Annotated in this window: 51 protein-coding genes and 2 pseudogenes (1 of these 53 only partly in view); 21 read left to right on the top strand and 32 right to left on the bottom strand. The window is 63.2% G+C overall.

Features of this window, described 5'->3' with window-relative positions; genetic code table 11:
• Both D3872_RS01480 and D3872_RS01475 read right to left on the bottom strand, forming a co-directional pair.
• Positions 1–983 carry the 5' portion of an ABC transporter ATP-binding protein gene (locus D3872_RS01480; protein ID WP_119809134.1) on the bottom strand. The gene continues 67 nt to the left of window position 1, outside the view, so the window shows 983 of its 1,050 coding nt (coding positions 1–983); it begins with the start codon at positions 981–983; its stop codon lies beyond the left edge, outside the window.
• A 4-nt stretch (positions 984–987) separates the two neighbouring features.
• The gene (locus D3872_RS01475) at positions 988–1,590 is read right to left on the bottom strand and encodes a carbohydrate ABC transporter permease (protein ID WP_370660934.1); all 603 of its coding nucleotides are present in this window, start codon (positions 1,588–1,590) and stop codon (positions 988–990) included.
• On the opposite strand from D3872_RS01475, the gene D3872_RS27340 reads away from it, so the two are divergent.
• Positions 1,577–1,996 (top strand): hypothetical protein, encoded by a 420-nt coding sequence (locus tag D3872_RS27340; protein WP_370660933.1) that lies wholly within the window; start codon positions 1,577–1,579, stop codon positions 1,994–1,996. The genes D3872_RS01475 and D3872_RS27340 overlap by 14 nt on opposite strands.
• Positions 1,997–2,524: 528 nt before the next feature.
• Here the strand turns inward: D3872_RS27340 and D3872_RS26215 are convergent.
• Entirely contained in the window at positions 2,525–2,806 is a 282-nt protein-coding gene (locus tag D3872_RS26215) for a hypothetical protein (protein ID WP_229459101.1), read from the bottom strand.
• 100 nt (positions 2,807–2,906) lie between these two features.
• A complete protein-coding gene (locus tag D3872_RS01470; RefSeq protein ID WP_229459100.1) occupies positions 2,907–3,992 on the bottom strand; it encodes an ABC transporter substrate-binding protein in 1,086 nt (361 codons plus the stop codon).
• 289 nt (positions 3,993–4,281) lie between these two features.
• Here D3872_RS01470 and hemF point away from each other — a divergent pair, with 289 nt between their 5' ends.
• The 7 genes and pseudogenes from hemF (at position 4,282) to D3872_RS01435 (ending at position 10,415) form a co-directional block, all read left to right on the top strand.
• Positions 4,282–5,193, top strand: a complete 912-nt coding sequence (gene hemF / locus D3872_RS01465; protein WP_119809132.1) for an oxygen-dependent coproporphyrinogen oxidase — start codon at positions 4,282–4,284, stop codon at positions 5,191–5,193.
• Complete coding sequence (locus tag D3872_RS01460; RefSeq protein WP_119809131.1) at positions 5,190–5,840, top strand: nicotinate-nucleotide adenylyltransferase; 651 nt, start codon at positions 5,190–5,192, stop codon at positions 5,838–5,840. Before hemF ends, D3872_RS01460 begins: the two co-directional genes overlap by 4 nt.
• Entirely contained in the window at positions 5,840–6,508 is a 669-nt protein-coding gene (gene rsfS, locus D3872_RS01455) for a ribosome silencing factor (protein ID WP_119809130.1), read from the top strand. The genes D3872_RS01460 and rsfS overlap by 1 nt, the downstream gene beginning before the upstream one ends.
• Positions 6,509–6,515: 7 nt before the next feature.
• Complete coding sequence (gene rlmH, locus D3872_RS01450; protein ID WP_119809129.1) at positions 6,516–6,986, top strand: 23S rRNA (pseudouridine(1915)-N(3))-methyltransferase RlmH; 471 nt, start codon at positions 6,516–6,518, stop codon at positions 6,984–6,986.
• Positions 6,987–7,005: 19 nt separating this feature from the next.
• Positions 7,006–7,625 (top strand): annotated as a pseudogene (locus tag D3872_RS01445) (Maf family protein).
• A gap of 239 nt (positions 7,626–7,864) precedes the next feature.
• Positions 7,865–9,328, top strand: coding sequence for a ribonuclease G (gene rng, locus D3872_RS01440; protein WP_119809128.1), 1,464 nt, complete (start codon positions 7,865–7,867; stop codon positions 9,326–9,328).
• An 85-nt stretch (positions 9,329–9,413) separates the two neighbouring features.
• Complete coding sequence (locus D3872_RS01435; protein ID WP_119809127.1) at positions 9,414–10,415, top strand: tetratricopeptide repeat protein; 1,002 nt, start codon at positions 9,414–9,416, stop codon at positions 10,413–10,415.
• A 52-nt stretch (positions 10,416–10,467) separates the two neighbouring features.
• Here the strand turns inward: D3872_RS01435 and D3872_RS01430 are convergent, their stop codons facing one another.
• The 6 genes and pseudogenes from D3872_RS01430 to D3872_RS01410 all read right to left on the bottom strand — a co-directional run bounded on the left by D3872_RS01430 (position 10,468) and on the right by D3872_RS01410 (position 18,039).
• Positions 10,468–11,178, bottom strand: a complete 711-nt coding sequence (locus D3872_RS01430) for a M48 family metallopeptidase (protein WP_119809139.1) — start codon at positions 11,176–11,178, stop codon at positions 10,468–10,470.
• Between the two features lie 5 nt (positions 11,179–11,183).
• Complete coding sequence (locus tag D3872_RS01425) at positions 11,184–14,303, bottom strand: type I restriction endonuclease subunit R (RefSeq protein ID WP_119809126.1); 3,120 nt, start codon at positions 14,301–14,303, stop codon at positions 11,184–11,186.
• A complete protein-coding gene (locus D3872_RS25490; protein ID WP_182915639.1) occupies positions 14,300–15,448 on the bottom strand; it encodes a restriction endonuclease subunit S in 1,149 nt (382 codons plus the stop codon). Before D3872_RS25490 ends, D3872_RS01425 begins: the two co-directional genes overlap by 4 nt.
• Complete coding sequence (locus D3872_RS25925) at positions 15,445–15,708, bottom strand: DUF1016 N-terminal domain-containing protein (protein ID WP_220476855.1); 264 nt, start codon at positions 15,706–15,708, stop codon at positions 15,445–15,447. Before D3872_RS25925 ends, D3872_RS25490 begins: the two co-directional genes overlap by 4 nt.
• A complete protein-coding gene (locus D3872_RS26210; RefSeq protein ID WP_229459099.1) occupies positions 15,705–16,397 on the bottom strand; it encodes a hypothetical protein in 693 nt (230 codons plus the stop codon). Before D3872_RS26210 ends, D3872_RS25925 begins: the two co-directional genes overlap by 4 nt.
• 29 nt (positions 16,398–16,426) lie before the next feature.
• Positions 16,427–18,039: pseudogene (locus D3872_RS01410) on the bottom strand (N-6 DNA methylase).
• Positions 18,040–18,646: 607 nt separating this feature from the next.
• Here D3872_RS01410 and D3872_RS01405 point away from each other — a divergent pair.
• The 3 genes from D3872_RS01405 to D3872_RS01395 all read left to right on the top strand — a co-directional run bounded on the left by D3872_RS01405 (position 18,647) and on the right by D3872_RS01395 (position 20,627).
• Positions 18,647–18,985, top strand: a complete 339-nt coding sequence (locus tag D3872_RS01405; protein WP_119809125.1) for a ribonuclease T2 family protein — start codon at positions 18,647–18,649, stop codon at positions 18,983–18,985.
• Positions 18,986–19,029: 44 nt separating this feature from the next.
• Complete coding sequence (locus tag D3872_RS01400; RefSeq protein WP_119809124.1) at positions 19,030–19,725, top strand: type 1 glutamine amidotransferase domain-containing protein; 696 nt, start codon at positions 19,030–19,032, stop codon at positions 19,723–19,725.
• A gap of 152 nt (positions 19,726–19,877) precedes the next feature.
• Positions 19,878–20,627 carry a TorF family putative porin gene (locus tag D3872_RS01395; RefSeq protein ID WP_119809123.1) on the top strand — a complete coding sequence of 250 codons (750 nt, stop codon included), beginning with the start codon at positions 19,878–19,880 and terminating at the stop codon, positions 20,625–20,627.
• 54 nt (positions 20,628–20,681) lie between these two features.
• Here D3872_RS01395 and D3872_RS25485 read toward each other — a convergent pair whose 3' ends face one another.
• Entirely contained in the window at positions 20,682–20,837 is a 156-nt protein-coding gene (locus D3872_RS25485) for a hypothetical protein (RefSeq protein WP_182915638.1), read from the bottom strand.
• Here D3872_RS25485 and kdpF point away from each other — a divergent pair.
• Genes kdpF through kdpE form a run of 6 tightly spaced genes read left to right on the top strand, consistent with a single transcriptional unit; the run spans position 20,837 to position 28,886 of the window.
• Positions 20,837–20,926 carry a K(+)-transporting ATPase subunit F gene (gene kdpF / locus D3872_RS01390; RefSeq protein ID WP_119809122.1) on the top strand — a complete coding sequence of 30 codons (90 nt, stop codon included), beginning with the start codon at positions 20,837–20,839 and terminating at the stop codon, positions 20,924–20,926. The genes D3872_RS25485 and kdpF overlap by 1 nt on opposite strands.
• Positions 20,926–22,734, top strand: a complete 1,809-nt coding sequence (kdpA, locus tag D3872_RS01385; protein ID WP_119809121.1) for a potassium-transporting ATPase subunit KdpA — start codon at positions 20,926–20,928, stop codon at positions 22,732–22,734. The genes kdpF and kdpA overlap by 1 nt, the downstream gene beginning before the upstream one ends.
• A 22-nt stretch (positions 22,735–22,756) precedes the next feature.
• Complete coding sequence (kdpB, locus tag D3872_RS01380; protein WP_119809138.1) at positions 22,757–24,838, top strand: potassium-transporting ATPase subunit KdpB; 2,082 nt, start codon at positions 22,757–22,759, stop codon at positions 24,836–24,838.
• A 22-nt stretch (positions 24,839–24,860) separates the two neighbouring features.
• The gene (kdpC, locus tag D3872_RS01375) at positions 24,861–25,448 is read left to right on the top strand and encodes a potassium-transporting ATPase subunit KdpC (RefSeq protein WP_119809120.1); all 588 of its coding nucleotides are present in this window, start codon (positions 24,861–24,863) and stop codon (positions 25,446–25,448) included.
• 20 nt (positions 25,449–25,468) lie between these two features.
• Positions 25,469–28,195 carry a two-component system sensor histidine kinase KdpD gene (gene kdpD, locus D3872_RS01370; protein WP_119809119.1) on the top strand — a complete coding sequence of 909 codons (2,727 nt, stop codon included), beginning with the start codon at positions 25,469–25,471 and terminating at the stop codon, positions 28,193–28,195.
• Entirely contained in the window at positions 28,188–28,886 is a 699-nt protein-coding gene (kdpE, locus tag D3872_RS01365; RefSeq protein ID WP_119809118.1) for a two-component system response regulator KdpE, read from the top strand. The genes kdpD and kdpE overlap by 8 nt, the downstream gene beginning before the upstream one ends.
• Here the strand turns inward: kdpE and D3872_RS01360 are convergent.
• The 6 genes from D3872_RS01360 to D3872_RS01335 are packed head-to-tail and all read right to left on the bottom strand — an operon-like array spanning position 28,862 to position 36,437.
• Positions 28,862–29,686: an ABC transporter substrate-binding protein gene (locus tag D3872_RS01360; protein WP_119809117.1), complete on the bottom strand. Its 825-nt coding sequence runs from the start codon at positions 29,684–29,686 to the stop codon at positions 28,862–28,864. The genes kdpE and D3872_RS01360 overlap by 25 nt on opposite strands.
• An 11-nt stretch (positions 29,687–29,697) precedes the next feature.
• Positions 29,698–30,390, bottom strand: coding sequence for an energy-coupling factor ABC transporter ATP-binding protein (locus D3872_RS01355; protein ID WP_119809116.1), 693 nt, complete (start codon positions 30,388–30,390; stop codon positions 29,698–29,700).
• Positions 30,387–31,094, bottom strand: a complete 708-nt coding sequence (locus D3872_RS01350; protein WP_119809115.1) for an ABC transporter permease — start codon at positions 31,092–31,094, stop codon at positions 30,387–30,389. Before D3872_RS01350 ends, D3872_RS01355 begins: the two co-directional genes overlap by 4 nt.
• Complete coding sequence (locus D3872_RS01345) at positions 31,094–31,954, bottom strand: formate dehydrogenase accessory sulfurtransferase FdhD (RefSeq protein ID WP_119809114.1); 861 nt, start codon at positions 31,952–31,954, stop codon at positions 31,094–31,096. Before D3872_RS01345 ends, D3872_RS01350 begins: the two co-directional genes overlap by 1 nt.
• Positions 31,951–34,740: a formate dehydrogenase subunit alpha gene (gene fdhF / locus D3872_RS01340; protein ID WP_119809113.1), complete on the bottom strand. Its 2,790-nt coding sequence runs from the start codon at positions 34,738–34,740 to the stop codon at positions 31,951–31,953. Before fdhF ends, D3872_RS01345 begins: the two co-directional genes overlap by 4 nt.
• Positions 34,737–36,437, bottom strand: a complete 1,701-nt coding sequence (locus D3872_RS01335; protein WP_119809112.1) for an NADH-ubiquinone oxidoreductase-F iron-sulfur binding region domain-containing protein — start codon at positions 36,435–36,437, stop codon at positions 34,737–34,739. The genes fdhF and D3872_RS01335 overlap by 4 nt, the downstream gene beginning before the upstream one ends.
• Before the next feature lie 119 nt (positions 36,438–36,556).
• Between D3872_RS01335 and D3872_RS01330 the strand changes: the two genes are divergently transcribed.
• A complete protein-coding gene (locus D3872_RS01330; protein ID WP_119809111.1) occupies positions 36,557–37,636 on the top strand; it encodes an RNA-guided endonuclease InsQ/TnpB family protein in 1,080 nt (359 codons plus the stop codon).
• A gap of 151 nt (positions 37,637–37,787) precedes the next feature.
• Complete coding sequence (locus D3872_RS01325) at positions 37,788–38,861, top strand: substrate-binding domain-containing protein (RefSeq protein ID WP_119809110.1); 1,074 nt, start codon at positions 37,788–37,790, stop codon at positions 38,859–38,861.
• On the opposite strand, the gene D3872_RS01320 is transcribed toward D3872_RS01325, so the two are convergent.
• The 9 genes from D3872_RS01320 to D3872_RS01280 all read right to left on the bottom strand — a co-directional run bounded on the left by D3872_RS01320 (position 38,858) and on the right by D3872_RS01280 (position 47,191).
• Positions 38,858–39,106 (bottom strand): hypothetical protein, encoded by a 249-nt coding sequence (locus D3872_RS01320; RefSeq protein ID WP_370660932.1) that lies wholly within the window; start codon positions 39,104–39,106, stop codon positions 38,858–38,860. The two genes, D3872_RS01325 and D3872_RS01320, sit on opposite strands and share 4 nt — an antisense overlap.
• A 63-nt stretch (positions 39,107–39,169) precedes the next feature.
• A complete protein-coding gene (locus D3872_RS26205; RefSeq protein WP_229459102.1) occupies positions 39,170–40,267 on the bottom strand; it encodes an EAL domain-containing protein in 1,098 nt (365 codons plus the stop codon).
• Positions 40,152–41,399 carry a diguanylate cyclase gene (locus D3872_RS01310; RefSeq protein ID WP_119809108.1) on the bottom strand — a complete coding sequence of 416 codons (1,248 nt, stop codon included), beginning with the start codon at positions 41,397–41,399 and terminating at the stop codon, positions 40,152–40,154. The genes D3872_RS26205 and D3872_RS01310 overlap by 116 nt, the downstream gene beginning before the upstream one ends.
• Positions 41,396–41,947 carry a heme NO-binding domain-containing protein gene (locus D3872_RS01305; protein WP_119809107.1) on the bottom strand — a complete coding sequence of 184 codons (552 nt, stop codon included), beginning with the start codon at positions 41,945–41,947 and terminating at the stop codon, positions 41,396–41,398. Before D3872_RS01305 ends, D3872_RS01310 begins: the two co-directional genes overlap by 4 nt.
• Before the next feature lie 147 nt (positions 41,948–42,094).
• Complete coding sequence (gene waaF / locus D3872_RS01300; RefSeq protein WP_119809106.1) at positions 42,095–43,123, bottom strand: lipopolysaccharide heptosyltransferase II; 1,029 nt, start codon at positions 43,121–43,123, stop codon at positions 42,095–42,097.
• A complete protein-coding gene (gene msbA, locus D3872_RS01295) occupies positions 43,120–44,847 on the bottom strand; it encodes a lipid A export permease/ATP-binding protein MsbA (RefSeq protein ID WP_119809105.1) in 1,728 nt (575 codons plus the stop codon). The genes waaF and msbA overlap by 4 nt, the downstream gene beginning before the upstream one ends.
• Before the next feature lie 10 nt (positions 44,848–44,857).
• On the bottom strand, positions 44,858–45,310 hold the full coding sequence (locus D3872_RS01290; protein ID WP_147373757.1) for a glycosyltransferase family protein: 453 nt from the start codon (positions 45,308–45,310) through the stop codon (positions 44,858–44,860).
• Positions 45,307–45,939 (bottom strand): hypothetical protein, encoded by a 633-nt coding sequence (locus D3872_RS01285; protein ID WP_119809103.1) that lies wholly within the window; start codon positions 45,937–45,939, stop codon positions 45,307–45,309. Before D3872_RS01285 ends, D3872_RS01290 begins: the two co-directional genes overlap by 4 nt.
• A 1-nt stretch (position 45,940) precedes the next feature.
• Positions 45,941–47,191: an O-antigen ligase family protein gene (locus D3872_RS01280; protein ID WP_119809102.1), complete on the bottom strand. Its 1,251-nt coding sequence runs from the start codon at positions 47,189–47,191 to the stop codon at positions 45,941–45,943.
• Positions 47,192–47,249: 58 nt separating this feature from the next.
• Between D3872_RS01280 and D3872_RS01275 the strand changes: the two genes are divergently transcribed.
• Positions 47,250–48,071, top strand: a complete 822-nt coding sequence (locus tag D3872_RS01275; protein ID WP_119809101.1) for a glycosyltransferase family 2 protein — start codon at positions 47,250–47,252, stop codon at positions 48,069–48,071.
• A gap of 95 nt (positions 48,072–48,166) precedes the next feature.
• On the opposite strand, the gene dnaE is transcribed toward D3872_RS01275, so the two are convergent.
• Together dnaE and D3872_RS01265 are read right to left on the bottom strand one after the other, a co-directional pair.
• A complete protein-coding gene (gene dnaE, locus D3872_RS01270) occupies positions 48,167–51,718 on the bottom strand; it encodes a DNA polymerase III subunit alpha (RefSeq protein ID WP_370660931.1) in 3,552 nt (1,183 codons plus the stop codon).
• 153 nt (positions 51,719–51,871) lie between these two features.
• Positions 51,872–52,984, bottom strand: a complete 1,113-nt coding sequence (locus D3872_RS01265; RefSeq protein ID WP_119809099.1) for an acyltransferase family protein — start codon at positions 52,982–52,984, stop codon at positions 51,872–51,874.
• 114 nt (positions 52,985–53,098) lie between these two features.
• Between D3872_RS01265 and D3872_RS01260 the strand changes: the two genes are divergently transcribed.
• Complete coding sequence (locus D3872_RS01260; protein ID WP_182915637.1) at positions 53,099–53,992, top strand: sulfurtransferase; 894 nt, start codon at positions 53,099–53,101, stop codon at positions 53,990–53,992.
• A gap of 63 nt (positions 53,993–54,055) precedes the next feature.
• On the opposite strand, the gene D3872_RS01255 is transcribed toward D3872_RS01260, so the two are convergent.
• From D3872_RS01255 to D3872_RS01240, 4 genes are all read right to left on the bottom strand, one after another.
• A complete protein-coding gene (locus D3872_RS01255; RefSeq protein ID WP_119809097.1) occupies positions 54,056–54,331 on the bottom strand; it encodes a type II toxin-antitoxin system RelE/ParE family toxin in 276 nt (91 codons plus the stop codon).
• Positions 54,331–54,606 (bottom strand): CopG family ribbon-helix-helix protein, encoded by a 276-nt coding sequence (locus D3872_RS01250; protein ID WP_119809096.1) that lies wholly within the window; start codon positions 54,604–54,606, stop codon positions 54,331–54,333. Before D3872_RS01250 ends, D3872_RS01255 begins: the two co-directional genes overlap by 1 nt.
• Positions 54,607–54,869: 263 nt before the next feature.
• Positions 54,870–56,228 carry a TolC family outer membrane protein gene (locus tag D3872_RS01245; protein ID WP_119809095.1) on the bottom strand — a complete coding sequence of 453 codons (1,359 nt, stop codon included), beginning with the start codon at positions 56,226–56,228 and terminating at the stop codon, positions 54,870–54,872.
• Positions 56,229–56,230: 2 nt separating this feature from the next.
• Positions 56,231–56,703: beta-barrel domain-containing protein (locus D3872_RS01240; RefSeq protein WP_119809136.1), on the bottom strand; the 473-nt coding region annotated here is incomplete at its 5' end.

Raw genomic sequence — 56,703 nt, 5'->3', positions numbered from 1 at the left:
GCCGCGCCAGGCGTGAAACTGCGCGTATCGTGAACCAGTGCCGACAGCAGCTGGCCGCCGGACTCGATCCACACGACCTGGTGATTGCCCATCGGCTCGACCAGCGATACGGTGCCGGACAGCGGCGCGCCTTGCCCGATCCGTACATGCTCGGGCCGAATGCCGAAGACCGCCGCGCGCGCACCGCCAGCGGCCGGCGCCAGCGCAAGCTTCAGCGTACCGGCCGTAAAGCTGCCGTCCGCGCCCAGCGCGCCGTGCATGAAGTTCATCGCGGGCGCGCCCAGGAAACCGGCCACGAACAGGTTGGCCGGCCGCTCATACACCTCGGCCGGCGTGCCGACCTGCTGGACTTTCCCGGCGCGCATCACGACGATGCGGGTCGCGAGCGTCATCGCCTCGACCTGGTCGTGGGTCACGTAGATCATGGTCGAACCGAGCTTCCGGTGCAGCAGCTTCAGCTCGCGCCGAAGCTCCGTGCGCAGCTTGGCATCCAGGTTCGAAAGCGGTTCGTCGAACAGAAACACGCCTGCCTCGCGCACCAGCGCGCGTCCGATCGCGACGCGCTGGCGCTGCCCACCCGACAGCTGGGCCGGCTTGCGCCCAAGCAGGGGGCCCAGCTGCAGCATCCCGGCGGCGCGCTGGATGCGGCGTTCGATCTCGGCTTTCGGGGTGCCGTTGATGCGCAGCCCGAACGACATGTTCTTTTCCACCGTCATGGTCGGATACAGCGCGTACGACTGGAACACCATGCCGATGCCGCGTTCGCTCGGCTCGGCATCAGTCATGTCGCGACCGCCGATCTCGACACTGCCGGCACTGGCATCGATCAGGCCTGCGATGCTGTGCAGCAGGGTCGACTTGCCGCAGCCGGAAGGGCCGAGCAGCACCAGGAACTCGCCCTCCTCCACGTCCAGCCCGAGGTCCTTGATGACCTCGTTCCCGCCAAGGCTGATGCACAGATTCCGCAGACGCACGTTCGACATTGAATTAACCCTTTACCGCGCCGGCGGCGATACCGCGCACGAACCAGCGGCCAGAAATGAAATAGATCGCCAGTGGCACCAGCGAGGTGAGCACGGTTGCCGCCATGTTGACGTTGTAGAGCCTCGTGCCGGTGGTGGTGTTGATCACGTTGTTGAGCTGGACCGTCATCGGCAGGTTGTCGCGCCCTGCGAACACCAGGCCGAGGATATAGTCGTTCCACACGCCCGTGACCTGCATGATGGCCGCGACCACAATGATGGGCAGCGACATCGGCAGCATCAGTTGCGCGAAGATTCGGAAGAACCCGCCGCCATCGATGCGCGCGGCCTGGAACAGCTCGTGCGGAAGCGCCGCGTAGTAGTTCCGGAACAGCAGCGTCATGACCGGCATGCTGAAGATAATGTGGACCAGCACGATGCCCGCCAGTGAGCCGAACAGGCCCAACGCGCCAATCATCCGCACCAGCGGGAACATCATTACCTGTACCGGGATGAAGGCGCCGGCCATCAAAATGCCGAACAGGAGACTGGCGCCGCGCGGACGCCAGAACGACAGCGCATAGCCGTTCAAGGCGCCCAGCAGGATCGGCAAAATGGTAGCCGGCACGGCGATCGCGGACCGAATTCCAGAAGCCGCCCCGGGATTCCTTCCAAGGCGCGCCGAGTCTGCAGGCGCCGCTCCAGGCTTTCGCGCCACGGTCGAGCGTGGGCGACGCAGCGGCAGCGCGAAGACATTCCTCGAAGCCGGTTTCGTCGACGGCTTGAGCGAGGTGGACCGGCCATCACGTACAGCGGGCAGCCAGGAAAAACAGCCGGCGCTGGCCAAGACAAAATTAAATACCCAGGCGGGCCGGCGTGAAAGGATGGATTTTGCGCTTGTCATGCGCGCTCGTTGGCTGCGTGCATTACGCGTATGGGGCAAGCAGCGCCACAGCCGGGAACCAGCAGCATCACGCCGCCAAGCCGACGCGAGCGCGATGTTGGCACGCCCCGAACAGGTGTCTTGTCCATGATGAACTTGGCCGGCACTTCGCTGGCAATGCCAGGCGCCCGCCCTGGGTTCATCGCGACGACCGCGTCGAACAGGCTTGACGACGGCGTCGAGAGCAGCAGTGAACGCGTCGCGATGTGGCCCCAGCATCGGCAGCACGATTCGACATGGTCACGCGCCAGGCCGGGATGCCGTCCAGCCCGGGCGTGCCCTCCAGATATGCGTCGTCAATGCGGCAGGCGCCAGCATCAGCGCCATCACCCAGGCCGAGGCCTTCACACGTGTTCGCATTCACGATGTGGTAGATCACATGTTGCCGTGTCGATGAATCCAGCCGAACGCGCATCTGGAGCGGGCGCGGCACGCCCCTTCGATTCTCGTTCCGGGCGTGAGCATCCCTGCCGCATACCAGGCCGGTGGCCGAAGGACACGCATACGGTAAAGGAAATCGCAGCCAGCACGCCCTCGCCGCGTTCACGTTCTGGTCGAATGAACCATCGGCCAGGCAGGAAACCGATCACCATGCAGGCGACGTATGAACAGCACGCCGTTACAGCGCGAGGTGTATGCAGCGAAGGGCAGCCAGGCTCTGTTTCTCAACAGGCGCGTTGTACTGGCGCAGGCCGACAAAGGTATCGGACGGCAAGCGCGTGAATTCGACAGCCGACCACCCTGATCGAACCACAAGCACCGTGCCCAGGTAGCGACCAGCACCGTCAGCGCCATCGGCAGCAGCCGGCGAATGGTACGGCCTTGCGGAATCGGGTCCTGCTGCCCATCCTAGTCGCGCCAGCGCCGCGGCGATGCTCTTTTGCGCCTTGTCGACCGGCATGCCTGTGTTCCAGAACGCTGGTAAGGACATCGGTCCCAACCCCATTCTGGTCCGAGCGTAGGGTATTACCTCGCCGATGCCTTGCGGGACGACCTTGTCCTTATGATTGGCAAGGCCGGCCTGCGGCAGATATCCAACTTCGACGCGTCGGCATGCGCGCCAACCGGATCGAGCCTTTCGCCTTGTCTGAATTCACAGCTGGACCGCCGGCGCGACCAGCACGCCGGCCCAGATCGCTTGCGCCGTTGAGCGTCTCCGATGCTGGTCCTGGGAACACAGAGAGGCGTCGCCCGGACCAGGCTAGTGGGGTCTGACCGAAGCCGGATGCAGCCGAGATTCCTTTCGGGGCTTCTGCTTGCCGCATTGAATCGCCCTTGCCCAGGCGCCGATGATCTGCACGCCGGCCCTGCGGTGTCAGCATGGCGGTTGCGTGCTTCCAGTTGCGGCCTGGCGGAACCAACGTCGACATACGACGGCAAGACGCTTGAAGGACAGCAGCACAGTTTTTGAAGGCAGCCGATTCGATGGCGCGTGGATCGCGGTCGCGGAACACCGCAGGTAAGAGGATCCCTGGCCGACGTTGGCCAACACTCTGCCATGAATACGATGTTTCCTGCCACGACTGGCCGCCATGCGCCAGCCGACCATCCCGGGCCTTGAGCTTGTCGAGCGCCGCGAACAATTCGTCCATCGTGGCCGGTTCTTTCGCGATACCGGCCTGTTTGAAGGCGGCCTTGGAATACCAGATCCATGCCGGCATGTGGATATTCACCGGGACCGCGTAATAGTGGCCCTTGACCTTGATGACGTCGATGATCGGCTGGGGCAGGCTCTTGTCCCAGCCCTGCTGGCGCGCGATGGTGTCGACGTTGCTCAGCATGCCTTCGTCGATCACATCCAGGAATTGCTTGGAAGTGTTGAACTGCGCGGCGGCAGGGGAATTGCCGCCGACGATGCGATTGATCGCGACGGCGCGTGCCTGCTCGCTGCCGGCTACGGCGCTGTCGACCCACGCGCCACCGGCGTGGCGGTAGGCGTCGGCAACGGCCTTGATGGCGGCCGCTTCGCCGCCCGAGGTCCACCAGTGGATGACCTCTGCCTTCGGTCCTGCCGCGTGTGCCGCGGCGTTCATGCCGAACGCGCTTGCGATCGCGATCGCAAGCGCGAGCCTGTTTGCCCTGAACATACTGTCTCCTTGCGGTCGGATCTGTCGTCCACTCGCGGTCGGCAACGGCCTGTCGCAACACGGATTGGAAACGTTCCCACGCTTATGGCCAAAATATAACACTCATGGATCATGGGTGTCAACGACCGGAAAGTACGGACCGGAACATCGGCGGCCGCGCAGCCCGGGCCTGGCCGTTTCCAGTCGGGCCACCGAAAGTCGAAGTCGACTTCCCCTCCCTCCACTTACCATAAAACACCCGGACAGTGTACAATCTGTCCTCACTTTTTTATTCCCCGACCAATCCCCCATGTCATCCCCCAACCCATCGGCCGTCAAGGCATGGCTCATCGACCTCCAGTCCCGCGTCGTGCAGGCGCTGGAAGAAGTCGACGGCAAGCCATTCCTGCGCGATGCGTGGACCCGCCCTGAAGGCGGCGGCGGGGTGTCGCGGCTGATCGAGGAAGGCAATGTGTTCGAGCGCGGCGGAGTCAATTTTTCGCACGTCACCGGCGCCAACCTGCCGCCGTCCGCAATGGCCAGCCGCCCGGAACTGGCGGGCCGCGCCTGGGAAGCGATGGGTGTGTCGCTGGTGCTCCATCCGCGCAATCCGTACGCGCCGACGGTGCACATGAACGTGCGCTTCTTCACCACGCATGCCGAAGGCCAGGAGCCGGTGTGGTGGTTCGGCGGCGGCATGGACCTGACGCCCTACTACCCCTTCGAAGAAGACGCGCGCGGCTTCCACCAGGCCTGCTTCGACGCACTGCAACCGTTCGGCGACGACCTGTACCCGCGCTTCAAGAAGTGGTGCGACGAGTACTTCTACCTGAAGCACCGCAAGGAACCGCGCGGCGTGGGCGGGATATTCTTCGACGACTTCAACGCCCCCGGCTTCGACCAGAGCTACGCAATGACGCAAAGCGTCGGCGACGCTTTCCTGAAAGGCTACCTGCCTGTCCTCAAGCGCCGCATGGACATGCCGTACGGCGAACGCGAACGCGATTTCCAGGCCTACCGGCGCGGGCGCTATGTCGAATTCAACCTCGTGTTCGACCGCGGTACCCACTTCGGGCTGCAGTCGGGCGGACGGACCGAGGCGATCCTGATGTCGATGCCGCCAATCGTCAAATGGCGCTACGACTGGAAGCCGGAACCAGGCAGCGCGGAAGCGAAACTGTACACCGACTTCCTGGTCCACCGCGACTGGCTTCCCACGTGACATTTTGCGTCGCACTGCTGGGAGGCAGTTTCGACCCCGTCCATCACGGACACGTGGCGCTGGCCGCCCTGTTTGAAAGCCTGCTCAAACCCGACCAGCTGCGGATCGTCCCGGCCGGTAACCCGTGGCAGAAAAGCGGGCTGCGTACCAGTGCCGGTGACCGCATCGCCATGCTGGAACTGGCGTTCCAGGAGGCGGGGCTGGCGGTCACCATCGATTTGCAGGAGGTCGGGCGCGCCACGCCGACCTACACCATCGACACACTGCGAAACGTACGCGCCGAACTCGGTCCCGATGCCTCGATCGTGTTCGTGCTCGGCGCCGACCAGCTGCAGCAACTGGACACCTGGCGCGACTGGCGCCATCTGTTCGATTACGCCCACATCGGCGTGGGCGCCCGTCCCGGTTTCGACCTGGCCGAAGCGGCCCTCCCCGCCGCCGTGGCCGAAGAACTTGAGAAGCGCCGGAGCGGCATTGCGCAGCTCCGCTCTACCCCGTCAGGCAAGGTGTTCCTGGCAGAAGCGCTGGCGGTCGATATTTCCGCCACCGAGATCCGTACCGCATTACAACGGGGAGAACAGGCAAATTCGCTTATCTCGCCGGTAGTGCTAGACTATATTCAACAACATAAATTATACAAAAACTAATGGATATCAAAAAACTGCAAGCGATCGTCGTCGACGCACTTGAAGACGTCAAGGGCCAGGAGATCGTCCTGTTCGACACGATGCACCTGACCAGCCTGTTCGACCGCATCGCGATCGTATCCGGTACTTCCAACCGCCAGACTAAGGCACTTGCCGCGTCGGTTCGCGACAAGGTCAAGGAAGCCGGCGGCGACGTCATCGGCGTCGAGGGCGAAGACACCGGCGAATGGGTGCTGGTCGACTTGGGCGACATGATCGTCCACATCATGCAGGCGCCGATCCGCCAGTACTACCGCCTTGAAGAAATCTGGGGCGACAAGCCGGTCAAGCTGGGCGCGGCCAAGCGCAAGTCGACCGCCGAAGCGGCCGAAGCTGCGCCGAAGACCCGTTCCAAGCACCTGGCAGCCACCCAGGAAGCGCCGGAAGTCAAGCCGGTACGCGAACGCAAGGCGCCGGCCAAGAAGGCTGCCGCAGCCACCGAAGACAAGCCGAAGAAGGCCGCGGCCAAGAAGGCCGCGGCTCCAGCCGGCAAGGTCGTCAAGGTCGCGCCAAGCAAGAGCGAAACCGCAGCCGTGAAAGCGCTGAAGGCACTGCCGAAGAAAGCGCCAGCCGATGCGGCGCCGGTGAAAAAAGTCATCAAGCGCGCGGTAAAAAAAGTAGCAGAGTAATCGTCATATGCAGCTTATCATCGCTGCGGTTGGCCACAAGATGCCGGCCTGGATCGAAGCCGGCTTTTCCGAGTACACGAAGCGCATGCCGCCCGAGCTGCGCATCGTGCTCAAGGAAGTCAAGCCGGTGGACCGTTCCGGCAGCAAGACGGCGGCCACCGCCATGGCGCTCGAACGCGAGCGCATCGAAGCAGTTCTGCCGAAAAGCGTGCGCATCATCGCGCTCGACGAACGCGGCAAGGACCTCACCAGCGTCGGGTTATCCCAGCAGCTCGAACTCTGGCAGCAGGACGGGCGCGACACCGCCTTCCTGATCGGCGGCGCGGACGGCCTCGATCCAGCGCTGAAAGCCAAGGCCGAAGGCCTCATCCGCATTTCCAGCATGACCCTCCCGCACGGGATAGTGCGTGTTATGCTTGCGGAGCAGTTGTATAGGGCGTGGTCGATCACGCAGAATCACCCTTATCATCGCGTCTGATAAACCGCTGGAACTCTCGATGAAACCGGTCGACAAGAAAATCTACCTCGCTTCCAAAAGCCCGCGCAGACGGGAGCTGCTGCGCCAGATCGGCGTGGAGTTCGAACTCCTCATGTTGCGTAACGATTCCATCCGCGGGCCGGACGTGCCGGAAGACGTGCTGGCTGGCGAAGACCCGCGCACGTATGTTGCGCGCGTGGCCAACGAGAAGGCGGCCTTTGCATGGAAGGTGGTGCACCAGCGCCGCCTGACCCTGCGGCCGGTGCTGGCGGCGGATACCACCGTCACCATCGATGGCGAGATCCTGGGCAAGCCTGCCAACCACGATGAGGCGGTCGCGATGCTGGAGCGGCTCTCGGGGAGGACGCACCAGGTGCTCACTTCCATCGCGGTGCACTACACGAATATCGCGGCGCAGGTGACGCAAGTGTCGGATGTGAGGTTTGCGAAGCTGTCGGCGGCGTCCATCAAGGCGTATTGTGCCACCAGCGAACCGTACGACAAGGCCGGCGGGTACGGCATCCAGGGACTGGCTGCCCTGTTCGTCGAGCATATCGAGGGAAGCCATTCGGGATCATGGGGTTGCCGCTTTACGAGACGGCGATCCTGTTGCGCAAGGCGGGTGTGCCGCTGGCGTAGCGCCATGATTCGGCGGATGCGCGCTTCGCGCTTATCCGCCCTACTTGTCTGGTCTGCCCTGTGCCGTAGGGCGGATTCTTCGGGAAGGAACATCCGCTTGCAAGCGGATGTCGTTACGCAGGCGAATCGCACGCGATTCGAAACCCCTGCTCCACCGCCTCCGCGCGAGCCGCCAATACGGCATCCCAATCCCCCGCGCCCGTGTATCATCATGCTTTCCCAAGCACCCGCCCCCGCCCATGAATGAAGACATCCTGATCAACATCACCCCACAGGAAACGCGCGTCGCGCTGGTCCTGCAAGGCGCCGTCCAGGAACTGCACATCGAGCGCACGCTCACGCGCGGACTGGCGGGGAATGTCTATTCCGGCAAGGTCGTCCGCGTCCTGCCCGGCATGCAGTCGGCCTTCATCGACATCGGCCTCGAACGCGCCGCCTTCCTGCACGTCGCCGATATCTGGGAAGCCCGCAGCCACGAAGGCACCAACGTCGCGCCTACCCCGATCGAGAAAATCCTGTTCGACGGCCAGGTGCTGACCGTGCAGGTCATCAAGGACCCGATCGGCACCAAGGGCGCGCGCCTGTCCACGCAGATCTCGATCGCCGGCCGCATGCTGGTCTACCTGCCGCAGGACTGCCACATCGGCATCTCCCAGAAAATCGAAAAGGAATCGGACCGCGAACTGCTGCGCACCCGCCTCCAAAGCCTGCTGCCGCCGGAAGAAAAAGGCGGCTACATCGTGCGCACGATGGCGGAAGACGCTTCCGACACCGACCTCGCCGCCGACGTCGATTACCTGCGCAAGACCTGGGCCGCCATCGTCAACGGCGCCCGCACCCGTCCCGCCACCAGCCTGCTGTACCAGGACTTGAACCTGGCCCAGCGCGTGCTGCGCGACTTCGTGCACGACGAGACTGCGACCATCCAGGTCGACTCGCGCGAGAACTACCTGAAGCTGCTGGAATTCGGCCAGGCTTACACGCCAAGCGTGCTGCCGCGCATGCAGCACTACACCGGCGAGCGCCCGCTGTTCGACCTGTACGGCGTCGAGGAGGAGATCCTGCGCGCGCTCGGCCGCCGCGTCGACCTGAAGTCGGGCGGCTACCTGATCGTCGACCAGACCGAGGCGATGACGACCATCGATGTGAACACCGGCGGCTTCGTCGGCGGCCGCAATTTCGCGGACACGATCTTCAAGACCAACCTCGAGGCGGCGCATGCCATCGCGCGCCAGCTGCGGCTGCGCAACCTGGGCGGCATCATCATCCTCGACTTCATCGACATGGAAAACAACGAGCACCGCAACGCGGTCCTCGCTGAACTGAAAAAGGCGCTGGCGCGCGACCGCACCAAGGTTTCGGTGTCGGGCTTCTCGGCGCTTGGCCTGGTGGAGATGACGCGCAAGCGCACGCGCGAGTCGCTGGCCCATATCCTGTGCGAGCCATGCAAGGCCTGCTCCGGCAAGGGCCAGGTGAAAACCAGCCGCACGATCTGCTACGAGATCTTGCGCGAGCTGCTGCGCGAGGCGAAGCAGTTCAATCCGCGCGAATTCCGCATCATGGCGTCGCAGGAAGTCGTGGACCTGTTCCTGGAAGAAGAATCGCAGCACCTCGCGATGCTGGGCGACTTCATCGGAAAACGCATTTCGCTGCAGGTGGAGAACAGCTACCACCAGGAGCAGTACGACGTCATACTGATGTGATTGAAATTCGATTTGAAATATTTTCCTTCTTGGCTGAGCAGTCCTGTCCGGAAGACCTTCTCGAACGCAAGATAACCAGCACAACATGCCGCTTACCTTTGAAGTCCTCGACGCCGAGTCCGGCGTATTTACTTACCCCGATGAGATATACGACGCCGTTATGGCTGATTTCGACGGACTGCTGGATGAGTACGAGTCCGGCCAGATTGGCGATAAGCGTTATCTGGTTGCACTGGAACGGCTGCTGGCCGAAGCACCGGACTTCGTTGACGCGTACGCGCATATCGCAACCCACTGGCATCAGCAGGGCAAGCCGAAAAAAGCCCTGGATACGGCACTGGTGGGGTTAAGCATTTCCAATCGGCTTATTCCCGAAGGTTTCACTGGCCGCGTTGAATGGGGACACCTCGACAATCGGCCGTATCTGCGGGCAATGCACGTCGCGCTGCTGTCGTACATGCGCCTGCGCCGCCACAAGGATGCGGTCACTCTCATAGAACTGATGCTGGCCAGGAATCCCAACGACAATCAGGGCGTACGTTTCCTGCTTGGCTCTGAATTGCTGCGGGCCGGCGACCATGATCGTGCGCGAGCCGTGCTTGAGGAAGAGGCGGACGGCTATCCGCCGTACTTCTACGAACTGGCTCTGTGCCACATACTGCGCGACGATTGGGTGGCCGCCGCCACAGCCCTGCGCCGTGGCTTTGCCGCCAATCCCTACATCGCGGAAATCCTCGCTGGGAATCCGAATCCTGCGCCACTGGCGATCTGGCATGGCACAAACCTAGCCGAACCCGAGACTGCGCGCGAGTACATGCAGATGTACGGCATGCTCTGGCATCGCCAGCCGGATAGCTTCGCTTTCACCCGCTGGCTGTTCAACCATCCGAAGATACTGGCCGAACGAGCGGCGATCATGGAATGCATGGAAGCGGTGCTGTGGGAGCCAGATGCCGCTACGCGCTCAGAGCTGGCACTAAGAGGCCGTCAGCTAACAGCCAGTATCGACGGCACACTGTCCGCGGCCATCGTCACGAAACGCAAAGACCGGCGCGGCAATGTGATCTGGCCGTGGGCGCTTGCATGAACGCGCGTGACAGATGGATATAAATCTGCGCCAAAGAACTACCCTCCCCCCATCAATACCTCCACTCCTGATGCGCCAGCGGCAAGCTATTCAGTAGCTCGCGATACTGCCGCCACTGCGGCATGTGGGCATCCATCAGCGCGGTGAAATGCTCGTTGTGGTGGTGCTCCAGCAGGTGCGTGAGTTCATGCACTACGATATATTCAAGGCACTGCAAAGGCTTCTTGGCCAGATCGGTGTTGATGCGGATATTTTTGGAGCCAGGGCTGCAACTACCCCATTTTGTTTTCATCTTCTGCACGAAGAACTTTCCGACCTTCACGCCTATAACTTTTTCCCACTTGGCAAGTAGCGGCGGAACCACTTCTTTAAGCTGCTCGCGATACCACGCATCAAGCACTTCCTGCTTTTTCTCGTGGCTGGCTGCGGGCCGCAACTGGAGAATCATCTTGTTGTGCTTGATCTCAACGGTCGGCGCCGCGTCCTTCTCGACCAGCTTGAGCAGATAACGCTTACCCCAAACGTAGTGGCTCTCCCGGTCGAGGTATTCGCGCGGGGTTTCGCGTGCCTGATCGCACAGTTTCTTCTGCTGGCTCTTGATCCAGGAGAGCTTGGTGATGGCAAACACACGGATGGTATCGAGGTCCATGCGCAGGGGCGCGGCGATGCGCACTTTGCCAGCGGGGGGATGGACGCTCAAGTGGAGATTCTTGATGTCCTTCTGCACGACTTCGACGGCAATGTCGCCCAACTTGAATTGCATCAAGGTCAATATTCCTTCTGCTGCCGGATGACGAGAAAGATGCGTTCGACCTCGTCCACGTCCAGCAAAATCCCGTACAAGGCAGCCTTGATGACGTTTTCCTTGGCCTGGACGCCGCGCCAGCCATCGGGCCGCGTGTGTTTGACGGCTTCATCGATCTTGAGCGTCAGCGCCAGCACGTCATCGGATCCGACCACATCATAGTGCGCGGCGGATTGCGCCAGATGAAGCCTGCCAGCGCCAGAAGCGCCTTGCCGCAGCAAATTGTATAGCGCGCGTCGTCCCGGCGTGTTCAGTTGCTCCGGTGTGTCATCGGCCTGTCCCGCCTCGACCCGCTTCGCCAATTCCGCGATCTGCTTCAGATATTCCTCGTACTCGATTGCCTTGGCCTTTCGCGCCGCGATGATCTCGTCGAGCAGCGCCGACATCTTGGCGTAATAGGCAGGATCGTTCAGGTGTTCCTTGATGATCTTGCTGCGGACGTTGTTCTCGATGGTTTCGGCGACCGCGTCCTTGCTGCCCTTTAGTCCCGCAGGGAGACTGTTGATGGCGCTTGCGATGCCGGTCTTGACGATCAATTCCAGTAGCGGCATGCCGTCGAACGGCGAAATCGTCCTTGGCTCGCTCGCTTCGATATAGGTGTCGATCAGGTGGCGCATGTCGGCCTCGTAGGCTTTCATGTCCAGTTTTTCATCGGCGGCGTTGCGGATGATCTCGCGCAGCTTCAGGTAACGGTCAATCGCCTGTTTGATGCGGTCGATATCGGCGTCGCCGTAACCGGCCCTGCCGAGGTCGTCCGAAATATTGGCGTAAGCGCGCACCAGCGCCACCATCGCCTTGTAGAGCGCAACGCGTTGCGTCTCGTGCGCCTTCAGGTCGTCCGCGATTTCGGTATTGCCGCAGAAGTAATGAATGTGCTCCAACTCGCCCTGAGGTGGCGCCACCGGCTCACACAATAGCGCGAGAGTTTCCAGCGCATTGTCGAGCCGCTCGCGGCCCTTGCTCAGACGGTCCTGCAACAGCACCTCGGGATCGACGCCGCCAGCACTCTTGTCCAGTTCGGACGTATAGACGGCGATGGCGTTCTCGACCTTCTTGAACAAATCCTTGTAATCGACGACGTAGCCGAAATCCTTGTCGTCTCCGTCGAGCCGGTTGGTGCGGCAGATCGCCTGAAACAAGCCGTGGTCCTGCATGCTCTTGTCGATGTACAGGTAGGTACAGCTTGGCGCATCGAAGCCGGTCAATAGCTTATCGACCACGACCAGCAAGCGCATGTTCGCCGGTTGCTCCTTGAACAGCGTCTTGGCTTGGTCCTCGTAAGTTTCGGTCCTGGATTTTCCGGGCAGCGCCTCGACGTCATGCAGCAAAGCCGTGTAGCTGTTGTAGATGAACTGCTTGTCGGTCTCGGTATTGGCGCCGGTGTCTTCCAGCGTGATGTTCTGCGCTTGCGGGTTGTACGAAGTGACGACCGCGCACTTGCCCTTGAATACTGTTTTCTGGAACAGATCGAAATACTTGCATGCCTCGTAAATGCTGGAAGCGACCAGGATGGCATTGCCGCGCTGGTTGGACAGGCGAGGCTTGACGCAGAAGTCGAACACGATGTCGGCCACCACCCGATCCATGCGGGCCTTCGAACTGAGCACGTTCTGCATCGTGCCCCATTGCTCGCGCAGGGCCGCCTTTTGCCAATCGTTCAAACCCTTGGTCTTGGCATCGAACCATGCGTCGATCTTCTCTTCCGAACCAAGGCGCTGATCAATGTCGCGCGCCTCGTAGACGAGGTCGAGCACCACTTCATCCTCGACAGCCTCGCTGAACTTGTAAGTGTGGATGTAGCCGCCGAACACTTCCAGACTGGTCTGCTTGTCCCGCTTGAGCAGCGGCGTGCCGGTAAAGCCAACGAACACCGCATTGGGCATCAGCGCCTTCATCGTGCGGTGCAACTTGCCGCTCTGGGTGCGGTGGCACTCATCGACGAACACGAAAATCTCGCCCACTGTCGGGCAGGGTTGCGCGTCCAGTTCCTTGATGAACTGCTCGAAATCGTCAACGCCTTTCTTGCCGAATTTGTGCACAAGCGAACACAGCAGTCGTGGCGTCGCCTGCCCAAGCCGGGCCATCAGGTCGCGCCCGCTGCCAGCTCGGGTCATCGGGTAACCGGCGGCAATAAAAACGCCTTCGATCTGCTTGTCCAGTTCGTCACGGTCGGTGACGATCACCACGCGGGCGTTGGGCTTGTTCTCCAGAATCCACTTGGCAAGTAAAACCATGACGATGCTCTTGCCGCTGCCCTGCGTATGCCAGAGTATGCCGCCCTCGCGGCGATGCACATGCGCCTGCGCCGCCTTGATGCCGAAATACTGGTGCACACGTGGCAGCTTCTTGACTCCGCCGTCGAACAGCACGAAGTCGTGCATCAGCTCAATCAAGCGCGCCTTGTTGCACATCTTCAGCAGGTATTTGTCGAGCTTGAAGCGGCTGTTATCCGCCTCGTCTTCCTTCCAGCTCAGGAAATACTTCTCCTCAGTTTTGATCGTTCCATATTTCAGCCCTTTGGAATCATTGCCGGCGAAAATGAACTGGACTGTGCTGAAGAACCATTCATTGAACGCCGCTTGCTGATTGGAAAGATTCTGCCGAATGCCTTCGCCAATATCGGCGCGGCTGTTCTTGAGTTCCAGCACGCCGACAGCAATGCCGTTGACGTAGATGACGATATCGGGCCGCCGCTCGTGGTTGCCATGCAGCGTGACTTCCTCGGCGATGGCGAAGTCGTTCAGCGTCGGTTCTTTCCAGTCGATCAGCCAGACCGTCTCGGTATTCTGGCCCAGCGCCGCCTGCACTTGCACACCGTAACGCAACAGGCTGTACACCGCCTTGTTATTGTCGTAGAGACTGCGATTGGGGTTGATCGCCTCGGTATGCAAGCGGTCGAGCGCCCGCCCGATCTGTGCGGTGCTGTAGCCGCGCTTGCTCAGGTAGGCAGTGAGCAGCGCGACTTCGACGTTGCTATTGTTCGGGCGGTCGGTCCAATCGCCCAGGTTACGATAGCCCAGTTCGTCACGAAACAGGGCGGCGACGCGGTGCTGGGTGGCGCGTTCTGGTTGGCCGATAGTCATATCAATCGAATCTTTCCAGTGAGGAGCTGGTGCATCATGCCCTGCTTGATGGTTCGCGCTTTGGCGAGCTTCGCCTCAAGTTCGGCAATCTCGGAGTCCATGTCGGAGAGGGCGTTGGCAATGGCGGTTTGCTCTTCTGGGTCAAGGGGAATAGATAGTTCGTAGTTTTTGACGACGGTCCAGTCCGATCGCGGCATGTGAGTGCCGTAAGAATAACTTGCAACCTCTATGAACTTATCTGTCTGGACGAGCTGAAACAGATATTCGCCAGTTATTAGATTTTCTCTTGGAGCGAGAACCCAAATCTCGGTCGAACACACGCCAGCACGATCTGCCCGCCAATATTTTCTAAGGTAAGCACGAAGTTTTCCGAACAGTACGTCCCCGGCACGAAACACAGACTTTAGTGATGAATTTTCACCCGTGCTCGTATTCCCCAAGAGCGCGCCAGTTGAGGAGCCGATGTGCTCTAACTCAATGCAGAACTCCTGTACTCCGCTCTCCCATGGGTCAATCCGCTCATTACGTGGCGCTACTACATCCCCGAATCGCTTAACCTCCCAATCGCCGCTGAATCCCGGCAGGCGCTTTTTCCTGGTCAACAATTCCTGCGCGGCGCCTTGTTTGAGGTGGCGCTTTTTGTTGACCAGTTGCCCCAGCGATTCGATCAGGGCGTCCGCATCACTCAACGCCTCGGCGATGATGCCTTGCTCAACGAAGGGTGGACATGCAACAACAAGTTCATGAAGGTCGTTACGGTTAATGCCTGGAACGCCACTTTTTCCACTGTGTGAATGGAAGTCAATCGTACGAAGAAGGAAAGAGATAAATAACGGATCATTACCCTTAAATTCCTTTACGAACAACGTCGTGTTCAGTGGCCAGTAGTTTTCGTCTACAAAAAATACTTCGCCAATCGTTCCATATCGACCAGTAACAACGCCGGGACCAATTGCCTGAGGTTCGTCATGGTAGGCACATACACCCGATGAAGAAATAATCGGAATTGGCCCTGGCCGTCGGTTACGGTATGGGAGATCAAAACCGCGTTGCAACCTGATCACACTTCCAAGCAATTTGGCAGCCCAATCCTCCGGAATCACCCCCACCTCGGTCTGCTTGTGCCCCACTGGAATCGCGCTCATTGCTTCGCCTCGGGCAAGCTCAATTCCAGTTCCCGGCACAATGCGACGCGGTCGGGCAGGTCGCGGCCGGTTTGCTGCTCGTAAAAACCGCGTTCCAGCGGATCGTCGATTTTCAGCAGTTCGACGATATGCGACCAACCCAATTGGTGCGACAGCGTCGCACTATTTGGGTAGCGGCCTTGGGTGTAGGTGCCGGAAATCTGCTCCAGCAGAGTCCGATAGTCAGGGGAGGTCGTGATCTGAAGAATTTCATTGCTCATGGCTGGAACCCCATTTTTTGGAGGTGCGCGGCGACCTTGGCGCTCAGATCGGCAACCTTGCCGGTCAATATAGGCAGCGGCGTCCCGTAGCGTTCGGCCAGTTCCTTGACGCGCTGGGTAAGTGACTGGCTGATGCAGTCCATTTCGCCGTGAATGGCGGCGGAGATCGTAGCCATCCATTTGTCCTCGACCGTGAGCGTCTTGATGTCGGCCTCGCCAAGCGTCGGGTACTTGCCATAAGCAAGTGCGTCGAGTTCGGCCTCGGCTTCTTTCAGGGTTTTCTTGAGGTCGACTTCCCGCGTGCAGAGCTTGAGCCAAGCGTGAAGCGCCTCGGCTTCCTCCTTAGCTTCCTTGTCACTCTTGATTTCTTTCAGACGGGCGCTGACGCTGGCCTTGTTCACCTTGTCGAGTTCGGCAAAGGCGCCATCCTCCCCGCCATGTTCTTCCTCCATTTCGGCCATTTGCGCGGCAACGCTTTCCAGCGCCGTTTCCTGTTCGCGTATGGCCGCTTGCTGCCTGGCGAAGTAGCGATTGACCACGAGTTGCTTGGGCACGAGATCGCAGGCCCAGCCCTTGTCGACTTCTTTGCCCTTCTTGTTGGTTTCGATGATGCGGTAGGTCTTGGCCTTCCATCCGTCAGCGGCGATCAGGTAGCAGTCGTCCTGCATCGTCGTTGCCCAGTAGTCCATGAGATGCTGATACACCGCGTACTTGTCGATCAGCGGCTTGTCCGCATAATGCGCGAGCAGGTCTTCGGCGAGGTGGTCGATGACGATCTTCGGATGGCAGCCGGCTTGCAGGTCCTTGAGCGTTTGGGTGCTGCGCTGTTGCCAGTCGGCGAAAGGGCATTCATGCCGCCGATGAAGGTGACAAATTCTGGATGCTCATAGATGCCCGGCTTGATGGCTTGCTTGGCGACGGCAAGATCGAGGTAGCCGGGGCGATTGGCGCTGAACAGGGTTTGCCGCAGTTGCGGACAAACTTTCCAGTACGCCTGCAAGGCATCCACGTCGGCGCTGGGAATGCCTCCTTTCAGATGGCCCTCGATGTCCTGGATATCCTCGACCTGCTGGCTGTCGATGTAGCGCGGGATGTTGAGATTGAAGTCGTTCTTCTCAATTTCCTCAATGCCGACCATGCGCGCGTATTTCGGGTCGCTCTCGTCGCGGCGGTTGAATACGTCGACGATCTGGTGGATGTCGCAGTCGCGCAGGCGGTTTTTCGGGCCGTCCTTCATGAAGCCGCTGCTGGCGTCGAGCATGAAGATGCCCTTGCGGCTCTGGGCGTTTTCTTTGTCGATGAGGATAATGCAGGCAGGTATGCCGGTGCCGTAGAACAAATTGGCGGGCAGGCCGATGATTCCCGTGATATAGCCCTTGCGAATCAGGCTGCGGCGGATGTCGGCCTCAGCATTGCCGCGAAACAACACGCCGTGCGGCAGGATGCAGGCGCCTTTTCCGGTGCTCTTAAGTGAGCGGATGATGTGCAGCAAGTAGGCGTAATCGCCCTGCTTGGCGGGCGGAGTGCCGAAATGCTGGAAGCGCTCGTACGGGTCGTTGAGCGGATCGATGCCGGTGCTCCAGCGCTTGTCGCTGAACGGCGGATTGGCGACGACGTAGTCGAAGGTCTTGAGCGAGCCGTCGTCGCCGGTGAACAGGGGATTGGCGATGGTGTTGCCCTGTTTGATTTCCGCCGTGGGGTTGTATGCAGGATCATGTTCATGCGCGCCAAGCCGGAAGTGGCCGCATCCTTCTCCTGACCGTACAGCGTGACTTTGGCATGAGCTTCGTCACCCACTTTCAGCAATAGCGAACCTGACCCGCATGTCGGGTCATAAACAGTCGTGCCGTTGTTCGTTTGCGGGCTGCGGATGCCGATAATCTGCGCCATGATGCGGCTAACTTCGGCCGGTGTGTAGAACTGGCCCTTGCTCTTGCCGCTTTCGGCGGCAAAGTGGCGCATCAGGTATTCGTAAGCGTCGCCGAGGATGTCATCACCCTCCGCGCGATTCTTGCTGAAGTCGAGCGCCTTGTTCTCGAAGATGGAGATCAAGTTGGTGAGCCGGTCGACAATTTCCTGGCCGCTGCCCAGCTTGCTCGGATCGTTGAAGTCGGGCATGTCCGACAGCTTGTTGGCCTTTGCCAGCGGACCGATGATTTTCTTGTTGATCTGGTCGCCGATGTCGGACCTGCCCTTGAGGGCGACCATGTCGTTGAAGCTGGCGCCGTGCGGAATCACGATGGGCGCGTAGGGCACGCCAGCATACTTATCAGAAATATACTTCACGAACAGCAGGACGAGAACGTAGTCCTTGTACTGGCTGGCGTCCATGCCACCGCGCAACTCATCGCAGGATTGCCACAGGGAGGAATAGAGTTCGGACTTCTTGATTGCCATAGACTGCTTTATTGTGGAATGAATAAGTGCGACAGACGGAAAAGTCGTTACTTTACCGCATGCGCCACGGCATATGCACCATAACGGGAGTGTATTCGCACCAGACTGCGGCCAAAGCCCCAGTGGTGCACTGATCCCCCTAGCCTCTCAAGACATTCCTTCGCACCGCCGACAGCTCTATAGCGTAAAATCCAACTCGCTGTTTTTGTCCTGATGTAAGGCTGCCAAATGCGTTACCTGAACCATCTCCTCCTGGCCGCACTGGTCAGCTTGTCCACTTGCGCGCAGGCGCGCGGGCCGTCCGGCCAGCCCGGCCAGTTCGGACTCCTACGCGGTGCGCTCAGCTGGTCGCCGTCGTACGGCCACGGCGCGCACGACACCGAGCAGTGCGCCGTTGGCCGCGGCTGGCTTTGTGCTGCACGGATGTGGCCGCAATACGAGCATGGCTTATCCGAAAGCTGCTCGACCGAGAAGCTTTCGCCGCAGGTGAAGGCGGAAGTACCGCCGCTGTCCAATCCGCCAAACTGGTCGGGCCACGAATGTGAACAAGCACGGCACCTGCTCGGGCCCTCGACCGACCGGCTACTTCAACCTGTCGGCGAAGCTGAAGAACCAGGTCGTTATCCCGGCCCCGTTCCAGCGTCCGACGGCGCCGGTGCGCACCAGCTACAACGACTTCGTCAAGGCGTTCAAGGCAGCCAACCCGAAAACCCAGCCGTATTCGGTGCTGCCGTTCTGCGCAGGCGGCGGGCGCTACCTGCGCGAGGTCCACGTCTGCTACGACAAGGCCGGCGCGTCGCGAAGCTGCAGCGAAGGCCAGATCAAGCGCAGCTATAAAAGTTGCCGCCAGGAGAGCTTCGTACTGGAGAGCGTGCGCTGACCATTTCAGGGTAAGCTTCCGTATCAAACTACGGAGACTCCCTGATGAAAATCCTGATGGTTTTGACCTCGCATGAGCAGTTGGGCGATACCGGCAAGAAAACCGGTTTCTGGCTTGAGGAATTCGCCGCGCCCTATTACGTGTTCAAGGATGCCGGCGCCAACATCACGCTGGCGTCGCCCAAAGGCGGGCAGCCGCCGCTCGATCCGAAGAGCGACGAGCCGGGTGCCCAGACCGAAGCCACCAAACGCTTCAAGGACGATCCCGAAGCCGCCATCGCGCTGGCCAACACACTTCCGCTGTCCGAGATCTCCGACGGCGACTACGACGCCGTGTTCTACCCGGGCGGCCACGGTCCTTTGTGGGACCTCGCCACCGACAAGCGGTCGATCAAGATCATCGAAACCATGTACGGGGACGGCAAGGTGGTGGCGGCCGTTTGCCACGCGCCGGCGGCCTTCATCAACGCCACCGGGCAGGACGGCGGCCCGCTGGTACGCCACAAGCGCGTGACCGGGTTCTCGAACAGCGAGGAGGAAGCGGTCGGTCTGTCGAAAACCGTTCCCTTCCTGCTGGAAGACGCGCTGCTCGAAAGCGATGCCCGCTACAGCCGCGGGCCGGACTGGCACCCGTATGTGGTCACCGAAGGAAGCCTGGTCACGGGACAGAACCCTGCGTCGTCGGCGCCCGCGGCCGAGGAAGTGTTGCGCATCCTGGGCGCCTACCGCAAACAGGAATAATTCAGCCGCCCTTCCCGTTTTCCAAGTGCGTTTACAGCGCGCCTTCGCCTTTTTAGAAAATCTTTACGCCGGCTTCGATAAGCTTTCCTTCGTGGCTTCCATGCCCACGACTGCATAAGCTTATCGATTAAAAACCACAGTAAGGATTCATCATGAAGAAGACGATTCTCGCTACCGCCGTACTGGCGGTCCTGGCGACCGGCTACGTACGCGCCGAAGAAGCGAAGCCTGAACACGAGATTAGTTTCAACGCAGCCGCCACCTCGGACTACCGCTACCGCGGCATTTCGCAGACGCGCCTGAAGCCCGCGCTGCAGGGCGGCGTGGATTACGCTCACTCCCCGTCGGGTTTCTACGCAGGCGCCTGGGCTTCCACCATCAAATGGACGAAGGACGCAGGCGGCGATGGAAACATCGAACTCGACCTGTACGCAGGCAAGCGCGGCCAGCTCGGCGCGGACCTTGCCTACGACATCGGCGTGCTGACCTATGTGTATCCATCGAACGGCCTGGCCCACGTGCCCGGTTTCGTCAGCGCGAACACGACCGAAATCTATGGCCAGCTCGGCTTTGGCCCCGCTTACGCCAAATACTCGCACTCAGTGACCAACCTGTTCGGTTTCGTCGACAGCAAGAACAGCGGCTACCTCGACCTGGGCGCGAACATCGAAGCGGCTGCCGGCACGATCATCAACCTGCACGCCGGCCACCAGCGCGTGGAGAACAACTCGGCCGCCAGCTATACCGACTGGAAAGTGGGCATCACCAAGGACTTTGGCGTGGTCACCGGCGCACTCGCGCTGATCGGTACCAATGCCGGCAAGACCGCGTATGCATCGCCTACAAACGGCAAATTCCTCGGCAAGAACGCACTCGTACTGACCGTCAGCAAGACCTTCTGATCAATGCCCGGCGGCGCGATTTTTACACCTTGTTTACATCCCGCCGCCAGGTCTTTACAAAATTTTTAGCCTGATCTGGCTACTCTTCTTCTTATCAAAACCAACAATGGTGAGGGTGTAATGGACTTTGTATTTATCGGGGGCCTCCTGCTGGGATTCGCCCTCGTCGTGGCGTTCGCCGCCGGCTGCGCCAAACTGGGAGGCACGCAATGAACCACTTCTACATTATCGGCGCCATCGTGTCGGCCGCCCTGCTGGTCTACCTGATCGTCGCCCTGCTGAAAGCGGAGGACCTGTGATGACGACCCAATCCGCTCTCCTTCTCGCCGCCTTCCTCGTGGCGCTGCTTGCGCTTGCCTACCCGCTCGGTGTCGTCCTGGCGCGCGTCGGCGACGGCGGCCGCGTTCCCGGCCTTGGCTGGCTTGGCCCCGTTGAACGCCTTCTGTACCACGCCGCCGGCGTCGATGCCGGCAAAGGAATGGGCTGGAAGGGCTACGCGATCGCCCTGATGATCTTTAATACGGTTGGCGCGCTGTTCGTCTATGGCATCCAGCGCTTCCAGTCGTACTTGCCGCTCAACCCGCAAGCGATGGCAAACGTGTCCCCGGATTCCTCGTTCAACACTGCGGTCAGCTTCGTTGCGAATACCAACTGGCAGGGCTACAGCGGCGAACAAACCATGAGCTACCTGACGCAGATGCTCGCGCTGACGTGCCAGAACTTCTTCTCCGCCGCCACCGGCATCGCTGTGGCGTATGCGCTGATCCGCGGCTTCAGCTCGCGCTCGGCCAGCTCGATCGGCAATTTCTGGGTCGATATGACCCGCAGCACCCTGTACGTCCTGCTGCCGCTGTCGCTCCTGCTGTCGGTCGTCCTGATCGGGCAAGGCGTGATCCAGAACTTCTCGCCCTACAAGGAAGTCGCCCTGATCGATCCGGTCTCCTATACCCTGCCTGTGAAGTCGGCGGACGGACAACCGGTGCTTGATGCGAAAGGCGTAGCGCTGACGGAAACCGTTGTTGCGCGCACGCAGACCATCGCGATGGGCCCGGCCGCGTCGCAGGAAGCCATCAAGATGATCGGCACCAATGGCGGCGGCTTCTTCAACGCCAATTCGGCGCACCCTTACGAAAACCCTACCCCGCTGTCGAACTTCCTGCAGATGCTGGCGATCTTCCTGATTCCGGCTGGCCTGTGCTTCGCATTCGGCCGCATGGTCGGCGACCAGCGCCAGGGCTGGGCGGTACTGGCGGCCATGACGGTGATCTTCGTCGCCGCCACGGTAGCGATCATGGTCGCGGAACAGCAGGCCCACCCTGCACTAGCGCCGATGGGCGTCGACCAGACTGCCACCCTGACCCAGGCCGGCGGCAACATGGAAGGCAAGGAAACGCGCTTCGGCATCAGTGCCAGCGCCCTGTTCGCCGCCGTGACTACCGCTGCGTCGTGCGGCGCCGTCAATGGGATGCATGACTCGTTCACGCCCCTGGGCGGCATGGTGCCCATGGTGCTGATGCAGCTTGGCGAAGTGGTATTCGGCGGCGTCGGTTCCGGCCTGTACGGCATGCTGGTGTTCGCGATCATGGCCGTGTTCATTGCGGGCCTGATGATCGGCCGCACTCCGGAATACCTGGGCAAGAAAATCCAGGCCTACGACATGAAGATGATGTCGCTGACGATCCTCGTGACGCCAACGCTGGTACTGGCGGGAACCGCGATTGCGGTACTGCTCGACGTCGGCAAGGTCGGCATGGCCAATCCGGCCGCACACGGCTTCTCGGAAGTGCTGTACGCATTCAGTTCGGCGGCCAACAACAACGGCAGCGCGTTCGCTGGACTGTCGGCCAACACCCCGTTCTATAACACCATGCTGGCGATCGCCATGTGGTTCGGCCGCTTCGCCGTCATCGTGCCGGTACTGGCTATCGCCGGTTCGCTGGCCGCCAAGCCGCGGCTGCAGGCCAACTCCGGCACCATGCCGACGCATGGCCCGATGTTCATCGGCCTGCTCGTGGGCGTGGTCATGCTGATCGGCGTGCTGAACTATGTCCCGGCCCTCGCGCTCGGCCCAGTTGTCGAACATCTGCAGCTTTTCACGGATAAATAAAATGAGCACCCACGAGCATACGATGCCTCAAGCAAGTACGTCACGCCACGGCCTGACGCTTTTCGATTCCTCCTTGATCGGCCCGGCCATCGTCGACGCCTTCAAGAAGCTTGACCCGCGCGTCCAGTTGCGCAGCCCGGTGATGTTTGTCGTTTTCATCGGCAGCATCATCACCACCCTGCTGTACCTGCAATCCCTGTTCGGCCAGGGCGAAGCCAGTTCCGGCTTTATCCTGGCCACCTCGGCCTGGTTGTGGTTCACGGTCCTGTTTGCGAACTTCGCAGAGGCGCTGGCGGAGGGCCGCAGCAAGGCGCAGGCGGCTTCGCTGCGCTCGATGAAACAGACGGTGATGGCGAAGAAGCTGGCGACGCCAAAGCACGGCACCACCTGGCTGCCGGCCCAGGCCGACGACCTGCGCAAGGGACACTATGTGCTGGTCGAAGCGGGCGACGTGATCCCGATCGACGGCGAAGTGATCGAAGGCGTGGCCTCGGTCGATGAAAGCGCCATCACCGGCGAATCGGCGCCGGTCATCCGCGAGTCGGGCGGCGATTTCAGCGCCGTCACCGGCGGCACCCGCGTGCTGTCGGACTGGCTGGTGGTTCAGGTCTCCGTCGATCCTGGCCAGACCTTCCTCGACCGCATGATCGCCATGGTCGAAGGCGCGCGCCGCCAGAAGACGCCGAACGAGATCGCGCTGACCATCCTGCTGCTGGCCCTGACCGTCATCTTCCTGATCGTGACGATGACGCTGCTGCCGTTCTCGCTGTATTCGGTCGGCGTGGCCGGCGCCGGCTCGCCGGTATCGATCACAGTGCTGGTAGCGCTGCTGGTGTGCCTGATCCCGACCACCATCGGCGGCCTGCTGTCGGCCATCGGCGTGGCGGGCATGAGCCGCATGATGCAAGCGAACGTAATCGCCACCTCAGGCCGCGCAGTGGAAGCAGCCGGCGACGTCGATGTGCTGCTGCTGGATAAAACCGGCACCATCACACTGGGCAACCGCCAGGCGTCGCGCTTCATTCCGGCTCCGGGCGTCAGCGAACAGCAGCTCGCCGACGTCGCCCAGTTGGCATCGCTGGCCGACGAAACGCCGGAAGGCCGCAGCATCGCTGTGCTGGCCAAGGAGCGTTTCAACATCCGTGGTCGCGAGATGGCCACCATGCACCACGTGTTCGTGCCTTTCACTGCCCAGACGCGCATGAGCGGCATCGACATCGACACGCGCCAAGTGCGCAAGGGCGCGACCGACGCGGTGCGCCAGTACGTGACGGCACTGGGACATCCGTTCCCGGCCGAAGTGGCGCGTGCGGTGGAAGACGTCTCGCGCAGCGGCAGCACGCCGCTGGTGGTGACCGACAGCGGCCGGGTCATGGGCGTCATCGAGCTGAAGGACATCGTCAAGGGCGGCATCAAGGAGCGCTTCGCCGAGCTGCGCCGCATGGGCATCAAGACCGTGATGATCACCGGCGACAACAAGTTGACCGCGGCGGCGATCGCCGCCGAAGCGGGCGTGGACGACTTCCTGGCCGAAGCCACGCCGGAAGACAAGCTCAAACTGATCCGCAGCTACCAGGCCGAGGGCCGGCTGGTGGCCATGACCGGCGACGGCACCAACGACGCACCCGCGCTGGCACAGGCCGACGTCGCGGTGGCGATGAACTCCGGGACACAGGCGGCCAAGGAGGCCGGCAACATGGTCGACCTGGATTCGAATCCGACCAAGCTGCTGGAAGTGGTCGAAATCGGCAAGCAGATGCTGATGACGCGCGGCTCGCTGACCACCTTCTCGATCTCGAACGATATCGCCAAGTACTTCGCGATCATCCCGGCGGCATTCGTGGGCACCTATCCGCAGCTGAAATCGCTCGACATCATGCAGCTCACCAGCCCCTCTTCGGCGATCATGTCGGCGGTGATCTTCAATGCCCTGATCATCGTGTGCCTGATTCCGCTCGCGCTCAAAGGTGTGCAATACCGCGCCATAGGCGCCGCCGCGCTGCTGCGCCGCAACCTGCTGGTGTATGGCCTCGGCGGCATCCTGCTCCCGTTCGCGGGCATCAAGCTGATCGACATGATCCTGGCGATGCTCAACCTGGCCTGACCCTACATTTTTCGGAGCAAACATGAAATCAACCCTTCGTCCCGCGCTGGTCCTGTTCGGCGCACTCACCCTGGTCTGCGGCGTCCTGTATCCGCTGGCCGTCACCGGCATCGGCCAGGTGGCATTTCCCGAGCAGGTGGAAGGCAGCATCGTCTCGCGCGCGGGCCAGCCGGTCGGCTCGATGCTGATCGGCCAGTCGTTCTCGTCGCCGCGCTATTTCTGGGGCCGTCCATCGGCCACCGGCCCAATGCCGAACAACGCCAGCGGTTCGAGCGGCTCCAACCAGGGCCCGACCAATCCGGCGCTGACGGCAGCCATCCAGGGCCGCGTCGACGCCCTGAAGGCGGCCGACCCGGCCAACACCGCAGCAATTCCGGTGGACCTGGTGACCGCGTCGGGCAGCGGCCTGGATCCGGAAATCAGCGTCGCCGCAGCCGTGTACCAGGCCGGGCGGGTGGCGCGCGAGCGCACCATATCGCCCGAAAAGGTGCTTGAACTGGTCGGGGAACACACACAGGAACGGTATTTCGGCTTCTTCGGCGAGCCGCGTGTGAACGTGCTCGCGCTGAATCTGGCACTGGACGCGGAAAGTGCGCATACTTCCAAGTAACGAAGCTTTGATGCGATCCCATGTTTCCAACTGACGCAAACCGGCCCGACCCGGACGCCCTGCTTGCCCACATCGAGGCCGAGGAGTCCAGGGCTGCGCGCGGCCGGCTGCGCATTTATTTCGGCGCCTCCGCCGGCGTGGGCAAGACCTACGCCATGCTGGCGGCGGCCCGGAAGCTGCAGGCCGATGGCCAGCAACTGCTGGTCGGGGTGATCGAAACCCACGGCCGCAGCGAAACCGCGTCGCTGCTCGAGGGTCTCGAGCAGCTGCCGCTCAAGGAGATCGAATACCGCAGCAAGACGCTGCGCGAATTCGACCTCGACGCCGCCCTCGAACGGCATCCCCCCTTGATCCTGGTGGACGAACTGGCGCATTCGAACGCGCCCGGTTCGCGCCACCCGAAGCGGTGGCAGGATGTCGAGGAGCTGCTGGACGCCGGCATCGACGTGCTTACCACCGTCAATGTCCAGCATCTCGAAAGCCTGAACGATGTCGTCGGCGGCATTACAGGCATACGCGTGGCCGAAACCGTTCCCGATACGGTGTTCGATGAGGCGCACGAAGTCGTGCTGGTCGACCTGCCTGCCGATGAACTGCTGTCGCGGCTCCGGACCGGGCGGGTGTACCAGGCCCCGCAGGCGCAGCGCGCGTCACAAAACTTCTTCAGGAAAGGCAACCTGATCGCCCTGCGCGAACTGGCCTTGCGCCGCACGGCCGACCGCATCGAGGACGACGTGCGCGCCTACCGCGTCGAAAAATCGATCGATGCGATCTGGAAGACCGGCGCCTCCCTGCTGGCCCTCGTCGGACCGCGTCCCGGCTGCGACCATGTGGTGCGCAGCACGGCGCGCCTGGCCGGCCAGCTCGGCACGGAATGGCATGCCATCTATGTCGAAACGCCCGCGTTGCAGCGCCTGCCGGCTGACGAGCGCGAACGCATCCTGAAAACCCTGAAGCTGGCCGAGGACCTCGGGGCAAGCACCGCGGTGCTGTCGGGACGCGACATCGCGCAGGCTGCGCTGGAGTATGCGCGCAGCCATAACCTGTCGAAGATCACGCTCGGGCGCGGCCATCCTTCCTGGCCGTGGCGCACGCCGCATATCCGCGCTCTGGCACACAGCGCTCCCGACATCGACCTGATCGAGATTGGCGACGCGGCCAATCGCCCCGCCAAGCCCGAGCCGCGGATGACCGGGGCTTTCGCCAATCCGGCTGCCTTCAAGACCCGCGCCGTCGGCTACGCGGTCGCCGCCGGTGCAAGCCTGGCGGCAGCGCTCATTACCACGCCGATGCTCGCCTTCCTCGACCTGGCCAACATCGCCATGCTGTTCCTGCTGGTGGTGGTACTTGTCGCAGTACGCTTCGGACGCGGGCCGTCGGTGCTGGCCACCTGCATCAGCGTAGCCTGCTTCGATTTCTTCTTCGTTCCTCCGCGCTTCAGCTTTGCGGTATCCGACCTGCAGTACCTGGTGACTTTCGCGGTAATGCTCGTGGTCGGGCTGATCACGGGGCACCTGACCTCCGGACTGCGCTTCCAGGCGCGCGTGGCGGCACACCGGGAAAGCCGCGCGCGCGCCCTGTACGAATTCGCGCGCGATTTGTCGGGCGCATTGCAAACCGAACAGATCTTCGACACCACCCGCGCCGTACTCGGCAAGGCATTCCGCGCCCGCGCCACGCTGCTGGTGCCGGACGGCGAAGGCCGCTTGCAGCCGCCCGCCACGAGCGAAGCCGCTCCGCCGGTGTCGCTGGATCTCGGCATCGCCCAGTGGGCGTTTGACCATGCCGAGAATGCCGGGCTGGGTACCGATACCCTGCCGGCCAGCCCAATCTTCTACCTGCCGCTGGTGGCGCCGATGCGCACGCGCGGCGTGCTTGCGATCGAACCGGAGCATCCGCGCTGGATCCTGATTCCGGAACAGCGGCAGCAACTCGACACCTTCGCCGCACTGGCCGCGATTGCGCTCGAACGGGTGCATTACATCGAGGTTGCGCAGGGCGCGCTGGTCAACATGGAGTCCGAGCGGCTGCGCAATTCGCTGCTGGCGGCCTTGTCGCACGACCTGCGCACACCCCTCACTTCACTTGTCGGACTGTCCGAATCGCTGGCCGAGTCGCGCCCCGCGCTGGCCCCTTCGCAGCTCGACGCGGCACAGGCCCTGCACCAGGAGGCCCTGCGCATGAGCGCGATGGTAGCGAACCTGCTGGACATGGCCCGCATCCAGAGCGGCGAGATCAGGTTCAACCTCCAGTGGCACGCGCTGGAGGAGGCGGTGGGAAGCGCCCTGCGCGCCAGCGCGCTCACGCTGCGCCAGCACGTGGTCGTCACGAAAGTGCCGCGCGACCTTCCGCTGGTGCGCTTCGACGCGGTCCTGATCGAACGGGTCTTGTGCAACCTGGTCGAAAACGCCGCCAAATACACGCCGCCGGGCTCCCGCATTGTGATCGAGGCGAAGCTGCACGGCAGCTCCGTCAACGTCATCGTTTATGATAACGGCGCCGGGCTTCCACCCGGAAAAGAGGAAGCCCTGTTCGAAAAATTTGCGCGCGGCGAGCGCGAGTCCGCCAAGCCGGGCGTCGGCCTTGGCCTGGCGATTTGCCGCGCGATCGTCGAGGCGCACGGTGGAAAAATAGACGCCGGCGCCTCGCCGGAAGGTGGCGCCGCTTTCGTCTTCTCGCTGCCGCTCGGGACGCCCCCGGCAATGCCCGACCTTGAATCAGAACGTATGGAACCCGAAAATGAGTGACCCCACGCCCACCGTCCTGCTGGTTGAAGACGAACCGCAGATCCGCCGTTTCGTGCGCAGCGCAATGGAAGAGGAAGGATGGCAGGTCTTCGAAGCAGGCACGATGCAACGCGGCCTGATCGACGCCGGCACGCGCAAGCCGGACCTGGTCATACTTGATCTCGGGCTCCCGGACGCCGATGGCGTGGAGTTCATCCAGGACGTACGAAAATGGTCTGCGGTACCAGTGATCGTCCTGTCCGCCCGTACCAACGAAGCGGACAAGATTCGCGCGCTCGACGCCGGCGCCGACGACTACCTCACCAAGCCTTTCGGCGTCGGGGAGTTGCTGGCACGAGTGCGCGCAACCCTGCGCCGCAACCGCACGGGAAGCGGCGCCGATGATGGCGTGGTTCAGTTCGGCGACGTCGCAGTCAACCTGAAAGACCGGCGCGTGACAAAGGCCGGGCAAAATGTCCACCTGACCCCCACCGAATACAGGCTGCTGGCGGCGATGGTGGCAAACGTCGGCCGCGTCGTCACGAACCCGCAGCTGCTGCGCGCGGTGTGGGGTCCATCCAACTCGGAAAACGGCCACTACCTGCGCATCTACATGGGGCACCTTCGCCACAAGCTCGAGGATGATCCGGCCCAGCCGCGCTACCTGATTACCGAAACCGCGGTCGGCTACCGGCTGATTGCGCCTGCCTGAGGCTTCGATGCCGAAGGGAAGAACAGCTGCTGGCCCTGCGGCTTGAACGATGCGATTTTCTGCTGCCCTTCGCTTGAGGTGATCCAGTCGATCAGCTGCATCGCGCCCTTGTGGTTGACGCCCTTGTGCCGCTCCGGATTGACGGCGATGATGCCGTAGGGGTTGTACATCCGCGGGTCGCCCTGCACCAGCACCTCGAGCCCGGTGCGCGCCTTGTAGCTGCTATAGGTGGCTCGGTCGGTCAGCGTGTAGGCCTGCAGTTCCGCCGCCATGTTCAGCACTTCGCCCATGCCGAGGCCCGCCGAGACGTACTTGCCGGTGGCAGGCTGCACGCCCGCCGTCTTCCAGTACGATTTCTCCATCACGTCGGTGCCGGAGTTGTCGCCGCGCGAGATGAATTTTGCATCGCTGGCCGCGATCTTTTTGAACGCCGCGATGACGTCCTTGCCGCCGCTAACTCTAGCGGGATCGGCCGCCGGTCCCGCGACAACGAAGTCGTTGTACATCACGTCGCGCCGGTCGATGCCATGGCCTTCCGCGACAAACTTGTCCTCTGCCCCGCGCGCATGAACCAGCGTGACGTCGACGTCGCCATTCCTTGCCAGTTCCAGCGCCTTGCCGGTGCCGACCGAGATCACGCGCACCTTGCTGCCGGTTTTCGCTTCGAAGGCAGGCAGCAGCCAGGCCAGCAGGCCGGAGTTTTCGGTGCTGGTGGTGGTGGACAGGCGGATCGTTTGCTGCGCATGGGCGAAGGGCGCGATGGCCAGGACGGCAAGTGCGAGGAAGCTACGCAGGTGCATGTGTTCTCCGGTCAGGTTACAAGTGAAAGCGGCGGCTCGCCGCGGTTGGTGTTGCGCCTTTCCAGCCTGCCGTCGCGCAGCTTGATGCGGACCACGCCGGGCAGGCCGATCAGGTCGCGGTCATGGCAGGCCATGACCACGGTCGTTCCTCCTTCAAGCAGCTGCGGTATCAGCGCCAGCACCTGCTCGCGCGCCGCGCCGTCGAGGTTGGAGGTGGGCTCGTCGAGCAGCAGCAGTTTCGGTTCCAGTACCTTGGCGCGCGCCAGCGCCACGCGCTGCTTTTCGCCGCCGGACAGGCGCGCCGGATCGCTGCCGCGAAGGTGCGACACGCCCGCCCATTCCATCGCGTCATCCACGATCCGCGCCAGCTTCGCATTCGGCGTGCCGCGCACCTTCAGGCCATAACCCACATTGTCCGCCACGCTGGTCGAGAACATCACGGGATGCTGGTGCACGTAGACGATCGCGGCGCGCATCGCGGCGGGATACGGGTCCAGCTGCACCGGCTCGCCCGCGAACTCCACGCCGGAAGTACCGGCAAGCTCCAACCCCGCCAGGATGCGCAGCAAGGTGCTTTTGCCGCACCCATTCACGCCGGTCAGCACGTAGGCGCGACCGGCATCCAGCGAAAACGGCGCGATGTCGAACAGAATGCGGTCGCCGAACTGCTTGTGCAGCCTTGCGATGCGGAGCAGGACGGTCACCGCACGCCTCCCGCCGCGTGCGCGTCGCCCTGCAGCAGCATCAGCGCGCCGTTCATCACGAGTGCGATCGTCACCAGAACGATGCCAAGCGCGATCCCTTGCGCGAAATCGCCCTTGCTGGTTTCCAGTGCGATGGCGGTGGTGATGGTGCGGGTTTCACCGGCGATGTTCCCGCCGACCATCAGCGCGCATCCGACCTCGGAGATCACCCGGCCAAAGCCGCTGATCACGGCGGCCATCACGCCGAAGCGCGCTTCGTGCAGCACCGCCGCCATCACGCGCAGCTTCGAGGCGCCGTGCGCGACGGCCGTTTCGGCGAAGCGCGGGTCGGCCGCCTGCACCGCGGCCAGCGTGAACGCCACCAGCACGGGCAGGACGATCAGCACTTGGCCGAAGACGATGCCGGGCTGGGAGAACAGCCAGTGCATCGCGCCCAGCGGCCCATGGCGCGACAACAGCAGGTACAGGAGAAGGCCGATCAGTACCGTCGGCAGCGACAGCGCCGCCTGCACCAGCCAGATCGCTATGCGCCGGCCAGCGAAGCGATGGCTGGCGATGACGTACCCAAGCACTACCGCAAACGGCGCCGCCAGCAGCAGCGCGGCGGCGGTGGTCTTGAGCGACACCCAGATGATTTGCCACAGCGCCGCATCGCCCGACAACAGCAGGCCGAAGGCGGCAATGGTGGCGTCGATCAGCGACATCAGGCGATGCGCGGCGCTGCCTCGAGCAGCTGCGGCTCGAAATCGATGCTGCCGTGCCTTGTCAGCAGAAGGAAGTGCTTGCCGGTGCAGCGCGCAAGCAGCGTCATGCCGACTTTTTCGGCGACCATATGGCCCATCTGCGTGGTGCCCGAGCGCGACAGCAGGAAGGGGATGCCCATCTGCGCGCCCTTGATCACCATTTCGGAGGTAAGGCGGCCGGTGGTGTAGAACACCTTGTCGCCGCCTTCGAGCTGGTCGAGCCACATCCGGCCGGCGATGGCGTCGACCGCGTTGTGGCGGCCCACGTCCTCGATGAAATACAGCAGTTCGCCCGCCTTCGTGAACAGCGCGCAGCCATGTACGGAGCCGGCCTGCTTGTAGATGGATTGCTGGGTGCGGATGGTTTCGACGATGCGGTAGATGGTCGACTGCGCGAGGCGCGCGTCCGGCGGCAGCGCGATTTTGTCGATATCGTCCATCAAGCCACCGAACACGGAGCCCTGCCCGCAGCCGGTGGTGACTACCTTCTTCGAGGTGCGTTCCTCGACGTCGGCAATGCCGTTGCGGGTGACGACGGCCACCGAATCGACCGACCAGTCCACCTGCACCGATACCACGTCGGAGATAGAGCGCACCAGGCGCTGGTTGCGCAGGTAGCCGAGCGTCAGCGCTTCCGGCGCGCCGCCGAGCGTCATCAGGGTGACCAGTTCGCGCTTGTCGACGTAGACGGTGAGCGGGCGTTCGGCGGGAATCGCGATGGTCGAACGGCGTCCGCGCTCGTCCACCACCTCGACGTCATGGGTGAGGCTGGCGGAGGCTTCCGACAGTTGTGGCCGATACCGGAAAGGGGACGCTGTCATGTTGACGATTGTGCCATGTCTTCCAGTATCTGTCCTCCGCCGTACGAGCCCTGTTCCGCCACTTCGCCCCCGAGCGATACGCGGATCGCGCAGTACTTGAACTCAGGAATCTTTCCGTACGGATCCAGCGCGGCGTTGGTGAGCCGGTTGATCGCTGCTTCGTAGTAACAGAACGGGACGAAGATGGCGCCGCGCGGCGAACTGTCGTCGGCGCGCGCGAACAGCGTCACCGTGCCGCGGCGCGACTCGATGGTGATCACGTCGCCCGGCTTGCCGCCCATCGCCGACAGGTCGAGCGGGTGCACCAGCGCCACCGGGTCGGGCTCGATCGCGTCCAGCACCGCGGCACGCCGCGTCATGCTGCCGGTGTGCCAGTGTTCGAGCTGGCGGCCGGTGATCAAGACCATCGGGTAGTTGGTGTCGGGGCGTTCGTCGGCCGGGATGATGTCGGCCGGGACGAAGCGCGCACGGCCCGACTCGCGCGGGAAGGTTTCGGTGAAGACCACAGGCTCGCCGGGGTCGCCCTCCTGCGCGCATGGATAGGTGACCGCGTGCTCGCGCTCCAGCCGCTCCCACGTGATGCCGCCGATGCTGGGCATGGTGCGGCGCATCTCGTCGAACACTTCCGACACGTGCCCGTACTGCCATTCGAGGCCCAGCCTGCGCGCCATCTGCTGGATGATCCACAGGTCCTGCTTCGCGTCGCCGGGCGGGTCGATGGCCTGGCGGCCGATCTGCACCAGGCGGTCGGTGTTGGTGAAGCTGCCGGTTTTTTCCGGGAAGGCGCTGGCGGGCAGGATCACGTCGGCCAGGTAGGCGGTCTCGGTCAGGAAGATGTCCTGCACCACCAGGTGGTCGAGTGCGGCCAGCGATTCGCGCGCGTGGTTGGCGTCGGGATCTGACATGGCCGGGTTCTCGCCCATGATGTACATGCCGCGCACTTCCTTGCGCAAGATCGCGTCCATGATCTCGACCACGGTCAGGCCCGGCGTGCTGTCCAGCGCAGTTCCCCAGGCCTGCTCGAACTTCGCCAGCGCGGCCGGGTTGTCGACGCGCTGGTAGTCGGGGAACATCATCGGGATCAGGCCAGCGTCGGAGGCGCCCTGCACGTTGTTCTGGCCGCGCAGCGGATGCAGGCCGGTGCCGGGACGGCCGATCTGGCCGGTCATCAGCGCCAGCGCGATCAGGCAGCGCGCGTTGTCGGTGCCGTGGATGTGCTGCGAGATGCCCATGCCCCACAGGATCATCGACGCCTTCGACGTGGCGTACAGGCGCGCCACGTAGCGGATGGTGTCGGCGTCGATGCCGCAGATCGGCGCCATCAGCTCGGGGCTGTAGCCGGCCACGTTGCGTTCCAGTTCCTCGTAGCCGATGGTGCGGCTTTCAATGAACCCTTTGTCGACCAGGCCTTCGCTGACGATCACGTGCATCATGGCGTTCAGCAGCGCGACGTCGGTGTCGGGCTTGAACTGCAGGTAGCGGTGGGCGGTGCGCGCCAAGTCGGAACGGCGCGGATCGCACACGACCAGCTTCGTGCCGGCCTTGACGGCGTTCTTGATCCAGGTCGCCGCCACCGGATGGTTCACGGTAGGGTTGGCGCCGATGATGATCACCACCTCGGCGCGGGTCACGTCCATCACCGGGTTCGATACCGCGCCGGAGCCTATTCCCTCCAATAGCGCAGCCACCGACGAGGCGTGGCACAGGCGGGTGCAGTGGTCGACGTTGTTGCTGCCGAAACCAGTGCGCACCAGCTTCTGGAACAGGTAGGCTTCCTCATTGCTGCCCTTGGCGGAGCCGAAGCCCGCCAGCGAGCGCTTGCCGTAGGTGTCGCGGATGTTCGCGAGCTTGCCGCCCGCCGCTTCGAGGGCTTCTTCCCACGTCGCTTCGCGGAACACGTCCAGCACGCGATCCGGATCCATCGTGAAGTCGCCGGATTTGGGCGCGTCGGCGCGGCGGATCAAGGGTTTGGTAAGGCGGTGCGGATGGTGCGCGTAGTCGAAGCCGTAGCGGCCCTTCACGCACAGGCGTTCGTGGTTCGCGGGGCCGTCGCGGCCTTCCACGTAAAGGATCTTGTTGTCCTTGACGTTGTAGGTCAGCTGGCAGCCTACGCCGCAGTACGGGCAGACCGAATTGACCTTCTTATCGGGCAGTGCAAGCGCCGCGTCGCGCGCGGGCATCAGCGCGCCGGTTGGGCAGGCCTGCACGCATTCGCCGCAGCCGACGCAGGTGGACGCGCCCATCGGGTCATCCATGTCGAACACGATCTTCGCGTGGTCGCCGCGGAACGCGAGGCCGATCACGTCGTTGACCTGCTCGTCGCGGCAGGCGCGCACGCAGCGCGTGCACTGGATGCAGGCGTCGAGGTTGACGGTGATCGCGGCGTGCGACGCGTCCTGTTGCGGCTGCGCGCGCGCGGCGAAACGCGGCTTGCCGACCGCCAGCTTGCGCGCCCAGGCGTCCACTTCATTGTGGCGCGTGTAGTCGGTTTCCGGCATGTCCGACAGCAGCAGCTCCAGCACCATCTTTTGCGCCGCCACCGCGCGCGGGCTGTCGGTGCGAACCTTCATGCCCGCCGCCGGATAGCGGCAGCATGAAGGCGCCAGCACGCGCTCGCCGTCGATCTCCACCATGCACGAACGGCAATTGCCGGCCGTGTCCATGCCTTCCTTGTAGCAAAGGCGGGGAATATCGATACCAACGCGGTCGGCAACCTCGATCAGCGTTTCACCTGCCGCCGCCTCGACTTCGCGGCCATTGATTTCAAACCTGGTCAGCGCGCTCATTTGGAAAGCTCGTGTGGAAAGTATTGGACAACGCAATCGACGGGGTTGGGCGCCGCCTGCCCGAGGCCGCAGATCGATGCGTCGCGCATCACGTGCGACAGTTCGTCGAGCAACGCAATATCCCAGCGATCCTGCTCAATCAGCGCCAGCGCCTTGGCGGTGCCGACGCGGCACGGCGTACACTGGCCGCATGACTCGTGCTTGAAGAAACGCATCGTGTTACGGGCAGCGGAGACTGCCGTGTCCTGGTTCGATAGCACTACCACTGCCGCCGATCCGATGAAGCAGCCGTACTGCTGCAGCGTGTCGAAATCGAGCGGAATTTCGTTCATCGAGGCGGGCAGGATGCCGCCCGACGCGCCGCCTGGAAGGTAGCCGTAGAACTGGTGGCCGTCCTGCATGCCGCCGCAGTATTCGTCGATCAGCTCCTGCACCGTGATGCCTGCCGGCGCCAGCTTGACGCCCGGCTCCTTTACGCGGCCCGATACCGAGAACGAGCGCAGGCCCTTGCGTCCATTGCGGCCATGGCTGCTGAACCAGTCGGCGCCCTTTTCCAGGATGTCGCGCACCCAGTGCAGGGTTTCGAAATTGTGCTCCAGCGTGGGCAGCCCGAACAGGCCGACCTGCGCCACGTAGGGAGGACGCAGGCGTGGCATGCCGCGCTTGCCTTCAATCGATTCGATCATCGCGGATTCTTCGCCGCAGATGTATGCGCCGGCGCCCCGGCGCAGCACAAGCTTCGGCATGCCAGCCATTGACGGATCGGCGCGCAGCTTGTCCAGCTCCTTTTCCAGCATCGCACGGCAGCCGTGGTATTCGTCGCGCAGGTAGATGAAAATAGTTTCGACGCCAACCACCCACGCTGCGATCAGTGCGCCTTCGATAAATCGGTGCGGGTCGCGTTCGAGGTAATGGCGGTCCTTGAAGGTGCCGGGTTCGCCCTCGTCGATGTTGACGGCCATCAGGCGCGGGCCGGCTTCGGCGCGAACGATGCGCCACTTGCGCCCGGCCGGAAAGCCCGCGCCACCAAGGCCGCGCAGGCCGGAACTTTCCATGGTGGCGATGACCGCCTCGGCGTCGCGCCGCCCTTCCACGCATTCGCGCAGCAGTGCATAGCCGCCGGCGGCGCGGTAGGCGTCGTAATCGATAAAGCCTTCGGGGACGTGGGTGGTTTCGCCAGCCGCTACCCTGGCGGCGATGGATTCAACGTTCGCGTGCGGCACCGGGTGCTGCCCCACCAGTACGGCCGGCGCCTGCTCGCAGCGGCCGATGCACGGGCTGCCGATGACGCGCACCTCGCGGCCGAGGATCGTGGGCAGCCTGTCGAGCAGCTCGCGCGCGCCCGCCATTTCGCAGGACAAGCCGTCGCATACGCGCACCGTCAGCGCCGCCGGGGCCTCCTCGCCTTCCTTGACGACGTCGAAGTGATGGTAGAAGGTGGCCACCTCGTACACCTCGGTTTGCGCCAGCTTCATCTCCTGCGCCAGCGCGGCCAGGTGGGCGGCGGACAGGCATTTGTACACATCCTGGATCTTGTGCAGGTGCTCGATCAGCAGGTCCGGCTGGCGCGATTCGGCGCCCAGCAGCCTCTGCACCTCTGCCAGGGCCTGCGGGTCGACGCGGCGGCCCTTGGGCGCCTGGCGTTTGCGCTCGCGGCTGGCTCCCTGCACGGCGATGGGAATGATTGGATGGTTCATCAGATTTGCTCCGAGAAACGTCGTCCTTCGGGACGGGGAGTGAAAGGAGCCGACTGCGCAGCAGTCGATGTCTTGGTCTTAAGTGTGGAACCATGGCCGAGAATGACTGTCGAACCTGGATGAAACTGGTTTACCGCTACCGCGTCAAGTCGCTGACCGGCTTGTTGAACAAGCAGGCCCGGGCAGTCAACTTCGTCTGGAACTACTGCAACGACAGACAAAAGGACGCGCTGCGTTTCGGTCGCCGCTGGCATACCGGTTTCGACCTGATCAAGCTCACCACCGGGTGCAGCAAGGAGCTTGGCCTTCACTCGGGTACGGTCAACGACGTGTGCCAGCAGTACGCCAGGTCGCGCTTCCAGTCGCGCCGTCCCTACCTTCGCTATCGGGGCAGGAAGTCCTCGGGCTGGGTGCCGTTGAAAGGACGTGAACTGAAACGCGAAGGCAATGCCTTCCGCTTCGCCGGCAATACCTTCCGCGTGTTCCATTCGCGCGCGCTGCCCGAGGGCAAAATCACCGACGGGACCAACTTCTCGCGCGACCGGCGCGGCAACTGGTTCCTCAATATCGTCCTTGAAGTACCGGCGCCGCCTGCCCGCTTGCCGGTGCGCGGTGTGGGAATCGACCTTGGTCTGAAAGACCTGGCCATGCTGAGCGACGGCAGTCGCATCGCGGCGCCGCACATCTACCGTGCCAGTGAGGCGGCGCTGGCGGTTGCCCAGCGCGCGCGCAAGAAGAAGCGGGTCGCGGCGATCCACGCAAAGATTGCCAATTGCCGCCGCCATTACCTGCACACCTGCACCAGCGCCATTGTCGGCGCGTTCGACTACATTGTGGTCGGTAATATCAATGCTTCCGCGCTCGCCAAGACCAGCATGGCGAAGTCCGTCTACGATGTCGGCTGGTCGTCCTTCCGCACACAACTGGCGTACAAGGCTGTTAAGCATGGCGCCTGGTTTGAAGAAGTGAACGAAAGCTTTACCACCCAGATCTGCTCGGATTGCGAAAATCTTTTCCAGATTCGATGCCCAAGGGCGGGACCGAAAGGTATCGCAGACCTTGGAAGCATGTTCACAGAACATGCGAAAGAATGGCGTTGTTGTGATTGCGGAGCGGTACATGATCGTGATCTCAATGCTGCGATAAACATTCTCCGTCGCGGACGTGCGACGCTAGCTGTAGGAATCCCCAACCTATAGGTTGGGGAGGACGTCAATGTTCGTGGTTCCAGTTTAATCTCGGGCCCGCACGCAAATATGCTCAAAAAAAGCATATTTAGCCTACATTTCTACTCGTAGTTTTGGAGAATAACACGGTGCATGAATGTTCAAAATAGGCTATTTTTAGCCTATGTTCAAAGTTCAAATCCGTCCCCACTGGGAAATTAGTTTCGATGCGCAAGCGCCGCTGGACACGTCGGCACTGCTCAGTCTGCTGCTAGCTGTACAGGACCAGGGCTCGATCGCGCAGGCGGCGAAATCGGTCAAGCTGTCGTATCGCTACGCCTGGGGACTGCTGCGCGAGGCTGAACGGCTGTTCGGCGCCAGCCTGCTCCAGACCGGGCGCGGGCGTGGAACCAGCCTGACGCCGCTGGCCGAAAAACTGGTCTGGGCCGACCGCCGCATCGCCGCCCGCCTGTCGCCGACGCTCGACAGCCTGGCGTCCGAACTGGAAAGCGAACTGGGGAAGATGGCGGCCGAAAAACTGCAGATGATCCGCATGGACGCCAGCCACGGATTCGCGGTGGCCGCGCTGATGGCCCACCTGGACAAGGTCGAGATGCCGATCGAACTGCGCTACCGGAACAGCACCGATGCGGTGGCGGCGCTGGCGCGCCGCGAGTGCGACCTGGCCGGCTTCCACGTGCCATGCGGCGAATACGAAAAGGCGGCGATGGCCTGGTACACGCGCTGGCTCGATCCTGGCCAGCATTGCCTGGTCCAGCTCGCGGTGCGCCACCAGGGCCTGTTTGTCGCCGCGGGCAATCCCCTGTCCATCGCGGAACTCGCCGACCTGGCCCGGCCCGGCGTGCGCTTCGTTAACCGGCAGGTCGGCTCGGGTACGCGCATGCTGCTCGAACTGATGCTGTCCGCGCAGGGCGTGTCGCCGCACGATATCGGCGGCTTCAGCAGCGCCGAATTCACCCATTCGGCGGTGGCGGCATATATCGCCAGCGGCATGGCGGACGTAGGCTTCGGGGTACGCACGGCCGCGCAGCGCTTCGGCCTGGATTTCATTCCACTGGTGCGCGAACGCTACTTCTTCGCGATGCGGCTCGACGCCGCCGGCGAACCGCTGATGCGGCAGTTCATCGCCATCCTGCAAACACCGGAATATCATGCGCGGGTCGACGAACTGACCGGATACGATGCTGCCGACACCGGCAGGATATTGTCGCTGGACGAAGCCTTCGGCGCGGCTTAGCGGCGGCGCTTTTTCCAGTTGTAGTCGGGACCTGTGACGTCGACGCCGGGATGGCCGACCAGGTCAGGATGTTCGGAGCACATGGTAATGAACTGCACGCCCTCGCCCGCGCGCTGGCGCTTGCGCAGCGCTTCCATGAAGGTCATTGCCGCCACCATCTCGCTGGTGTCGAAACCCTGGGCGTGGGGAGTGGCAGCATCCTCGTCGACAATCGTCCAGTACACCATGTACATCGCCTGCTCCATGAGGAGTTATCAGGCATTATCGTACAACAGCTCGAGGCGAACTGGCGCAGCCAAGGGGGCGCCCTACAGCCGCTCGTAGTGGGCGAACGCGCTGGCCAGCAGCGCCACCATTGCCTCATCCTGCCACGGCTTGGCGACAAACTTGTAGATCGCGCCCTTGTTGATGGCGTCGGCAAGGTTGGCCGGGCTGATGTCCGCTGTCATTAGCACGCGCACGGTGCGCGGATACATCCTCTTGATGCGCTGGAAGAAGTCGATTCCCGTGTGCCCAAGCAGCTCCTGGTCGGAGATCACCACCCCTACCTCATGCCCGGCCAGCAGTTCATACGCTTCGGCCACGCCGTGCGCCGTCATCACGTCGTAGCCGCGCCCGTCGAGCACCTTGCGGAAGGTCGACAGCACCTGCGGTTCGTCATCGACCAGCAGCACCGTGCGGCGCCTCACGGAAGGCGCCAGCGGCGCCAGATCCATGCGCAAGCCGCGCTCCAGCATTGCCACCATCGCCTGCTCCGGTAGCGGGCGGCTGAAATAATAGCCCTGGATTTCGTCGCAGCCTTCGGCCGCTAGCACGCGCAGCTGGCCCTCGGTTTCGACGCCTTCGGCAATCGCGCACAGCCCGAGGCTGTGCGCCATGCGGATCACCGCCGTCACGATCGAGCGGTCTTCCGGGTCGCTGGTCAGTCCGCGCGTGAACGACTGGTCGATCTTCAGCTTGTGGACCGGGAAGCGCTTCAGGTAGCTCAGGTTCGAGTAGCCGGTGCCGAAGTCGTCGATCGACATGCCGATACCGGTCGCGTTCAGGCGGCGCATCAGTTCGATCGACGCCTCCGGGTTTTCCATAGACAGGCTTTCGGTCAGCTCGAGTTCGAGCAGCCGTGGTTCGACGCCGTGCCGTTCAAGCGTGGCGCGCACCAGCTGGTCCATGCCCTGGTCGGAGAACTGCGAGGCAGCGACGTTGACCGCGATCGGCACCACCGGCAAACCGGCATCGAGCCAGGCGCGCAGGGTGGCGCAAGCCTTGTCCAACACCCACATCCCGATCGCGTTAATCAGGTTGCTCTCCTCGGCCACCGGGATGAACTGCAGCGGCGGGACCAGTCCCAGTTCGGGCGACTGCCAGCGCAGCAGCGCTTCCATGCCGACGATCCTGCCGCTGCGCAGGTTCACCTGCGGCTGGAAGTGCAGCACGAACTCGTTGCGCTGCAAGGCGCGGTGCAGGCCCTGCTCGAGCGCGACGCGGGCGTCGAGCAGGTTCTGCATCTCCTGCGTGAAGAACTGGAAGCTGTCGCGCCCGCTTTCCTTGGCGCGGTACATCGCGATGTCGGCGTGGCGCAGCAGCGCCTCGGCGCGTCCGTCCCGTCTGGGGGAAAGACTGATGCGCGATGCTGCCGGTGACCACATGCTCCTGGCCGCCCAGCATGACCGGCTCGCCCAGCCGCTGCGCCACGCACGCGGCGATCGTGGCCGGCATGGTTTCGCCCAGCGGCTCATCGAGCAGCAGCACGAATTCGTCGCCGCCCAGCCGCGCCACCGTGTCGGACGCCCGCACGCATTGCTTGAGGTGGGCGGCCACCATGCGCAGCAGGTTGTCGCCGCTGGCATGCCCCAGCGTGTCGTTGATGTTCTTGAACTTGTCGAGGTCGATGAACATCACTGCCAGCCGGTCGCCGTGGCGCTCCGCGCGCCGGATTGCGTGCGTCAGGCGGTCGAGGAACAGAGCGCGGTTTGGCAGGCCGGTCAGCAGGTCGTGCGTGGCCTGGTGTTCGATCGCCATCTCGTGCAGGCGCCGTTCGGTGATGTCGTGCGCGACGTTCATGACCGAAGCGGCATCGTTGAAGCGGATCGCGCAGCCGAAGAACTCGACGTCGACCAGCGAGCCGTCGAGGCGTGCCACGCGCAGCGCGCGGCGCGGCTGTTTCTGGGCTGCAGCCAGGTTGCCGAATATGCCTTGCGCCATCTGGGCGCGGAAATCTTCAGGTATCCGCGCCAGCGCCTCGGTCCCCAGCAGCTGCTCGGGCGCGCTGGCGCCGAACAGGCGCTGCGCCGCCGGATTCATGAAGACGATCTTGCCGCCGCTGTGGATCCAGATCGCGTCGGGCATCAGTTCGACCAGGGTCCGGTAGCGGCTTTCGCTTTCTTGCCGGTGGGCGTTCAGCTGGCGCTGGTTGAGGATGAGGTTGATGTCGTACAGCTCGCGGCTCTTTTTTTCGAGCAGGCTTTCAGCCTCCTTGCGCGCCGCCCGCTCGCGCGCGAGGCTGCGCGATGCGACCGTGCTGGCCAGCTGGTCCATCATGGGTTCGCGTGCGCCAGCTGGAAGCGCGCCCGGTGCATGTTGCCTTCCTTCTCGAGGTTGGTGCGGACCACCGTGATCGCTTCGCCGAAGTGCCTGATGCAGCCATTGATCAGGCCTTCGGCCAGGTCGGCAAAACCGCGCGGTGATCTGTAGAGGAGTTCCAGCTCGCCCGGCGCCGGCCGGGTGCAGGACAGGCTTGGCAGTTCAGCGTCCGGATACAGCTTGCGCACTTCGACGTGGATCACGCCGTCGATCCGCTCCAGGAATTCGAAGGTATTGTGCGCCTCGACAAACAGGGCCGGATAGCCGACGCTGAAGCGGGTGAACAGGTGTTCGCCGAACATCAGGATCAGCTGCGGCGTCGACACGCCGGTCGCATTCGACAGGGCGGTGACCATGCGCACCAGTTCCGCGTGGTCGTAGGTGCCCACCGAAGTATAGGCGCCATCGTTGGGCAAGTCGGCTTCACCGATGATCCGGTCGAGCATGTCGAGGCCCATGCGCGATTCAACCAGCTCCATAAACTCCACAAATATGACGCCTTTCATTCGGCCCCCTCATTTGTATTATGAAAATGAGTATATCGGCGAAGATAAGGGCGGGCTATCGATTCTTTGCGGCCTTACCCAAGGTGGGTAAGGAGCTGCTGCGCGCCGGGTTAATGTCGCCAGTTTGCAACACGCTCAGCCGTCCTGCTAGTCGAGCATCGGCCTCAATTCATGCCACACCATATCCGCGCTCAGCTTGCGCATGCATGCATGATGCCCGAGCGGACACTCGCGCTCGCGGCAAGGCGCGCAGTCGAGCCGCAGCGACAGCGATTTCGCCATATCGGAAAACGGTGGCGCGTGGGCGGGATCGGTCGGCCCGTAGATCGCCAACACCGGGCGATTGAGCGCCGAGGCGATATGCAGCAGGCCAGAGTCGTTGGACACCACGGCATCGGCGGAAGCGATCAGCGCCACCGCCTCATCCAGCTTCGTGGCGCCGGCAAGGTTACTTACGCGGACCGAGTCGGCCCGCGCCAGCGCGACAATCTCCTCGCACACTTCCCTGTCCTTGGGCGATCCGAGCAAGGCCACCTGCGCATCCGGATTCTCCTGCATGATCTCCCGCGCCAGCGCCGCGAAGTGCGACGCGGGCCAGCGCTTGGCCGATCCGAACTCCGCGCCCGGCGCAAACATGACCAGCGGCCTGCCGGGCACAAGGCCATGCTGGGCACGGGCTGCATCCGACTGATCCCGACTTACCGTCAGCGTCGGACGCTGCACGTTGGCGCGCAAGCGGTCCCGGGGCGCATCGGCCAGCGCCGCGTAGAACGACACCATCGGGCGCGGCGGAATATCGTCGTGGTGCAGCCGGTTGAGCAGGCCGTAACGCATCTCGCCCTTGTAGCCGACCCGCTCCGGAATACCCGCCAGCCACGGAATCAGCGCGTACTTGAGGGTATTGGGCAGCACGTAGGCATCGGCATAGCCGCGCTGGCGCAACACCTGTGCGTAGTTCCAGCGTTCGCGCAGCTGCAGCGCGCCGTGACGGAAAGGCGTCACCAGCACGCTGTCGACCTCCTTCATCGCGCGCCATACCGGCGCCACCGACGGCGGCGCCAGCACATCGATCGGGCGTGACGGATGCTGCTTCCTAAGCAGCTGGAGCAGCGGCTGCGCCATCACGGCGTCACCGATCCAGTTGGGCGAAATAATCAGGGTGCGTGGAGTGCTCATGCTTCGGTCTTGGTGAACTGGAGACGGTAGAGGTTGGCGTACATGCCGTTCGCCGCCAGCAGCTCGTCATGGCGCCCTGCCTCGACGATGCGGCCCTGCTCCATCACCACGATGCGGTCGGCGCGCTCGATGGTGGACAGGCGGTGAGCGATGACCAGCGTGGTGCGCCCCGCCATCAGGGTGTCGAGCGCGGCCTGCACTGCGCGTTCGGATTCGTTGTCGAGGGCGGATGTCGCTTCGTCCAGGATCAGGATCGGCGCGTCCTTGTAGATGGCGCGGGCGATCGCCACGCGCTGGCGCTGGCCGCCGGACAGGCGCATGCCGTTCTCGCCGATCTGCGTGTCCACGCCTTCGGGCAGCGCGGCAACCACGTCCGACAGGTGAGCCGCCTTGATGGCGGCGGACAGGCGCGCCTGGTCCACGACTTCCGCGCCGTAGGCGATGTTGGCGCCGAGCGTGTCGTCGAACAGCACCACGTTCTGGCTCACCATCGCCAGCTGGGCGCGCAGGCTGGTCAGTGCGATCTCTTCGTACGGCACGCCGTCCAGCGTGAGGTGGCCGGCGTTGGGCGCATAGAAGCGGGTTACCAGGTTGACGAAGGTGGATTTGCCGCCGCCGGACACGCCCACCAGCGCCACGGTCTGGCCGGGCAGCACTTCCAGGTTGACGCGGTCCAGCGCCAGCGGGTTCTGTTCGGAGTAGCGGAACGATACGTCCTCGAGCTTCAGGTGGCCGCGGGCGCGGCCCAGCACCTTCGTGCCCGGATCGGGTTCCACCGGCGCGTCGATCATGCCGAACACGGTTTCGGCCGCCGCCATGCCGCGCTGCATAGGGCCGTTGACTTCGACCAGCGCCTTCAGCGGCTGCAGCAGCATCAGCATCAGCGTGACGAAGTTGGTGAATTCGCCCACCGTCATCTGCGAGCGCAGCGCCATCACGATGACCACCGAGACCGCCATCGCGGTGCCGATCTGCGTGATTGGCACCGTCGCGGCGGCAGCCACCGTTGCGCGCTGGGTGAAGCCGCGAAGCGCGTCGCTGCGTTGCTCGAAGCGGCGGCGCTCGTACTTCTCGCCGGAGAACACGCGGATGACCTGGTGGCCGCGCGCCGCCTCCTCCACCACTTGCGTCATTTCGGCGGTGACGCGCTGGTTTTCGCGATTCAGGCGGCGCAGGCGCTTGGTGGTGGTGCGCACGATCGCCGCGGTCAGCGGAATGACGACCAGCGCGATCAGCGTCAGCTGCCAGTTCAGGAACAGCAGGCCGGCCAGCAGGCCGATGATGGTCAGCGTATCGCGCACGAAGGCGAGGAACACCGAGTTGATCATGTCGACTACCTGGCGCACGTCGCCGATGACGGTGTTGATCACCTTGCCGGTGGACTCCTCGTGGAAGCGCGCCACCGGAAGGCGCAGCAGCTTCTCGAACACCATGCGGCGCAGGTCGTTGAGCACGCGGCTCATGATCCAGTTGTTCAGGTAAGCCGTGGCAAAGGTGGACACGCCGCGCACGAGGAAGATCGACAGCAGGATCAGCGGCACCAGCCACAGGCTGAATTCCACCTTGTTGGGACCGAAGCCCTTGTCGAGCAGGAGCTGCAGCGCCCAGCCGAGCATCGGCTGGGTGGACGCCGCGACGGCCATCGCCAGCAGCGACATGAAAGCGCGCCCGCGGTAAGGCTTTACGATCTTGAACAGGCGCTCGGCCACGGTCTGGTTTTTCATTGTGTTTGCGTCAGGCGCGTGTGGTCAAAAGGTCAAACAAGGTTTGCGCGCTGTTCTCTTCCTGCAGGACAGCGCCGGCTGCGGCCGCGCGCGCCGCCAGGGCGCCGTAGCCGGCGATCTGCTGCTGCACCGCCGCCAGCACAGTTTCGGGCGAGGTGTCCGGCACCACGCTGCCGGCGTCGAAGCGCTCGACCATGCGCGCGATCCACGATCCCGGCGTCGAGATCACCGGGCTGCCGTGCGAGAAGGCGTCCAGCGTCACGCCGCTGATGCGGTCCGCGAAAGCCTGCGCGTCGTACAGCTGCAGGCATACCGCGCCCTTGAACAGGTCCGCGTACTCGTCCGGCGACAGCGTCGTCCCGCGGATGTCCAGCTGCGGGTAGCCGATGCCTTCCAGGCGCGCCAGGTCGGCGCGCACCGAGGCGTCGTACTTGCCGGCCTGCTCGGCGGAGGTCTGCATCACCACGGGATTCGTAGCCCAAGCTTGTGCATGTGCTCCACCAGGCTGACGACTTCGGAAAATCCCTTGTCGCTGCGGGCGGCGCCGGCGAACAGCAGGTGCTTGAAGGCGTGCTCCCCGGGGGCGGCCTGTCCGCCCGGCTGCGAGATCGGATAGGGTACCACGCGCGCATTGGCGAAGCCGGCCTGCTCGAACACGGTAGTGACGGAAGGCGTCGGCCCGTAGATTTCGAGGTTGGGCTGGCGCCGCGCGATCGCCCGCAGGCGCGCCATCTTGCGCTCGCTCGGCTTGAACCAGTGGACGTACAGGTAGACCTTCTTCGGCGGGATGAGGCCCGCCGCAGCCCAGTCGATCATCAGGAGGTCGGCGTAGCGGGCGGTCGAGACGAACAGCTTGCCCGGCGCCTTGATCAGGTCCTTGTACAGGAAATAGCTCTGCACCTTGCGGATGCGGCGGAAGAAGCATTTCTTCACTTCGACATCGGCGCCGAAGCTCACCTCGATCTTGCGGTCGGCCCACAGGCGCAGCCGGCGCGATTCGTCTGCCCGCCGGCTCAGCGCGGTGATGAAGCTGTAGCAGTGGCCGGCGGCCGTGGTCAGCGAAGGCTCGACGACGTTGATTGTATTTGGCATATCAGTGACCCTGGAGATGCGATTCTTTCGCGTTGAGGTAAAGGCCCATGAGCAGGAACACCATCAGCGCGTAGAACAGGCTGCCCTTGATCGACCAGAAGATCACTTCGGTCAGCCCGAAGCCGACATAGCCCGTCACCAGCAGGATACCAGCCAGCGCCAGCGCGAATTCCTGGGCGCTGGCCTTGCGCTCGCGCAGGGCGTGCGCAAAGAACATGAAGGGCGCCAGCATCATGCCGGCCCAGATCGCAAAGCCCACCACGCCGCCGGTCACCAGCGCCTGCAGGCTCTCGTTATGGAAATGCGGCAGCGTGAGCACCACCGGATCGAGCTGGCCGGCCGCCACCATCTCCTTCAGCGCCTGCAGGTAGTCCGCCTCGCCGCGTCCGAGCAGCGGTGCCTCCTCGATCATCGTGGCGGCCGCCTTCCACAGTTCGAGGCGGGTGCCGACGTTGCTGAAGGCACTGCCGCCATCGAACCAGACGGTGGCCTCGGCCACGCCCTGGTGCACGCGTTCCTGCACGCCGGTGGCCGGAATGAAGTAGGTCGCCACCACCAGCGCGAAGCTGGACACAACCATCACGCGGGAACGCCAGCTTCGGAGGACGTGACCATACGCGACGAACACCAGCGCGGCCAGCGCCAGCCCGAGCCAGCCGCCGCGCGTGCCCGTCATGATGGAGGCCACCAGCCCGGCGACGGCGCCCAGTGCAGGCCACACTACCTGGCGGTGGGCGCGAACATCGACGGTGGCGGCCAGCGCCAGCAGCGCGAGCGACAGGGCGATGTCGCCGAAGGTGATCGCGTTGAGCAGGCCGCCGGGGCGGTCCATGTCGAGGAACACACGCTGGTAGCCGACCAGTAGCAGCGCGCCCGCGGCGCCCCCGATCACACCCCACCACAGGGCCTTGCGGTCCGGCTTGGCGGCCAGGACCAGCGCCAGCGCCGACACGGCCAGCAGCATGCGCACTGGCTTTTCGACCGCGCCGAGCGCGTGGTCGCGCAGCAGGTAGCAGCCCAGTACGAACAGGAAATTCAACAGGAAGGGCAGGATCACCCAGCGCAACGACGGCCAGTGGCGGCGCAAGGCGCTGTTACCGTCGCGGAGTACAAAGACACCCGCAATCAGGAAAAGGAAGCTGCAAAGCCCGACGCCGAACGGGGTGACCAGGCTCAGAAACGGGAACAGGAACATCAGGATGGCGGTTATCGCCTGCTTGGAGGGCGTTCGATTGAGAAGGCTATTGTTCATTCATTCATGGGTGGGATATGCTGAAGACTTCAGTTAACTGAGAAGCACGTTCGCCGACATGCAGCGCGCGCCAACAATCTCCGTCGTCATTACGACCTGGAACCGTCCGGACGCCCTTCGGGCGGTCGTCGAGGCGTGTTTCGGCCAGGATGATCTAAATTTCGAGATCATTATCGCTGATGACGGCTCCACTGCCAACACGAAGGACTGCATCGACCAGCTGAGGGCCCGCTCCCCGGTGCCGCTCCTGCACGTGTGGCAGGAGGACCTTGGCTTCCGCGCGGCGATGGCGCGCAACCGCGCCACGCTGGCGGCGAGCGGCGAATACATCGTGTTCCTGGACGGCGACTGCATCCCGCAAAGCGACTTTATCTCCCAGCACCGCAAGCTGGCGGAGCACGGCTACCTGGTGTCGGGCAGCCGGGTGCTGCTCAGCCCTGCCCTGACCGCCCGGGTGCTGGCCGAACGGATCGACCTGCCCCGCGCGGGGGTGGGCGAGAAGCTGGCGTACCGCTTCAAGGGACATATCAACAAGGTGGCGCAGCTGCTGGTGCAGTGGCCGGACATAGGGCGGCACCGGCGCAAGTTTTCATGGCGCCGCATCAAGAGCTGCAACCTGGGCGTCTGGCGCAAGGACCTGGATAGGGTGAATGGCTTCGATGAGAGCTTTACCGGGTGGGGACATGAGGATTCGGACCTCGTGGTGCGGCTGTTTAATGCGGGGGTGATGCGCAAGGACGGGGCGTTTGCGACCGAGGTGTTCCACCTCTGGCACAAGGAGGCGGTGCGGGACCAGGAGTCCAGTAACAGGAAGGTGGTGGTGCAAAGGGCGAAGGACGGGACGGTGCGGGCGATACAGGGGTTGGCCGAGCATGCCTAGATGCGGGCACGCGGATGCGCTTCGCTTATCCGCCCTACGTCCCATGCATGATTTCGTAGGGCGGATAAGGCCGCAGGCCGCATCCGCCGCCTTTCTTAATACTCGATCGCGACTTCTTTTGCACCCAGCACCTGCTCGAGCGCCAAGGTCAGCGCATCGGATGGCGCCACCAGCCAGTCGTCGCCCAGCTGCAGCGTGCAGTCGACGCCCTCCGGCTTGTAGCGCACCGCCAGCGGCAGGCCCTCCTGCATGCGGTGCGGCTTGAGCACCTCGGCCATCTTCGCCGTCGGCACCGGTTGCGGCAGGTACATGCCAAGCTGGCGGCCGTAATGGATGCGCGAAGCGGTCAGGTCGTACACCTTCTCCGCCGTGATGCGCAGGCCGCCGTTGAAGCGGTCTTCCGACACCTTGCCCACCACCAGCAGGAAATCGTCTTCCTTGAAGATGTTCTTGTTCGCCTCGAACACCTCGCTGTACACCGTCACTTCCACCACCGCGGTCTTGTCGTCCAGCGTGACGATCAGGATCTTGCCGCGCTGGGTCATCTGCGGACGCACGCCGGTGATCACGCCGCACAGCATGCGCGGCTCGCGCGACGGGTCGAGGTCGGCCAGCTTGGTGCGTGCGAAGCGGCGCACTTCACCGGCATACGAGTCGAACATGTGGCCGGACAGGTAGAAGCCGAGCGCGACTTTTTCCTCGGACAGCTTCTGCTTGTCGGTCCACGGCAGCACCTTCACGTACTCCGGAGGCGCCACCAAGTCACTGTCGTCGCCGCCGAACAGGCTGACCTGGTTGATCGACGCCGCTGCCTGGTCGGCCACTTCCACCGCAAACGCCACCGACGCCAGCAAGACGGCGCGATCCACGCCGAAGCAGTCCATCGCGCCGGCGCGAATGAGGGACTCAATGGTGCGGCGGTTGATCTGCTTGCGGTCGACCCGCTTGCAGAAGTCGAACAGGTCCTTGAACTTGCCGCCGCTCTCGCGCGCGGCGATGATCGCCTCGATCGCGCCCTGGCCGCAGCCCTTCACGCCGCCAAGGCCATAGCGGATGTTCGTCACGGGCTTGCCTGTCACCGACGGCGCCGGGCCTTCCGGCGTAAAGCGGAAGTGCGACTCGTTGATGTCCGGCGGGAGCATCGTCAGGCGGCAGACGTCGATCGAGTCCTCGACCAGGATCTTGATCTTGTCGGTGTCTTCCATCGCCAGCGACATGTTGGCTGCCATGAACGCGGCGGTATGGTGCACCTTCAGGTAGGCGGTGTGGTACGACAGCAGCGCGTACGCGGCCGCGTGCGACTTGTTGAAGCCGTAGCCCGCGAACTTTTCCATCAGGTCGAAGATCTCGTCGGCCTTTTCGGTCGACAGCCCGTCCTTGGCGGCGCCGGCGCGGAAGATCTCGCGGTGCTCCGCCATCTCCTCGGCCTTCTTCTTGCCCATCGCGCGGCGCAGCATGTCCGCGCCGCCCAGCGAGTAGCCGCCGACGATCTGCGCCATCTGCATCACCTGCTCCTGGTAGACCATGATGCCGTAGGTCTCGGACAGGATCGACTCGGTGCGCGGATCGGGGTAGTCGAACTTCTCGCCGTGCTTGCGCTTGCAGAAGTCCGGGATCAGGTCCATCGGGCCCGGACGGTACAGCGCCACCAGCGCGATGATGTCCTCGAAGCGGTCGGGACGCGCGTCCTTCAGCATGCCCTGCATGCCGCGCGATTCAAGCTGGAAGATCGCGACCGTCTTGGCCTTGGTCAGCAGGTCGTACGAACCCTTGTCGTTGAGCGGCAGGCGCGCCAGGTCGAAGTCCTTCTCCACCGGGTCGAGCTGCTTGATGTACTTGACCGCGCGGTCGAGGATGGTCAAGGTGGTCAGACCCAGGAAGTCGAACTTCACCAGGCCGACGGCTTCGACGTCGTCCTTGTCGTACTGCGACACCACACCGGTCTCGCCGCCCTGTGTGTACAGCGGGCAGAAATCGGTCAGCTTGCCGGGGGCGATCAGCACGCCGCCGGCGTGCATGCCGATGTTGCGGGTGATGCCTTCGACCTGCTGCGCCAGGTCCAGCAGCTGCTTGACCTCTTCTTCGTTTTCGAGGCGCTCCTTGAGCATCGGTTCTTCTTCGATGGCCTCGGCGATCGACACCGGCTTGCCCGGCTTGAACGGGATCAGCTTGGAGACGCCGTCGCAGAAGTTGTAGCCGAAATCGAGCACGCGGCCGACGTCGCGGATCGCGCCTTTCGCGGCCATGGTACCGAAGGTGGCGATCTGGGACACCGCTTCGCGCCCGTACAGGTCCTTCACGTGCTGGATCACGCGGTCGCGGTTTTCCTGGCAAAAGTCGATGTCGAAGTCGGGCATCGAAACGCGTTCCGGGTTCAGGAAGCGCTCGAACAGCAGATTGTACTTGAGCGGGTCGAGGTCGGTAATCAGCAGGCAGTACGCCACCAGCGAACCCGCGCCCGAACCGCGGCCCGGGCCGACCGGCACGCCGTTTTCCTTGGCCCACTTGATGAACTCCGCAACGATCAGGAAGTAGCCGGGGAACTTCATGTTGCAGATCGTATCGGTCTCGAACTTCAGGCGCGACTCGTAGCGCGGGCGCGCTTGCTCGCGCTTGACCGGATCGGGGTACAGGTGCTCCAGGCGCAGCTCCAGGCCCGCCTTCGATTCGGCGACCAGGAATTCATCGATGGTCATGCCCGGCGGAGTCGGGAAGTCAGGCAGCTGCGGCTTGCCGAGCGTGAGCACGACGTTGCAGCGCTTCGCGATTTCGACCGAGTTTTGCAGCGCAGCCGGCATGTCGGCGAACAGCTCCGCCATCTCGGCCTGCGACTTGAAGCACATCTCTTCGTTGAAACGCTTGACGCGCTTGCCGTTGGCGAGCATCTCGCCTTCGGCGATACAGGTGCGCGCCTCGTGCGCGATGAACTCGTCGCGCGACACGAACTGCACCGGGTGGGTGGCCACCACCGGCAGGCCAAGCTTGGCCGCCAGCGCCACCGCCTGGCGCACCTGGGCTTCCTGGTTGGCCTGGCCGGCGCGTTGCACTTCGATATAGAAGTGACCCGGGAATGCCGACGCCCAGCGGCGCGCGCAGCGTTCAGCCAGCGCCAGGTTGCCGTTCTCGATGGCGGTGCCGACGTCGCCGAAATGGGCGCCAGACAGCGCGATCAGGCCATTGGCCTGGGGTTCGTCCGGGTACAGGGTCGAGGTGCTTGTGGCAAGCGCTTCCAGCCACTCGGGACGGATTTCGGCGCGGCCCTTATGCTGGTTGGTCAGCCAGGCTTTCGACAGCAGTTCGCACAGCTGCAGATAGCCGGTGCGGTTTTTCGCCAGCAGCAGCAGGCGGCTCGGCTTGTCGCGGTTGTCGTCGTTGGTGATCCAGGCGTCGACGCCGATCACCGGCTTGACGCCCTTGCCGCGCGCGGCCTTGTAGAATTTGACCATGCCGAACAGGTTGGCCAGGTCGGTGACGGCGAGCGCGGGCTGCTTGTCCTTGGCGGCGGCGGCCACGACATCGTCGATCCGCACCAGGCCGTCGGCGATGGAGTACTCGGTGTGCACGCGCAGGTGGACGAATGCCGGGGCCACTGGCTTGGCCGGCGCAACGGCCGCTTCACTACCCACTTCGAGGACATCCATGCTCATGTTCCGATTCACCTGCTGAGAAAGAGCGGTATTTTACCGTGACGGGAGGCTGTCGGCGGGAATCATGCTGCGCATCGGGGCGGATGTTGCCAGAAAATGCTTGACACTTCCACCCGCGCGATTTCGCCCCGCGCCGCGCAAGACCGATCCTCCTCAGGCCGCCGAAGCCAGCGGCACCGGCTTGACCGCGCCGTAGCAGCGCCGCATACGCAGGAAGGGTTCCTCGATGGTGTTGTAGCTCAGCGCCGACAAGGCCCAGGTGGCGGCATAGGCAAGCGGCAGCATCAGCAGCGCGTGCGCCCAGGTAACCTTCCCCGCCATGCCGTACATGTGCATCGCCTGCGCCACCACGTGCAGCACGCCCATGTGCAGCAGGTAGAACGAGAAGCTGATCTTTCCGCCGTGGATCATCACGCGTTCGAGCCACGCCGGCAGCGCCTTGTCGAACGACACCCACGCCAGGATCACGCAGGCCCACACGCTGCTTTCCAAGGTCGACCAGACGATCCAGAATGCCGAACGCGGCTGCACGCCGAGGGCGCCCAGCTTCGATTGCAAGGCGCTGCCGGCGATCGCCAGCATGAAGGTCAGCGGCACCAGCCATCCTGCGCGGCGGTGCAGCGCGAGACTATGCTGCTGGTACAGCATTGCCGCCAACATGCCGATCAGGAACTGGTCGAAACGCCCGACGAAGGTGCTGAAGAACATCAGCGTGCTGTTCTGGTTGACGGTGTAGGCGGCCACCTTGAAGAAGAACAGCAGCGCCAGCAGGCTGAACAGGTAGCGCGGGCCGCGTTCCATCGCGAAGCGCGCAAGGAAGGGGAAGATTGCGTAGAACATGAATTCGAGCGAAATCGTCCACGCCGCGCCGGTGATCACCGTCTGCGACGTCGGCGCCAGGCCGAGGTTGGTGGCAAACAGGTAGAAGATGTCCTGCGGCTGGAATTTGTCGCGGCCTATCGACGTGGCGACCAGGAAAACGAGGAAGAACAGCGGGAAGATCCGCAGGAAGCGGTTGCGCATGAAATCGCGGTAGTTAATGCTCTTCACGTGCAGCGCGATCTGCATGAACAGGAATCCGGACAGCGTGAAGAACAGCCCTACCCCGGTGTGCCCTTCCGTCACTAGCCCCGTCCACGGCGACTCAAGCGCCGCGCCGCCGAGGCCACGCCATTGCCCGTGGAAATGGAACAGGAACACCATTGTTGCCGCCAGCCAACGCAGCTGGTCGGTGCGCGGGTTATAGGGGATGTTCAGCGATCTCATGGGAAACGGCTTTTAATTGTCGGATATATACCGTGTGCAAGTATTGTACGGCCGCACTCTGGATAAGGCCATTGCTTTATAATGATGCCCTGTCTTTATGCACTGACCCCCGCCATGCAATCCGCTACTTCCTACATCAATATCGCCGCTTACAAGTTTGTCACCTTCGACAATACCGAAGCGATGCGTCCTCAGTACCAGGCCATCTGCCAGCAACTGTCGCTCAAGGGCACCATCCTGTTGACACCGGAGGGCATCAATATGTTCCTGTCCGGCACTCGTGAGAATATCGACGGCTACCTCGCCTGGCTGCGCAGCGACCCGCGTTTCGCCGATATCGAAGTCAAGGAAAGCCTGTCGGAAGAACAATCGCACAAACGCATGCTGGTCAAGCTCAAGAGCGAGATCATCACGATGCGCATGCCGCTGATCAAGCCTGAGCTGGGCCGCGCGCCTGCGGTCGAACCTGTGACGCTCAAGCGCTGGCTCGACCAGGGCCATGACGACAACGGCAAGCCGGTTGTCATGGTCGACACGCGCAATGCCTTCGAAGTGGACGTGGGCACCTTTACCAATACCATCGACTACCGCATCAGCAAGTTCACCGAGTTCCCGGACGTGATTGCGGCGAACAAGGATGCGCTGGCCGACAAGACCGTGGTGACCTTCTGCACCGGCGGCATCCGCTGCGAAAAGGCGGCTATCCACATGCAAAACATCGGCTACGAGAACGTGTACCAGCTCGAAGGCGGCATCCTGAAGTATTTCGAGGACGTCGGCGGCGAGCACTACACGGGCGACTGCTTCGTGTTCGACTACCGTACCGCGCTCAGCCCGAAGCTGGAGCCGTCCACCACCGTGCAGTGTTTCGCCTGCCGCGCCGTGGTCACGCCGCGCCAGCAGCTGGCGCCGGAATATGAGTACGGCGTGTCGTGCCCGCATTGCTATGCGGACATGCAGAATGCGTCGCAGACGAATGCGGCCCCGCAGGAACATCAGCGAGCTTAAGGGCCCCGCATGGCATATTTTCCGCGAAGGTAACGACAGTTGCCGTTTCCGTCTTCGCGGGGGCTATCGTTCTTCGCGGGTATGCCACAGCCGCAAGACATAGATCGTGGCCTGGGTAATTTCGTAACGCAACTCATAACTGCCAACAAGAATGCGCCGAATCTCACGCGGCTCGAACTCATCAAGCCGTTCGCCAATACGTGGGTTTGACGCCAGCGTGACGGCAGCGGCGGTCAGCGCTTGAACGGCACGCGTCGCCGCAGGTTTGTTCACCGTGGCCAGAAAGTCGTACAGTCGCGTCAAATCGGACAATACCTTGCTGGTCCATCGCAACTCCATCAGTCCACCACCGGCGCCCGTGTCGGTTGATCCGTACCGAGGCTGTCTGCCCATGCCTGTACCGCCTGGTGGTCGATGACCCGTCCGGCGTCCACGTCGGCCATTGCCTCGCGCGTGAGCCGGCTCCGCTCCTCTTCCTGGTCGACCCAGGCGCTGAGCGCCTGCTTGACGATCCAACCGCGCGATCGCTCAAGTTTGGCGGCCAGCTGGTCGACCTTATCGGCCAGCGGCAGAGGAACGTGTGCCGTAAGGACTTTGGTTTCTCTATGTGCCATTCTTTTCCCGAGTTTAATCGTTGCCGGCCGTAACGGGGCGCATACGCCATGTGAAAACTTTTGATCCTCGCACAACACCGCTGGATCATGAAGGAGATTCAACAGGATTATTCTCGCACCGAGCCAAGGGGGAAATCAATCTTTTCTAATCAAGTTGAATCACAACGATGTAAAGCTGCTGAACTTGCGCGAATGTCGCTGCCATTGCGTGCCCTCCAGTTAGTGATCTTCATACCAACATTGACTGAAAAACCAACAACGCACTATTCGAAGAAGCGCGCCACCTTCATCACGTCCTCGCCGGTCAGCGTTCCCGCCGCCGCCCTCAGGCGCAAAGTGCCGATCAGGTAGCTGTAGCGGGCCTGCGCCAGGTCGCGCTGGGTGGCGGCCAGCTGCTGCTGGGCGGTCAGCAAGTCGAGGTTGATGCGCACGCCGCCCTTGATGCTTTGCTCGGTCGCGGTGACCAGCAGCTTGCCCGAATTGACCGCCTTCACCAGTGCATCCACCTTGGCGACGCTGCTCAGCATCAGGCTGTGCGCCTTGCGCAGCTCGACCAGCACAAGGCTGGTGCGGCGGTCCAGGTCGGCCTTGGCGCGTTCGCGCGCGGCGACCGCCTGGCGCGACACCGCGCTGACCTGGCCACCCGAATAAATCGGCACGTTGAGCTGGATGCCGACCGAGCGGTTGAGCGATTCCTGATTGAGCTGGGTCAGCGTTTCGGAATCGCTCTTGCTGTAACTGGCGACGAAATCGAGGCGTGGCGCGTGGCCGGCGCGCGCCTTGTTCAGCTCCTGCTGCGCCACGTCCACCGCCAGGCGCGCGGCCTGCAGGTCGGGGTTCCTGGCCAGCGCGGTCCGGCGCCAGTCGTCGAATTCGGCCGGCGCGAGCTGGTCGATGCGGAACGAGGCCGACAGCGAATCGAGCTCGCCGGGATCCATGCCGATCACGCCTTCCAGCGTGTTGCGCGCGGCGGTCAGGTTGTCCTGGGCTTCCAGCACCTGGGCTTCGGCGAGGTCGAGCCGGGCCTGGGTTTCGAGCATATCGGTCCTGGTACCCTCGCCTTTTTCAAACAGGCGGTCGTTGACCTTCATCTGCTCGCTGTAGGCTTTGCGCTGCGCCAGTACCAGGTTCAGCTGGTCGCGCGCGTACAGCGCGTCGAGGTAGGCGCTGACCACGCGCACCGCCACTTCATCCTTGTGGCTCTCGAAGCGCGCCGCGCTCTCGTCGGTCTGCGCGATGCCCTGGCGGTAGCGCGCGTAGGCGTCGAAGTTGACCAGCGGCTGGCGCAGCTGCACTACGCCGCTGCGGCTGATGTAGCGCGGATGGGTAAGGTTCTCGTTGCCCCCGACTTGCTGGGTCACGTCGGCTCGGATGCGGTTGGCGTTGTAGCTGCCCGACAGGCTGGGCAGCAGGTTGGCGCGGCCGATGATGCGGTTTTCCTTGCCGGCCTCGTTCTCGTAGAAGTTCATGCGGTAGGCCGGATCGTTCTTCAGCGCGGCCTCGTAGGCCTGCTGCAGGCTGACCGCGCCGGCGCTGCCGGCCTGCAGCGCGAGCATGGTGCCGATGGCCCAGGCGCCGCGGCGCAGGCGGCTGGCGGTTGCGTTCGCTTTGACTGGGGCCATGGTCAGTCCTCGCTCATCGAAGTCTGGGCGCGGTCGATGATCGGCTTGATCAGGTAGTTCATCATGGTGCGCTCGCCGGTCTTGACGAACAGTTCCACCGGCATGCCGGGCTGGACGTCGAGCTTCTTGGTGGCGATCAGCTTGGCGCCGGCATCGGTCACCTTGACGCGCACTTTGTAGAACGGCTCGCCGGTGCGCTCGTCGACCGAACGGTCGGCCGACACGTGGGTCACTTCGCCCGGGATGTGCGGCGTGGTGTTGGTGTTAAACGCGGAGAAGATCAGTTCGACCGGCAGGCCGGCGTGCACCTTGTCGACCAGGTTGACCGGCAGGCGGCCTTCGGCCACCAGCGCGTCGCCGCTCGGCACGATGTCCATCATGCGGAAGCCCGGCGATACCACGCCGCCCTGGGTGAACACGGCCAGGCCGACCACGGTGCCGTCCACCGGCGCTTGACGTCGACGTTGGCCAGCTC

The sequence above is a fragment of the Massilia cavernae genome (assembly GCF_003590855.1).
Lineage (GTDB): Bacteria > Pseudomonadota > Gammaproteobacteria > Burkholderiales > Burkholderiaceae_D > Telluria_A > Telluria_A cavernae.
The sequence above is the reverse complement of the archived record's forward strand: the minus strand, read 5'-3'. Positions and strand labels throughout refer to the sequence as shown.

Excerpts from the sequence above, each read along its gene's own strand:
- D3872_RS27340 (WP_370660933.1), top strand. The coding sequence starts at position 1,577 with ATGGTAGCCGGCACGGCGATCGCGGACCGAATTCCAGAAGCCGCCCCG.
- D3872_RS26215 (WP_229459101.1), bottom strand. The coding sequence starts at position 2,806 with ATGCCGGTCGACAAGGCGCAAAAGAGCATCGCCGCGGCGCTGGCGCGA.
- D3872_RS01470 (WP_229459100.1), bottom strand. The coding sequence starts at position 3,992 with ATGTTCAGGGCAAACAGGCTCGCGCTTGCGATCGCGATCGCAAGCGCG.
- hemF (WP_119809132.1), top strand. The coding sequence starts at position 4,282 with ATGTCATCCCCCAACCCATCGGCCGTCAAGGCATGGCTCATCGACCTC.
- rsfS (WP_119809130.1), top strand. The coding sequence starts at position 5,840 with ATGGATATCAAAAAACTGCAAGCGATCGTCGTCGACGCACTTGAAGAC.
- rlmH (WP_119809129.1), top strand. The coding sequence starts at position 6,516 with ATGCAGCTTATCATCGCTGCGGTTGGCCACAAGATGCCGGCCTGGATC.
- rng (WP_119809128.1), top strand. The coding sequence starts at position 7,865 with ATGAATGAAGACATCCTGATCAACATCACCCCACAGGAAACGCGCGTC.
- D3872_RS01435 (WP_119809127.1), top strand. The coding sequence starts at position 9,414 with ATGCCGCTTACCTTTGAAGTCCTCGACGCCGAGTCCGGCGTATTTACT.
- D3872_RS01430 (WP_119809139.1), bottom strand. The coding sequence starts at position 11,178 with ATGCAATTCAAGTTGGGCGACATTGCCGTCGAAGTCGTGCAGAAGGAC.
- D3872_RS01425 (WP_119809126.1), bottom strand. The coding sequence starts at position 14,303 with ATGACTATCGGCCAACCAGAACGCGCCACCCAGCACCGCGTCGCCGCC.
- D3872_RS25490 (WP_182915639.1), bottom strand. The coding sequence starts at position 15,448 with ATGAGCGCGATTCCAGTGGGGCACAAGCAGACCGAGGTGGGGGTGATT.
- D3872_RS25925 (WP_220476855.1), bottom strand. The coding sequence starts at position 15,708 with ATGAGCAATGAAATTCTTCAGATCACGACCTCCCCTGACTATCGGACT.
- D3872_RS26210 (WP_229459099.1), bottom strand. The coding sequence starts at position 16,397 with ATGGACTACTGGGCAACGACGATGCAGGACGACTGCTACCTGATCGCC.
- D3872_RS01400 (WP_119809124.1), top strand. The coding sequence starts at position 19,030 with ATGAAAATCCTGATGGTTTTGACCTCGCATGAGCAGTTGGGCGATACC.
- D3872_RS01395 (WP_119809123.1), top strand. The coding sequence starts at position 19,878 with ATGAAGAAGACGATTCTCGCTACCGCCGTACTGGCGGTCCTGGCGACC.
- kdpF (WP_119809122.1), top strand. The coding sequence starts at position 20,837 with ATGAACCACTTCTACATTATCGGCGCCATCGTGTCGGCCGCCCTGCTG.
- kdpA (WP_119809121.1), top strand. The coding sequence starts at position 20,926 with ATGACGACCCAATCCGCTCTCCTTCTCGCCGCCTTCCTCGTGGCGCTG.
- kdpB (WP_119809138.1), top strand. The coding sequence starts at position 22,757 with ATGCCTCAAGCAAGTACGTCACGCCACGGCCTGACGCTTTTCGATTCC.
- kdpC (WP_119809120.1), top strand. The coding sequence starts at position 24,861 with ATGAAATCAACCCTTCGTCCCGCGCTGGTCCTGTTCGGCGCACTCACC.
- kdpD (WP_119809119.1), top strand. The coding sequence starts at position 25,469 with ATGTTTCCAACTGACGCAAACCGGCCCGACCCGGACGCCCTGCTTGCC.
- kdpE (WP_119809118.1), top strand. The coding sequence starts at position 28,188 with ATGAGTGACCCCACGCCCACCGTCCTGCTGGTTGAAGACGAACCGCAG.
- D3872_RS01360 (WP_119809117.1), bottom strand. The coding sequence starts at position 29,686 with ATGCACCTGCGTAGCTTCCTCGCACTTGCCGTCCTGGCCATCGCGCCC.
- D3872_RS01350 (WP_119809115.1), bottom strand. The coding sequence starts at position 31,094 with ATGTCGCTGATCGACGCCACCATTGCCGCCTTCGGCCTGCTGTTGTCG.
- D3872_RS01345 (WP_119809114.1), bottom strand. The coding sequence starts at position 31,954 with ATGACAGCGTCCCCTTTCCGGTATCGGCCACAACTGTCGGAAGCCTCC.
- fdhF (WP_119809113.1), bottom strand. The coding sequence starts at position 34,740 with ATGAGCGCGCTGACCAGGTTTGAAATCAATGGCCGCGAAGTCGAGGCG.
- D3872_RS01335 (WP_119809112.1), bottom strand. The coding sequence starts at position 36,437 with ATGAACCATCCAATCATTCCCATCGCCGTGCAGGGAGCCAGCCGCGAG.
- D3872_RS01330 (WP_119809111.1), top strand. The coding sequence starts at position 36,557 with ATGAAACTGGTTTACCGCTACCGCGTCAAGTCGCTGACCGGCTTGTTG.
- D3872_RS01325 (WP_119809110.1), top strand. The coding sequence starts at position 37,788 with ATGTTCAAAGTTCAAATCCGTCCCCACTGGGAAATTAGTTTCGATGCG.
- D3872_RS01320 (WP_370660932.1), bottom strand. The coding sequence starts at position 39,106 with ATGGAGCAGGCGATGTACATGGTGTACTGGACGATTGTCGACGAGGAT.
- D3872_RS01310 (WP_119809108.1), bottom strand. The coding sequence starts at position 41,399 with ATGATGGACCAGCTGGCCAGCACGGTCGCATCGCGCAGCCTCGCGCGC.
- D3872_RS01305 (WP_119809107.1), bottom strand. The coding sequence starts at position 41,947 with ATGAAAGGCGTCATATTTGTGGAGTTTATGGAGCTGGTTGAATCGCGC.
- waaF (WP_119809106.1), bottom strand. The coding sequence starts at position 43,123 with ATGAGCACTCCACGCACCCTGATTATTTCGCCCAACTGGATCGGTGAC.
- msbA (WP_119809105.1), bottom strand. The coding sequence starts at position 44,847 with ATGAAAAACCAGACCGTGGCCGAGCGCCTGTTCAAGATCGTAAAGCCT.
- D3872_RS01285 (WP_119809103.1), bottom strand. The coding sequence starts at position 45,939 with ATGCCAAATACAATCAACGTCGTCGAGCCTTCGCTGACCACGGCCGCC.
- D3872_RS01280 (WP_119809102.1), bottom strand. The coding sequence starts at position 47,191 with ATGAACAATAGCCTTCTCAATCGAACGCCCTCCAAGCAGGCGATAACC.
- D3872_RS01275 (WP_119809101.1), top strand. The coding sequence starts at position 47,250 with ATGCAGCGCGCGCCAACAATCTCCGTCGTCATTACGACCTGGAACCGT.
- dnaE (WP_370660931.1), bottom strand. The coding sequence starts at position 51,718 with ATGAGCATGGATGTCCTCGAAGTGGGTAGTGAAGCGGCCGTTGCGCCG.
- D3872_RS01265 (WP_119809099.1), bottom strand. The coding sequence starts at position 52,984 with ATGAGATCGCTGAACATCCCCTATAACCCGCGCACCGACCAGCTGCGT.
- D3872_RS01260 (WP_182915637.1), top strand. The coding sequence starts at position 53,099 with ATGCAATCCGCTACTTCCTACATCAATATCGCCGCTTACAAGTTTGTC.
- D3872_RS01255 (WP_119809097.1), bottom strand. The coding sequence starts at position 54,331 with ATGGAGTTGCGATGGACCAGCAAGGTATTGTCCGATTTGACGCGACTG.
- D3872_RS01250 (WP_119809096.1), bottom strand. The coding sequence starts at position 54,606 with ATGGCACATAGAGAAACCAAAGTCCTTACGGCACACGTTCCTCTGCCG.
- D3872_RS01245 (WP_119809095.1), bottom strand. The coding sequence starts at position 56,228 with ATGGCCCCAGTCAAAGCGAACGCAACCGCCAGCCGCCTGCGCCGCGGC.